The 44,110-nt window shown below is 62.7% G+C and carries 51 protein-coding genes (1 of these 51 only partly in view); 23 read left to right on the forward strand and 28 right to left on the reverse strand.

Features of this window, described 5'->3' with window-relative positions:
- The 6 genes from J2X56_RS21005 to J2X56_RS21030 form a co-directional block, all read right to left on the reverse strand.
- Positions 1–23, reverse strand: partial view of a hypothetical protein gene (locus J2X56_RS21005; protein ID WP_310162313.1) — the start only. 139 nt of this gene lie to the left of the window's left edge; 23 of the gene's 162 nt are visible here — the first part of the coding sequence; it begins with the start codon at positions 21–23; its stop codon lies beyond the left edge, outside the window.
- Positions 20–1,003: an aliphatic sulfonate ABC transporter substrate-binding protein gene (locus J2X56_RS21010; RefSeq protein ID WP_121043006.1), complete on the reverse strand. Its 984-nt coding sequence runs from the start codon at positions 1,001–1,003 to the stop codon at positions 20–22. The genes J2X56_RS21005 and J2X56_RS21010 overlap by 4 nt, the downstream gene beginning before the upstream one ends.
- 19 nt (positions 1,004–1,022) lie before the next feature.
- Positions 1,023–1,919 (reverse strand): ABC transporter permease, encoded by an 897-nt coding sequence (locus J2X56_RS21015; protein WP_134135469.1) that lies wholly within the window; start codon positions 1,917–1,919, stop codon positions 1,023–1,025.
- 4 nt (positions 1,920–1,923) lie between these two features.
- On the reverse strand, positions 1,924–2,910 hold the full coding sequence (locus J2X56_RS21020) for an aliphatic sulfonate ABC transporter substrate-binding protein (RefSeq protein WP_121043010.1): 987 nt from the start codon (positions 2,908–2,910) through the stop codon (positions 1,924–1,926).
- A 390-nt stretch (positions 2,911–3,300) separates the two neighbouring features.
- Positions 3,301–3,906 (reverse strand): sensor histidine kinase KdpD, encoded by a 606-nt coding sequence (locus J2X56_RS21025; protein ID WP_039789179.1) that lies wholly within the window; start codon positions 3,904–3,906, stop codon positions 3,301–3,303.
- Positions 3,907–3,908: 2 nt separating this feature from the next.
- Positions 3,909–5,537 carry a response regulator gene (locus J2X56_RS21030; RefSeq protein ID WP_121043012.1) on the reverse strand — a complete coding sequence of 543 codons (1,629 nt, stop codon included), beginning with the start codon at positions 5,535–5,537 and terminating at the stop codon, positions 3,909–3,911.
- 472 nt (positions 5,538–6,009) lie between these two features.
- Here J2X56_RS21030 and recA point away from each other — a divergent pair, with 472 nt between their 5' ends.
- The 6 genes from recA to J2X56_RS21060 all read left to right on the forward strand — a co-directional run bounded on the left by recA (position 6,010) and on the right by J2X56_RS21060 (position 11,963).
- Positions 6,010–7,059, forward strand: a complete 1,050-nt coding sequence (gene recA, locus J2X56_RS21035; protein ID WP_034341268.1) for a recombinase RecA — start codon at positions 6,010–6,012, stop codon at positions 7,057–7,059.
- A gap of 149 nt (positions 7,060–7,208) precedes the next feature.
- Entirely contained in the window at positions 7,209–7,673 is a 465-nt protein-coding gene (recX, locus tag J2X56_RS21040) for a recombination regulator RecX (protein ID WP_310162381.1), read from the forward strand.
- Between the two features lie 522 nt (positions 7,674–8,195).
- Positions 8,196–9,356 carry an ADP-forming succinate--CoA ligase subunit beta gene (sucC, locus tag J2X56_RS21045; RefSeq protein WP_121043016.1) on the forward strand — a complete coding sequence of 387 codons (1,161 nt, stop codon included), beginning with the start codon at positions 8,196–8,198 and terminating at the stop codon, positions 9,354–9,356.
- A gap of 100 nt (positions 9,357–9,456) precedes the next feature.
- Positions 9,457–10,338, forward strand: a complete 882-nt coding sequence (gene sucD, locus J2X56_RS21050; RefSeq protein ID WP_013232695.1) for a succinate--CoA ligase subunit alpha — start codon at positions 9,457–9,459, stop codon at positions 10,336–10,338.
- Between the two features lie 181 nt (positions 10,339–10,519).
- Positions 10,520–11,254: a TerC family protein gene (locus J2X56_RS21055; protein ID WP_121043018.1), complete on the forward strand. Its 735-nt coding sequence runs from the start codon at positions 10,520–10,522 to the stop codon at positions 11,252–11,254.
- Between the two features lie 202 nt (positions 11,255–11,456).
- Positions 11,457–11,963 (forward strand): pilin, encoded by a 507-nt coding sequence (locus tag J2X56_RS21060; RefSeq protein WP_121043020.1) that lies wholly within the window; start codon positions 11,457–11,459, stop codon positions 11,961–11,963.
- Between the two features lie 104 nt (positions 11,964–12,067).
- On the opposite strand, the gene moaC is transcribed toward J2X56_RS21060, so the two are convergent.
- The gene (gene moaC, locus J2X56_RS21065) at positions 12,068–12,574 is read right to left on the reverse strand and encodes a cyclic pyranopterin monophosphate synthase MoaC (protein WP_121043022.1); all 507 of its coding nucleotides are present in this window, start codon (positions 12,572–12,574) and stop codon (positions 12,068–12,070) included.
- Positions 12,575–12,721: 147 nt separating this feature from the next.
- On the opposite strand from moaC, the gene J2X56_RS21070 reads away from it, so the two are divergent.
- Complete coding sequence (locus J2X56_RS21070; RefSeq protein ID WP_134135467.1) at positions 12,722–14,266, forward strand: M48 family metalloprotease; 1,545 nt, start codon at positions 12,722–12,724, stop codon at positions 14,264–14,266.
- A gap of 18 nt (positions 14,267–14,284) precedes the next feature.
- On the opposite strand, the gene J2X56_RS21075 is transcribed toward J2X56_RS21070, so the two are convergent.
- The 5 genes from J2X56_RS21075 to J2X56_RS21095 form a co-directional block, all read right to left on the reverse strand.
- On the reverse strand, positions 14,285–14,890 hold the full coding sequence (locus J2X56_RS21075; RefSeq protein WP_209568044.1) for a DUF2946 family protein: 606 nt from the start codon (positions 14,888–14,890) through the stop codon (positions 14,285–14,287).
- A complete protein-coding gene (locus J2X56_RS21080) occupies positions 14,883–15,875 on the reverse strand; it encodes an alpha/beta fold hydrolase (protein WP_310162328.1) in 993 nt (330 codons plus the stop codon). The genes J2X56_RS21075 and J2X56_RS21080 overlap by 8 nt, the downstream gene beginning before the upstream one ends.
- A 58-nt stretch (positions 15,876–15,933) precedes the next feature.
- Complete coding sequence (locus J2X56_RS21085; RefSeq protein WP_121043029.1) at positions 15,934–16,368, reverse strand: nuclear transport factor 2 family protein; 435 nt, start codon at positions 16,366–16,368, stop codon at positions 15,934–15,936.
- A 68-nt stretch (positions 16,369–16,436) separates the two neighbouring features.
- Positions 16,437–16,637: a zinc-finger domain-containing protein gene (locus tag J2X56_RS21090; RefSeq protein ID WP_008325571.1), complete on the reverse strand. Its 201-nt coding sequence runs from the start codon at positions 16,635–16,637 to the stop codon at positions 16,437–16,439.
- A 67-nt stretch (positions 16,638–16,704) separates the two neighbouring features.
- A complete protein-coding gene (locus J2X56_RS21095) occupies positions 16,705–17,625 on the reverse strand; it encodes a branched-chain amino acid transaminase (protein WP_121043031.1) in 921 nt (306 codons plus the stop codon).
- 211 nt (positions 17,626–17,836) lie between these two features.
- Here J2X56_RS21095 and J2X56_RS21100 point away from each other — a divergent pair, with 211 nt between their 5' ends.
- From J2X56_RS21100 to J2X56_RS21145, 10 genes are all read left to right on the forward strand, one after another.
- Entirely contained in the window at positions 17,837–18,637 is an 801-nt protein-coding gene (locus J2X56_RS21100; RefSeq protein ID WP_310162333.1) for an AzlC family ABC transporter permease, read from the forward strand.
- The gene (locus J2X56_RS21105) at positions 18,634–18,957 is read left to right on the forward strand and encodes an AzlD domain-containing protein (protein ID WP_039789151.1); all 324 of its coding nucleotides are present in this window, start codon (positions 18,634–18,636) and stop codon (positions 18,955–18,957) included. The genes J2X56_RS21100 and J2X56_RS21105 overlap by 4 nt, the downstream gene beginning before the upstream one ends.
- 122 nt (positions 18,958–19,079) lie before the next feature.
- Positions 19,080–20,270 carry a phosphoglycerate kinase gene (locus J2X56_RS21110; protein ID WP_034331814.1) on the forward strand — a complete coding sequence of 397 codons (1,191 nt, stop codon included), beginning with the start codon at positions 19,080–19,082 and terminating at the stop codon, positions 20,268–20,270.
- 189 nt (positions 20,271–20,459) lie between these two features.
- Positions 20,460–21,893: a pyruvate kinase gene (pyk, locus tag J2X56_RS21115; protein ID WP_034331813.1), complete on the forward strand. Its 1,434-nt coding sequence runs from the start codon at positions 20,460–20,462 to the stop codon at positions 21,891–21,893.
- Positions 21,894–21,919: 26 nt separating this feature from the next.
- Complete coding sequence (gene fba, locus J2X56_RS21120) at positions 21,920–22,984, forward strand: class II fructose-bisphosphate aldolase (protein ID WP_006461735.1); 1,065 nt, start codon at positions 21,920–21,922, stop codon at positions 22,982–22,984.
- A 102-nt stretch (positions 22,985–23,086) separates the two neighbouring features.
- A complete protein-coding gene (locus J2X56_RS21125; RefSeq protein WP_310162340.1) occupies positions 23,087–23,983 on the forward strand; it encodes a phosphoribosylaminoimidazolesuccinocarboxamide synthase in 897 nt (298 codons plus the stop codon).
- Between the two features lie 12 nt (positions 23,984–23,995).
- Positions 23,996–24,493, forward strand: a complete 498-nt coding sequence (gene purE, locus J2X56_RS21130) for a 5-(carboxyamino)imidazole ribonucleotide mutase (protein WP_034331809.1) — start codon at positions 23,996–23,998, stop codon at positions 24,491–24,493.
- The gene (locus J2X56_RS21135; protein WP_310162343.1) at positions 24,490–25,695 is read left to right on the forward strand and encodes a 5-(carboxyamino)imidazole ribonucleotide synthase; all 1,206 of its coding nucleotides are present in this window, start codon (positions 24,490–24,492) and stop codon (positions 25,693–25,695) included. Before purE ends, J2X56_RS21135 begins: the two co-directional genes overlap by 4 nt.
- A 12-nt stretch (positions 25,696–25,707) precedes the next feature.
- A complete protein-coding gene (locus J2X56_RS21140) occupies positions 25,708–26,763 on the forward strand; it encodes an L-threonylcarbamoyladenylate synthase (protein ID WP_209568040.1) in 1,056 nt (351 codons plus the stop codon).
- A 398-nt stretch (positions 26,764–27,161) separates the two neighbouring features.
- Positions 27,162–27,911 carry an OmpW family protein gene (locus J2X56_RS21145; protein WP_121043043.1) on the forward strand — a complete coding sequence of 250 codons (750 nt, stop codon included), beginning with the start codon at positions 27,162–27,164 and terminating at the stop codon, positions 27,909–27,911.
- Between the two features lie 92 nt (positions 27,912–28,003).
- On the opposite strand, the gene J2X56_RS21150 is transcribed toward J2X56_RS21145, so the two are convergent.
- Entirely contained in the window at positions 28,004–28,513 is a 510-nt protein-coding gene (locus J2X56_RS21150) for a flavin reductase family protein (protein ID WP_034339252.1), read from the reverse strand.
- Between the two features lie 205 nt (positions 28,514–28,718).
- Here J2X56_RS21150 and msrA point away from each other — a divergent pair, with 205 nt between their 5' ends.
- On the forward strand, positions 28,719–29,252 hold the full coding sequence (gene msrA / locus J2X56_RS21155; RefSeq protein ID WP_310162349.1) for a peptide-methionine (S)-S-oxide reductase MsrA: 534 nt from the start codon (positions 28,719–28,721) through the stop codon (positions 29,250–29,252).
- 102 nt (positions 29,253–29,354) lie between these two features.
- Here the strand turns inward: msrA and J2X56_RS21160 are convergent, their stop codons facing one another.
- From J2X56_RS21160 to purB, 6 genes are all read right to left on the reverse strand, one after another.
- Positions 29,355–30,563 (reverse strand): cyclopropane-fatty-acyl-phospholipid synthase family protein, encoded by a 1,209-nt coding sequence (locus J2X56_RS21160; RefSeq protein ID WP_209568035.1) that lies wholly within the window; start codon positions 30,561–30,563, stop codon positions 29,355–29,357.
- 59 nt (positions 30,564–30,622) lie between these two features.
- Positions 30,623–31,258, reverse strand: coding sequence for a pyridoxamine 5'-phosphate oxidase (pdxH, locus tag J2X56_RS21165; protein WP_034332028.1), 636 nt, complete (start codon positions 31,256–31,258; stop codon positions 30,623–30,625).
- A 220-nt stretch (positions 31,259–31,478) separates the two neighbouring features.
- A complete protein-coding gene (locus tag J2X56_RS21170) occupies positions 31,479–32,051 on the reverse strand; it encodes a YceI family protein (RefSeq protein ID WP_034332026.1) in 573 nt (190 codons plus the stop codon).
- 120 nt (positions 32,052–32,171) lie between these two features.
- The gene (locus J2X56_RS21175) at positions 32,172–32,744 is read right to left on the reverse strand and encodes a YceI family protein (RefSeq protein WP_121043049.1); all 573 of its coding nucleotides are present in this window, start codon (positions 32,742–32,744) and stop codon (positions 32,172–32,174) included.
- 64 nt (positions 32,745–32,808) lie between these two features.
- The gene (locus J2X56_RS21180; protein WP_039786260.1) at positions 32,809–33,333 is read right to left on the reverse strand and encodes a cytochrome b; all 525 of its coding nucleotides are present in this window, start codon (positions 33,331–33,333) and stop codon (positions 32,809–32,811) included.
- A gap of 305 nt (positions 33,334–33,638) precedes the next feature.
- Positions 33,639–35,006, reverse strand: a complete 1,368-nt coding sequence (gene purB / locus J2X56_RS21185) for an adenylosuccinate lyase (protein ID WP_121043051.1) — start codon at positions 35,004–35,006, stop codon at positions 33,639–33,641.
- A 241-nt stretch (positions 35,007–35,247) separates the two neighbouring features.
- Here purB and J2X56_RS21190 point away from each other — a divergent pair, with 241 nt between their 5' ends.
- Entirely contained in the window at positions 35,248–35,862 is a 615-nt protein-coding gene (locus J2X56_RS21190; protein ID WP_034332019.1) for a glutathione S-transferase family protein, read from the forward strand.
- Positions 35,863–35,970: 108 nt separating this feature from the next.
- Here J2X56_RS21190 and bfr read toward each other — a convergent pair whose 3' ends face one another.
- The 9 genes from bfr to J2X56_RS21235 all read right to left on the reverse strand — a co-directional run bounded on the left by bfr (position 35,971) and on the right by J2X56_RS21235 (position 41,430).
- Positions 35,971–36,450, reverse strand: coding sequence for a bacterioferritin (bfr, locus tag J2X56_RS21195; RefSeq protein ID WP_008325625.1), 480 nt, complete (start codon positions 36,448–36,450; stop codon positions 35,971–35,973).
- Between the two features lie 276 nt (positions 36,451–36,726).
- Positions 36,727–37,143, reverse strand: a complete 417-nt coding sequence (locus J2X56_RS21200) for a biopolymer transporter ExbD (protein WP_034332017.1) — start codon at positions 37,141–37,143, stop codon at positions 36,727–36,729.
- Positions 37,143–37,874, reverse strand: a complete 732-nt coding sequence (locus J2X56_RS21205; protein WP_039786252.1) for a MotA/TolQ/ExbB proton channel family protein — start codon at positions 37,872–37,874, stop codon at positions 37,143–37,145. Before J2X56_RS21205 ends, J2X56_RS21200 begins: the two co-directional genes overlap by 1 nt.
- A 95-nt stretch (positions 37,875–37,969) precedes the next feature.
- A complete protein-coding gene (locus J2X56_RS21210; RefSeq protein ID WP_121043053.1) occupies positions 37,970–38,668 on the reverse strand; it encodes an energy transducer TonB in 699 nt (232 codons plus the stop codon).
- Positions 38,669–38,677: 9 nt separating this feature from the next.
- Positions 38,678–38,905 carry a bacterioferritin-associated ferredoxin gene (locus J2X56_RS21215; RefSeq protein WP_034332014.1) on the reverse strand — a complete coding sequence of 76 codons (228 nt, stop codon included), beginning with the start codon at positions 38,903–38,905 and terminating at the stop codon, positions 38,678–38,680.
- 46 nt (positions 38,906–38,951) lie between these two features.
- Positions 38,952–39,272: a hypothetical protein gene (locus tag J2X56_RS21220; RefSeq protein ID WP_088754613.1), complete on the reverse strand. Its 321-nt coding sequence runs from the start codon at positions 39,270–39,272 to the stop codon at positions 38,952–38,954.
- A 98-nt stretch (positions 39,273–39,370) separates the two neighbouring features.
- Positions 39,371–39,559 (reverse strand): hemin uptake protein HemP, encoded by a 189-nt coding sequence (hemP, locus tag J2X56_RS21225; RefSeq protein ID WP_008325641.1) that lies wholly within the window; start codon positions 39,557–39,559, stop codon positions 39,371–39,373.
- Positions 39,560–39,778: 219 nt separating this feature from the next.
- Positions 39,779–40,885 (reverse strand): tRNA 2-thiouridine(34) synthase MnmA, encoded by a 1,107-nt coding sequence (mnmA, locus tag J2X56_RS21230; RefSeq protein WP_039785924.1) that lies wholly within the window; start codon positions 40,883–40,885, stop codon positions 39,779–39,781.
- A 56-nt stretch (positions 40,886–40,941) separates the two neighbouring features.
- Positions 40,942–41,430, reverse strand: a complete 489-nt coding sequence (locus tag J2X56_RS21235; protein ID WP_209579863.1) for an NUDIX hydrolase — start codon at positions 41,428–41,430, stop codon at positions 40,942–40,944.
- Positions 41,431–41,597: 167 nt separating this feature from the next.
- Between J2X56_RS21235 and J2X56_RS21240 the strand changes: the two genes are divergently transcribed.
- The 4 genes from J2X56_RS21240 to J2X56_RS21255 form a co-directional block, all read left to right on the forward strand.
- Positions 41,598–42,713, forward strand: coding sequence for a Re/Si-specific NAD(P)(+) transhydrogenase subunit alpha (locus J2X56_RS21240; protein WP_209568030.1), 1,116 nt, complete (start codon positions 41,598–41,600; stop codon positions 42,711–42,713).
- Positions 42,714–42,798: 85 nt separating this feature from the next.
- Entirely contained in the window at positions 42,799–43,161 is a 363-nt protein-coding gene (gene panD / locus J2X56_RS21245) for an aspartate 1-decarboxylase (RefSeq protein WP_008325650.1), read from the forward strand.
- 60 nt (positions 43,162–43,221) lie between these two features.
- The gene (locus J2X56_RS21250) at positions 43,222–43,536 is read left to right on the forward strand and encodes an NAD(P) transhydrogenase subunit alpha (RefSeq protein WP_034335569.1); all 315 of its coding nucleotides are present in this window, start codon (positions 43,222–43,224) and stop codon (positions 43,534–43,536) included.
- On the forward strand, positions 43,533–44,110 hold a 578-nt coding region (locus tag J2X56_RS21255), incomplete at its 3' end, for an NAD(P)(+) transhydrogenase (Re/Si-specific) subunit beta (protein WP_310162374.1). The genes J2X56_RS21250 and J2X56_RS21255, both read left to right, overlap by 4 nt.

Consider the following 44,110-nt stretch of genomic DNA (forward strand, 5'->3'; position numbering starts at 1 on the left):
TGGTCCAGTCCATCCATGCTCATGCCACCTTGTCGGCGGCCCAGATGGCGACGTCGGCCGTGTCGACCTTCTTGGGCAACAGGCCGGCGGCGAAGAAGGTATCGGCGATGCGTTGCTGCTCGCCCAACGCCTCGCGCTTGACCGCACGTACCTCGTAGCTGCGGCGGCTGTTGGCCAGTTCGATGGTATCCGCATCCAGTCCCCAGAGCGGGGCCAGGAACGCGGCTGCCTCGCGCGGCTGTTGCTTGACCCAGAGGCCGGTCTTCTTCAGTTCATCGAACACCACCCGCAAGACCTCGGGACGTGCCTGCGCGAAGCTGGCCGAGGCCAGGTAGTAGCGTTGGTAATCGGCTACGCCGCGTCCGTCGGAGAGGATGCGCACCTGCGACTGCCGCTGCACGCCCGCCAGGAAGGGATCCCAGGTGACCCAGGCGTCGACGCTGCCGCGTTCGAAGGCGGCGCGGCCATCCGCCGGCGACAGGTAGGCGGGCTGCACATCGCTGAATTTCAATCCGGCTTTTTCCAGCGTGGCGATCAGCAGGTAATGCACGCCGGCCGCCTTGGTCACGGCGATCTTCTTGCCCTTGAGATCGCTGGCCGTGCGCAGTGGCGAATCGGCCCGCACCACGATGGCCTGTGCGGCGGGCGAGGGCGATTCCTGCGCGATGTAAGCCAGTTTGGCGCCGGCAGCCTGGGCGAACACGGGTACGGTATCGGCCACGTCGGCACTCAGGTCGACGCCGCCCACATTGAGCGCCTCCAGCAGCGGCAGGCCACTGGCGAATTCATGCCAGCTGATCTTGGCCCCGCTCGGTGCCAGCAGTTTTTCCAGGGTGCCATTGGCTTTCAGGATGGTCAGCAGGGTCGAGGATTTCTGGTAGCCGATGCGGATGGCCTGGTTGCTCTGGGCCAGCACGCTGGCCGGCGCCAGTGCGCCCAGACCCAGTGCCGCGCCGGTCTTGAGGAAGCGGCGGCGGTTGGATGCGTGGTCGTGAAGGGACATGGATAAGCTCAAAAGTAGGTCAGGATTTCTGCTGGCTGGATTGCCGGCGCGCGTCGCGCCAGCCCAGGCTTTTCTGTTCGACGGCGCGCAACAGGCTGTCGCTGACTTTGCCCAGCAGGGCCAGGATCAGGATCGCGGACAGCACCAGGTCCGGCCGGCTGCTTTCGCGCCCATCCGAGAGCAGGTAGCCCACGCCCTTGGTGGCAGCGATCAGTTCGGCCGCCACCAGGAACATCCACGCCAGGCTCAGTCCCCCGCGCAGGCCGGCAAACAGGTAGGGCAGGGAGGCTGGCAGCAGGATGTGGCGGATCAGTTCGCCGGTGCTGAGGCCGGAGCTGGTGCCGACTTCGATCAGCTTGTGGTCGATGTCGCGAATGCCGGCCACCAGATTCAGGTACACCGGGAAAAACGCACCGATGGCAATCAACACCACCTTCGGCGTTTCATCGATGCCCAGCCACAGCAGCAGGAGCGGAATCCAGGCCAGGCTCGGGATGGCGCGCAGCGCCTGGAAACTGGGTTCCAGCAGGGCTTCGGCGCGGCGGCTGATGCCGACCAGTAGCCCCAGGGCAACCGCCAGCACGCTGCCGATCACGAAGCCGGAAGCCACACGGGCGAGACTGGCAGCGATATGCGGTAGCAATTCACCGCGCTGCGCCAGTGACCACAGGGTGTGTGCCAGCTCGCTGGGCGGCGGCAGCAGGCGCGCAGGAATCCAATCCAGCCGCGCACCGGCTTCTACCGCCAGCAGGAACAGCAACGGCAGGATCCAGCCGGTGAAGCGGCCCGGGCGATAGCCATCGTCATGCGGCCAGCCCCGGCGGCGCGGGGTGGCCGCGCGCGCCACGGGCGGCTTGGCGCCGTCCAGCTGGGGCGTGGCCTGCAGCGTGGCCGGAAGCGGGATGGGATCAGCCATGGCCTCAGGCCTTCACCACGCCCTGCGCATAGCTGGGATCGATCAAGGCATTGATGGTGCGCGGCAGGTCGGTGCCGCTCTTGACCAGGTCTTCTTCCAGCAGGATGGGCGAGGCTGCGCGCAGCGCTTCGATGTGTTCGCGGCCGATCTGCGGCTGCGAAAAATCGTTGCGCTTCAGTTGCAGGCGCGCCACCGGGGCCGACAGCTTGGACTCTTCCGACAGCAGGGCCACGGTCTCGTCGGGATGGGCGATGATCCAGGTGCGCGCACGTTCATAGGCGGCGAGCACGCGCTTGACCTGGTCCGGATGACGGGCGGCGAAGGTGTCGCTGACGTTGAGGAAACCGTAGGTGTTGAAGTTGACGTTGCGGTAGATCAGGCGCGATCCGGCTTCCAGTTCGCTGGCCGCCAGATGGGGATCGAGCCCGGCCCACGCGGCCACACGCCCCTGTTCCAGTGCGGCGCGGCCATCGGCGTGCTGCAGGTGGACGATTTCGACGTCGCTCTTCTTGAGGCCATTCTCATGCAGTGCGCGCAGCAGGAAGAGATACGGATCGGTGCCCTTGGTGGCGGCGATCTTCTTGCCCTTGAGTTCGGTGATGGACTTCACCGTCGACTCCTTGCCCACCGCCAGCGCCGTCCATTCCGGACGCGAATAGATGTAGACCGCCTTGACCGGATTGCCATTGGCCCGTGCCAGCAGGGCGGCCAGGCCGGCGGTGCTGCCGAAGTCCACGCTGTCGCTGTTGAGATATTCGAGCGCGCGGTTGCTGCCGGCGCTGAGGACCCATTTGACTTCCGTGCCTTGCGCCTTGAGGTCTTCCTCCAGCCAGCCGAACTTGCGCAGCACCAGGCTGGGCGGCGAGTAGTAGGCATAGTCCAGGCGGATGGTCTTGGGCGGCTGTGCGGCACGCGCCAGCAGGGGCGCGCTGCCCAGTACGGTAGCGCCGAGCGCGGCGGGGGCCAGGCGCAGGAAGTCTCTGCGTTGCATGAATGGGTTCTCCCTTGGTTGGATCGCCCCGCACGAGGTGGCGCAGCACGGCCATGGCCGGCCGCACAGGCGGGACAAACCGACACTCTAAGGACGAAGCTCTGGCGGAAGAACGACTATTTTCGCGCTTGCATATGCGGGCGGCGCATGTGGCCGCAGGCCCGAACGGGGGGCATTCCATGGCGGCCGATGGCCGTCATGTCCTCATGCAGAGATGCAGAGATGCAGAGGTGCAGAGATGTACAGATGCAGTTGTGTAGAGGAGACGGGATGCGGCCCTTCAGTCATGTAGTCCTCTGCAGGAGTGGCAGACCGGCCAGGCAGAGAGAGGGGGACGAGGAGGACGATGAGGCCACGGAGAAGATGCGTCTCCGTACGCGCCTCATCGATTTACGGCAGGCACAGTTCGAACAGCGCACCACCATCCGGATGATTGGACAGGCGCGCTTCGCCATGCCGGGTCTCCTTGTTGTGGGCGGTGGCAATGGCATTGCACAGGTCCATGCCCAATCCGGTGGACGGCTTCTTTTCCTGGGTGCCGATGCCGGGGCCATCGTCGCGCACCGTGAAGATCACGCCGCCTTCCGGATGCTTGCGGCAGCCCAGCGCGATCTGCGAGCGAGCAAAGCGGCTGGCATTCTGCAGCGCCGCCTCCAGCGCCAGCGCCACCAGGTGTTCATCGAAGAAGCCGATCACCGGCATGTCGGTTTCGTCCACCTGCAGGGCGATGTCGTTGCTGCGGGAGACGCCGTGCTCGCGCACCAGGGCATCGAGGAAGTCCAGCGGCGAGACCGCCTCGACCTGCGCGCGCAGGCCCTGGGAATCGGCCTTGTAGAGGGTCAGGAAGGCGATCAGCTTTTCCTGCAGGGCCAGGCAGGTGACATGGGCCTGCTGCACGCGCGGCACGTCGTCGGACAGGCGGCGCAATTCCCCCTCCAGCACGCCCAGGGAGTTTTTGATGTCGTGAATGATGATCGCGGCAAGCTTGGGATCCATGGTCAGCTCTTCGGGGCTACTTTGGTCAGGGTGTCGCGCAGGAATTTGTGCATCTTCGCGACTCTATCGTTGCCGGGAATCAGGCGGTCCAGGGTGGCCAGGTAGCGGCGCACGCGCTTGACGTATTCTTCGTTCCAGCCGCGCTGGCTCATCCACAGCAGATGCAGCTGGGCGGCCGCCAGCAGCACGCCGGTGTTCTCCGGCATGCTGGCCAGCGCCTCTTCCAGCCGCGCCAGCGACTCGTCGGGCTTGGCGCTGCGCATGAGGGCATTGGCTTCGGCGATGATGCTCATGCAGTGCTTGACGGCACCGTCGATGAGCTCTTCGGCCAGGTTGGCGCGGCCGGTATCGGCCAGCACCTTGCGCGCCAGCATCTGCAGGGTCTTGTTCTCGTGGTCGGACTTGACCGCCTCGGCGATCAGCTTGGCACCTTCCTCATCCTTGCCCATCGAGAAGGCGGCCTTGGCCAGCGCCAGGGTGGCGGTGTCCGAGGCTTCCTTGCCGGCCGCCTGGCGGGCCGTCTCGAAGGCTTGCTGGGCCGAGATGGTGTCGCCCAGCTGGACGTAGGCCTGGGCCTGCACGGCGGCCTGCGCGGAGACGAAGAGGTTGGATTCCTCGTAGCGGCGCGGCGCGCTTTCCAGCAAACGCAGCGCGGCATCCGGGTCGCCGCTGTCGATGTGCACCTGGGCCAGCGAGAGCAGGTCGGTCGGTTGCGCGGTGAGCGAACCCTTGGTGTGCTTCAGCACCTTGTCATAAGCCTCGCGCGCCTGGTCGAGATGGCCGCTGCGGTAGGCCACGTCGCCCACCAGGCGGCTGCGGCGCGCCGAGGGGATGATCTCGGAAGACTTGGTCAGCGCCTCCAGCGCGCCTTCCTGGTTGCCCTGGGCTTCGTCGATCTGCGCCATCAGGTCGTAGGCGGCGATGAACTGCTTGTTCTGCGCCAGTACGTCTTGCACGATCACGCGCGCATCATCCATCTGGCCGGCCACGATGTTGCAGCGGGCCAGGCCGATCTTGGCCCATACCAGGTCGTCGCGCATGGCCAGGGCCTGCTTGTAGACCTCGCGCGCCTCGTCGATGCGGCGCTGTTCGATCAGCAGCGTGCCCTTGGTCTTCATGATCTCGACGATCCACTTGGGCGCCGACTTGAGCACGTTGTCGCATTCGATGATGGCGCCGGTGATGTCCTTGCGCTTCATCTTCTCGGTCACCGGCAGCATGGCGTGCTGCTTTTCCAGCAGGCGGTCCACGCGTTCGGCGATGCGGCTGGCCGTCAGCGGCTTCAACATGTAGGCGTCGGGCTGGAACTCGGCGGCGCTGGCCACCAGGTTGTAGCCGCTCTCGGCCGTCACCATGATGAACATGCAGGTCGGCGAGAGCATGTTCTGGGTGCGGAAGAACTCCAGCAGCTGCTGCCCGTTGCTTTCCTTGTTGAGGTTGTAGTCGCAGATGATCAGGTCATAGGTGCCGGACTGCACGAAGCGGATGGCTTCATCGGGCGTGGCAGCCTGGTCGACCTTGGTCACGCCGAGCTGCCCGAGGTGCATGCGAATGTTCTGGCGCATCGTCGGCATGTCGTCGATGACCAGGCAGCGCAGGGCGCTGATGTGGCTGAAGGGCACTAAACTCATGAGAACGGTCTGTAAAGCGATCTGTAAGGCGATCTGTAAGGCGATCTGTTCGGGATTGCGGAATGCCGTGGGCCGAATAATTGCCGCGGCGCAATATCGTGCGAGATGACGACTATTGATACCAATTTGGCCATTGCTGACGAATTATTCCCCCCAACTCGCGAGTGTGCCGTTTTTTTTCCTTCCATGCATCATTCCTCTGCGATTTATGAAGTTTTTGGAAGGTCTGCCTCTCGTATAATTGTGGTTTTCGCCCACGGATGGAATTTGGGCCGACAAAAACGCTTGCACTAAGCACTGTTTTTTTATACAGTATCGCTCTATCGGGGCGGTCATCCACTGCTCCCCGGGCAACACCCGCGGCCTGCCAGCGATGGCCAGCCACCGCGAGCAAGATCCAAGCAACATTCAAGCAACATCAGCAAGACTCCCCCTGACACCCGTCTTCACGACATTTTGCCGAGAGAGATTTATGGACGACAAAAAAGCTGCGAACAACTCTGAAAAGAGCAAGGCGCTGGCCGCCGCGTTGGCACAGATTGAAAAGCAGTTTGGCAAGGGCTCGGTGATGCGCATGGAAGATGGCGTCATCGCTGAGGAAATCCAGTCCGTGTCCACCGGCTCCCTGGGCCTGGACATCGCGCTGGGCATCGGCGGCCTGCCGCGCGGCCGCGTGATCGAAATCTACGGTCCGGAATCCTCGGGCAAGACCACCCTGACCCTGCAATCGATTGCCGAAATGCAGAAGCTGGGCGGCACCTGCGCCTTCATCGACGCCGAGCACGCGCTGGATGTCACCTACGCGCAAAAGCTGGGCGTGAACCTGAACGACCTGCTGATCTCGCAGCCCGACACCGGCGAACAAGCCCTGGAAATCTGCGACGCCCTGGTGCGCTCCGGTGCGGTGGACCTGATCGTGGTCGACTCCGTGGCCGCGCTGACCCCCAAGGCTGAAATCGAAGGCGACATGGGCGATTCCCTGCCCGGCCTGCAAGCCCGCCTGATGTCGCAGGCGCTGCGCAAGCTGACCGGCAGCATCAACCGCACCAACACCACCGTGATCTTCATCAACCAGATCCGCATGAAGATCGGTGTCATGTTCGGCAACCCGGAAACCACCACCGGCGGTAACGCGCTGAAGTTCTACGCTTCCGTGCGCCTGGACATCCGCCGTACCGGTTCGATCAAGTCGGGTGATGAAGTCATCGGCAGCGAAACCAAGGTCAAGGTCGTCAAGAACAAGGTTGCGCCCCCGTTCCGCGAAGCCCACTTCGACATCCTGTATGGCGAAGGCACTTCCCGCGAAGGCGAGATCCTGGACCTGGGGTCGGAACACAAGGTGGTCGAGAAGTCCGGTGCCTGGTACAGCTACAACGGCGAGCGCATCGGCCAGGGCAAGGACAATGCCCGTAACTACCTGAAGGAACATCCGGAGCTGGCTCGCGAGATCGAGAACAAGGTCCGTGTCGCCCTGGGCGTGCCGGAACTGGCCGGTGGCGAAGCGGAAGCCAAGGCTTCCTGAATCCGCGCTTAAAGGATTCAAGCGCCATCGCGGCGACAGGGTTTGCCTGAGCCCTGGGTGTCGTGATGGTGGCTTGTTTATCTCGCTGGTGCCGTGCTGTGTTGGCGGTCTCAGGGGGAGGCAATACCGCAGTACAGCAAGTTCGCAACATGCCAAGACCGCCGATCAGCCTGAAAGCAAGGGCGCTCAAATATCTCTCTTCACGTGAGCATAGTCGCCAGGAACTTGCGCGTAAGCTTGCCCCTTACGCGCAAGAGGGCGATGACATCGAAGAGCTCCTGCAATGGCTGGAGCAGTCCCGTTTTCTTTCCCAGGAACGTTTTTCCGAATCGCTCGTGCATCGCCGCTCGGCGCGCTACGGCAATCAGCGCATCATCTCCGAACTTCACGGCCATGGCATTGAAGGTGAAGCCATCGCCGAACTGAAGGCCGATCTGGCCGCCGGGGAGGGCGAGCGTGCCGCGCAGGTGCTGCGCCGCAAGTACGCCGCACCGCCCGAGGATGCCGAGACCCGCGCCAAACAGATGCGCTTCCTCCTGCAGCGCGGTTTTTCCCATCGCAGCATCCGCGAAGCCTTCCAGACCGCTTGGGCCGACGACGAAGAATCCGCCTGAACCCAAGCTGCATCCAGCAGGGCCGGCCCGGCCAAGCACATTTTTCCCGCGTTTTCCTCGAAAACTCCCACCGGCGTGCGGCCTTGTCCTGCCCGATGGTAATTCCTGCGCATTGCGCCCGGTGTTAGCGCTACCGGCCAACAGGCCGTTTGTCGTGTGCTAGAATTCGGAAGTTTTTGCTGCGGCGCGCAAGCCTGAGGAGATACCGCGTGTTGCCGGTTTGTTAAAACGGCGCAACGGTGCAAGGCCCACGTCAGGAGCAGGAATGGATAATGCGAACGCTTCGGCGCAAGCTGGTGCGTTTCGACTATCAGACCAACTAAAGCAGACGGCATGCATATGCCCAATTCGACGAATTCACTCGCAACCCGCGCAGCTCACGCCTGCGCCCGACTCCATCCGGCAACGGATGCGACCCCCGCCTGCGGGTTGCAGTCTGCTTTCTGGTCGGCCGGCTCAATGCCGGCTTCCGAATTTCAATCCGGCAAGTTTCATTCATTCAGTGTCTAAAGGGAAGCTCCCATGAAAATCCATGAGTATCAGGGTAAAGAAATCCTGCGCCAGTTCGGCGTAACCGTGCCGCGCGGCATTCCTTGCATGTCGGTCGACGAAGTCGAAGCGGCTGCCCAGAAGCTCGGCGGCCCGGTGTGGGTCGTCAAGGCCCAGATCCATGCAGGCGGCCGCGGCAAGGGCGGTGGCGTGAAGGTGGCCAAGTCCATTGAGCAGGTCAAGGAATACGCCAACCAGATCATGGGCATGCAGCTGATCACCCACCAGACCGGCGCTGAAGGCCAGAAGGTGCGTCGCCTGCTGATCGAAGAAGGCGCGGACATCAAGAAGGAACTGTACGTTTCCCTGGTCACCGACCGCGTCTCGCAGAAGGTCGTCCTGATGGCCTCCAGCGAAGGCGGCATGGACATCGAAGAAGTTGCCCACAGCAACCCGGAAAAGATCCACAACGTCATCATCGACCCGATCGATGGCCTGACCGACGCCCAAGCCGACGACGTGGCTGCCAAGATCGGCGTGCCTGCCGCATCGATCCCGGCTGCTCGCCAGAACCTGCAAGGCCTGTACAAGGCTTACTGGGAAACCGACGCTTCCCTGGCTGAAATCAACCCCCTGATCCTGACCGGCGACGGCAAGGTCATCGCCCTGGACGCCAAGTTCAACTTCGACTCCAACGCCCTGTTCCGTCACCCGGAAATCGTCGCCTACCGCGACCTGGACGAAGAAGATCCGGCTGAAGTCGAAGCCTCCAAGTTCGACCTGGCCTACATCTCCCTGGACGGCAACATCGGCTGTCTGGTCAACGGTGCCGGCCTGGCCATGGCCACCATGGACACCATCAAGCTGTTCGGCGGCGAGCCGGCCAACTTCCTGGACGTGGGCGGCGGCGCCACCACCGAGAAGGTCACCGAAGCCTTCAAGATCATGCTGAAGAACCCCGAACTGAAGGCCATCCTGGTCAACATCTTCGGCGGCATCATGCGCTGTGACGTGATCGCCGAAGGCGTGATCGCGGCTTCCAAGGCCGTCTCGCTGAAGGTGCCCCTGGTGGTCCGCATGAAGGGCACCAACGAAGACCTGGGCAAGAAGCTGTTGGCCGATTCCGGTCTGCCGATCATCTCGGCCGACTCCATGGAAGAAGCCGCCCAAAAGGTCGTGGCAGCTGCCAAGTAAGTAACCCAACACGCAAGCCTGCGCGGCGCGAGCCGCCGGCTGCAAGCGATTGCAGCCCAGGCGCCGCCCGCGGCGCAGGCATCACAGTCAAGGAAGAGAAATGTCGATCCTCATCAACAAAGACACCAAGGTCATCACCCAAGGTATCACCGGCAAGACCGGCCAGTTCCACACCCGCATGTGCCGCGACTACGCGAATGGCAAGAATGCCTTCGTCGCAGGCGTGAACCCGAAGAAGGCCGGTGAAGACTTCGAAGGCATCCCCATCTATGCCAACGTCACCGAAGCCAAGAACGCCACCGGCGCCACCGTCTCCGTGATCTACGTGCCGCCCGCCGGCGCTGCTGCTGCCATCTGGGAAGCCGTCGAAGCCGAGCTGGACCTGGCCATCTGCATCACCGAAGGCATCCCCGTGCGTGACATGCTGGCCCTGAAGGACCGCATGGCCAAGGCCGGTTCCAAGACCCTGCTGCTGGGCCCGAACTGCCCCGGCCTGATCACCCCGGACGAAATCAAGATCGGCATCATGCCCGGCCACATCCACAAGAAGGGCCGCATCGGCGTGGTTTCCCGCTCGGGCACCCTGACCTATGAAGCCGTGGGCCAGCTGACCGCCCTGGGCCTGGGCCAGTCCTCCGCCGTCGGTATCGGTGGCGACCCGATCAACGGTCTGAAGCACATCGACGTCATGAAGGCCTTCAACGACGATCCGGACACCGACGCCGTCATCATGATCGGTGAAATCGGTGGTCCTGACGAAGCCAACGCTGCACGCTGGATCAAGGACAACATGAAGAAGCCGGTGGTTGGCTTCATCGCCGGCGTGACCGCGCCCCCGGGCAAGCGCATGGGCCACGCAGGTGCCCTGATCTCCGGTGGTGCTGACACCGCTGAAGCCAAGCTGGCCATCATGGAAGAGTGCGGCATCAAGGTCACCCGCAACCCGTCCGAAATGGGCCGTCTGCTGAAGTCGGTGCTGTAATTGACCACGGGCTGACTCGCTCAGCCACGGCAGTAAAGCAGTACCGCAAGACCAGCATGGGGAGCTCCGGCTCCCCATGTCATTTCTGGCAAGCCGTCCCGATGGGAGGCACTAACCGCGCACAACGCGGTCTTCCAGCCATGCGCCCGATCCGAGGCGCTGTTTTTCCAAGAGGACATGCATGGAATTCCTGGCCAACCTGAACTGGGTCGCCGTGGTGCAGATCATCCTGATCGATATCCTGCTCGGTGGCGACAATGCCATCGTCATCGCCCTGGCCTGCCGCAATCTGCCCGACAAGCTGCGCATGAAGGGCATCGTCTGGGGCACGGTGGGTGCGATCGGTATCCGCATCGCCCTGATCGCCTTCGCCGTGACGATGCTGCAATTGCCATTCCTCAAGCTGATCGGTGGCATCCTGTTGCTGTGGATTGGCATCAAGCTGCTCAACGAAGACGATGAGCACACCGACATCAACGGCAGCGACCGCCTGTGGGGCGCCGTCAAGACCGTGATCGTGGCGGACCTGGTGATGAGCCTGGACAACGTGATCGCCATCGCCAGCGCCGCCGAGCAAGCGGCCGGTGAGCACCAGCTGCTGCTGGTGGTATTCGGCATCGTGGTCAGCATCCCCATCATCGTCTGGGGCAGTACCCTGGTGTTGAAGCTGATGGAGAAATTCCCGGTCATCGTCACCCTGGGTGCAGCCTTGCTGGGCTACATCGCCGGTGGCATGATCTTCAGCGATGTCGCGGTACAGGGCTGGATCGAGGGCTTCATTGGCGACACCGAATTCGTGTTGCCGGGCGCTGCGGTGCACCTGAGCTTGCCCGGCCTGGTCGGTGCGCTCGGTGTGGTGCTGACCGGCCTGACGCTCAAGCGCAGGAAGCAGGAGCGCCAGAAAACGGCCGCCTGAGCGGCAAAGGCGCGTGCAGGCCATGGGGATGGCCGGCACGCTGCACACCAGAACCGGTGCCGCGGCGCCCGATACCCGGCCGTGCTTGAGCCAGGTCAGCGCCGCAGCACGACAAACCTGATAGCTTTGCAATTTTTTCGCTGGTACGCATGACCGGCGCTGCCGATACTGGCAACGCCCTTTTCATTTTTACGAGGATCCCATGAAACCCGTCGTCACCCGTCGCCCCCAACAAGGCTTCACCCTGCTCGAACTGATGGTCACGCTGGCCATCGTCGGCATTCTTGCGATGCTGGGCGCCTCGCAATACCAGGACTACATCGCCCGTGCGCGCGTCTCGGAAGGCTTCAACCTGGCCGAACCCTACAAGCTGGCCGTGACCGAGCAGATCAGCTCCAACAACGGCGTCTTCACCGTGGCGCAACTGGGCCTGCCGGCCTTCACCCCGACCGACAACGTCAGCAAGATCGAAGTCTCGCCGATGGAAAAGCGCGGCGTGGGCGGTGTCATCACCATCACTTACAGCCCGCGCGTGGGCGACGGCGGCACGCTCACGCTGACCCCCACCATCGCCTCCGGCACCATCCAGTGGCAATGCGCCGCCAAGGATGTGAAGCAGGCCGCCACGCCCGAAGGCGCTACCGCCAATACCGGCTTCGTCGCCGGTACGCTGCCGGCCAAGTTTGCACCGGCCAACTGCCGCGGCTGATCTGGGCTTGCAGCAGCGGATGCAGCATGAAAAAACGCGCCCTCGGGCGCGTTTGTCATTTTTGATTTGTCTTGTCCACAGCGAATTTGCTGCAGCGTGCTGCTTCAAGGGCGCGCCATGCTGATGTCGCTCTTGCCCCCGCGCTTTTCGGTCACGCAGATATCGGTCATGACCATGGTCTTGTCGACCGCCTTGCTCATGTCGTAGACGGTCAGCAGCCCGACCTGCACGGCCGTCAGTGCTTCCATCTCCACCCCGGTCTTGCCGAAGGTTTCCACTCGCGCGGTACAGCGCACGGAAGAACTGGCCGCATCGGTCTCGAACTCCACCGACACATGCGTCAAGGCCAGCGGATGGCACAGCGGAATCAGGTCGCCCGTGCGCTTGGCCGCCATGATGGCGGCGATGCGGGCGATGCCCAGCACGTCGCCCTTCTTGGCCGTGCCCGATTCGATGATGGCCAAGGTGGCCGGCTGCATGCGGATCACGCCGGTGGCCAGCGCCACGCGATGGGTCTCGTTCTTGCCGCCGACATCGACCATGTGCGCTTGTCCGCCCTGGTCGAAATGGGTGAGGCCGCCGTTGGGCGCGGAGTCGCCGGATGTGCTCATGCTGGTTCGCTGATGATGAAATGAAGGGAAAGGAGCGGGTATCATAGCAGGCAGCCTGCGGCTTGCCGCCAGCGCCGAGCTGTGCACCGCCTGCACCGCTGCCGCTGTCTTGCTTTCACCATGTGTCTGCCATCGATGACTGGGTCCATGCAACGAACCGTTCCTGAACTTTCCCGCCGCCCCCTGCGCCGCCTGCTCATGCGTGCGCTCAGCGCCACCTTCCTGCTGCTGCCGGCCGCCCCCTTGACGCTGTTGCCGCATCCCGGCGTGGCGCAAGGCCTGCCGACCCTGGGCGATACCGAACGCGAAGGCCTGTCGCCGCTGATGGAGCGCAAGCTGGGCGAAGAAATCATGCGCGACATCCGCACCGACCGCGATTATGTCGACGATGGCCCGATCTCGGAATACCTCAACAATTTCGGCCAGAACTTGGTCTCCATTCATCCTGAGGTACGCGGCGAGGCTGGCTTCGATTTCCAGTTCTTCATGGTGCGCGATCCCATGCTGAACGCTTTCGCGCTGCCGGGCGGCTTCATCGGGGTCAACAGCGGCCTGGTGCTGGCGGCACAGTCGGAATCCGAACTGGCCGGCGTGATGTCGCACGAAATCGGCCACGTGGCGCAGCGTCACATTGCGCGCATGCTGGGCCAGCAGAAGCAGAATTCCATGATCCAGCTGGCGGCCATCGTACTGGGTGCGCTGGCCGGGGTGTCCAAGGCCGGGGGCGATGCTGCCATGGCCACCATGATGGGCGGCACTGGCCTGGCCGTGCAGCGCCAGCTCAACTTCAGCCGCGATGCCGAACGCGAGGCCGATCGCATCGGCCTGCAGATCATGCGTGATGGCGGCTTCGATCCGTCGGGCATGGTGACCTTCTTCGGCCGCTTGCAGACGGCCTCGCGCAATTACAGCGATGCCGTGCCGCCTTACCTGATGACGCACCCGCTGACCACCGAGCGTATCGCCGACATCCAGGCCCGCATCCGCGACCAGCGCTACAAGCAGCGCGTGGACAACCCGGAATTCCAGCTGGCGCGCGCCCGTACCCAGGTCTTGCAGAATGACGGCGTGCAGGGCCTGCGCGACAACGTCGCCAAATTCACCGACCAGGCCAAAGGCAATACCAAGCTGATGACGGCCGCCGCCAAGTATGGCCTGGCTTTCGCCTACTACCGCCAGAACCGCTTCGAGCAGGCCGAGGCCGCATTGAAGGAGGCCCAGGAAGCGGCCATCCCGATGAAGACCGGCATCTTCTTCGGCAGCCTCGACATCGACATCAAGATCGCCCGCAAGCAGACCCAGCAGGCGCTGCAGGTGGCGGAGAGCATGCGCCAGCAGTACCCGATCTCGCGCAGCGTCGCGCGCCAGTACGCCGATGCCCTGATCGCCGCCAACCGCTACGACCAGGCCGTGGGCTACCTGCGCGACCAGGCGCAGCTGTATCGTTCGGATGCCCAGGTGCAGCAGCTGCTGGCCAAGGTCTACGCCGCGCAGGGCAAGCAGGCCCTGCAGCATTTGGCGCTGGCCGAATCCTATGCACTCAACGGCAGCCTGCTGGCGGCCATCGATCAGTTGGGGATTGCGCGCAAGGCACCGGATGCGACTTTCTACGACCAGTCACAGATCGATGCGCGCGAGCGCGAATGGAAGGCGCGCTGGAAGGATGAGCAGAAGGAGCTCAAAGACCGCTGACCCCTGCCCGCCGGAAAGTCAGGCGGGACGGGGGCTGCAGACGAATCTGAAGGTTTGTTCCAGTTGATCGCTGGCGATGCGTTGCAGCGGCAGGTCCTGCCCGTTCCAGGTGAAGGAAAGTGTCAAATCCTCAGTGCCCTCCAGCCAGCGCAGCAGGGCCTCTTCATCTGCTTGCCCGGCGTGATGCAGGCAGGGCAGCAAGGTGGCCAGATCGCGGTCATCGACGCCGGCAATGATCTCGCCGCTGCGCAGGTAGAGTCGGCCGCTCTCATCCATCCAGGCGGCATCGAGATGCTCCACCGTGGCCTGGGTATGCAGGACGAGGGAGGGAACAAGCGCACCCGCGCCCGGCTGGGTCCGCAGGATATGCGGCACCCACTCCAGATCCACATATACCCGCTGCGGCCCGTTCTGGAAGTACCAGCAGCCGCTATCGTCGCAGGTGTAGTTGCGGTCGATGAAGGCCAGCAGGGCAGGGTGGCGGATGGGGTCTCCGGGCAGTTCCAGTTGCTGTGCCCGTTCGTCGCGCATGCGCCATTGTCCGCGCGCATCCAGCCGCAGCCAGCCGAAGCAGTACGGCACGTTGGGCCAACGGGCCATGGCCTGGCGGACGATCTCATCCATGGGCCAGCTCCGTGTGCGCCACGAAGGCGCTCTCCGCCTTGCCTTCCAGGAAATGCAGCAGCCGCTGCGGCAGCCACGCCAGGCTGCCCGGCGGCCCACCCGCGGCAAAGCCCACATGGCCGCCCTGTTCGGGATATTCCAGCACCACTTCCGGTGCCGCCGAGCGCGGCAGGTGGCGCGCCGGCAGGAAAGGATCGTTCTGCGCATTCAATACCAGCGTGGGCACGCTGATGTCGTGCAGGATGTGCTTGGCGCTGGCGCGGTCCCAATAATCGTCGGTATTGCGATAGCCGTGCAGGGGCGCGGTGACCACATTGTCGAAGGCATAGAGATCGCGCGCCGACAGCAGGGCCTCGCGGTCGAACAGGCCCGGGAACTGGTCCAGCTTGGCCAGGCACTTGGGCCGCATGGTGCGCAGGAAGACCCAGGTGTAGAGCCGGTTGAAGCCGCTGGCCAGCGCCGCACCGCCCCCGGCCAGGTCCAGCGGGGCCGACACCGCGCAGGCGGCGTCGACAATCTCGGCCTCGTGCTGGGATTCGCCCAGCCAGCGCAGCAGGGCATTGGCACCCAGCGAGACGCCGCAGGCATACAGGTGCGTGGCCGCCAGGTCTTGCTGGCGCAGCTTGAGGCGGGGGATGATCCAGTCCAGCTCGGCGGTGTCGCCCGAGTGATAGAAGCGCGGCGCCAGGTTGATCTCCCCCGAGCAGCCGCGAAAATGCGGAATCGCCCCATGCCAGCCACGCCGCTGCACCTCGGCCATGAGCGCGCGGCTGTAGTGGCTGTCGGAAGAGCCTTCCAGCCCGTGGAACAGCACCAGCAGCGGCCGTCCCGGCTGGCCGTCGACGAAATCGATGTCGATGAAGTCGCCATCGGGCGCTTCCCAGCGCTCGCGCCGGAACGCCACCTTCGGCTTGGGCAGGAAGGTGGACGGATAGATGGTCTGGAGATGGCCGCCGGGAAGCCAGCGGGGCGGTACGTAAAGCATGGTGCAGCCTTGCTCGGAATCGGATGGCGCAAGCGCCTGTGGATAAATCAGGCCGCCGTCAATGCAGCATGGCCCCGCTGATCACCGGTTCCACCGGTGCCGCGCCGGGTGCGACCGAGGCGTGGTGCATCACCATGCGCCAGCCCAGGGCGGTCTTGAGGTAGACGTTGGTGGCGATGACGTGCACATCCTGCTGCGGGTCGCCGCCGTGGTCGATGTCTTCCACCACGCTGTGCACGGCGGTCATCATGTTCTGGGTGGCGTGCAACTGGCGCGGGCGGATGTGCAGGCCGCCGTTGGAAAGGATGTCTTCCCATACGGCGCGGATATCTGCGTGGCCGACCAGGCGTTGTGCGCCGGGGTGGATGCAGACGATTTCCTCGTCATCGGCCCACAGGTCCATCAGCGCGTCCAGGTCGGCACGGGCCAGGGCGTCGTAGTAGGCAGCTTCGATTTCATCGGGCGAACCATGGATCAGTTTGTTGCGGGGCATGACAATCTCCGGATCAGATGAAAAGAGGGCCTTGTGGGCCCTCTCGTGTCTGGTGCGAAAGCTCGATGTTAGTGGCCTTTGACCACGGTACCGGGTTTGAGCTGGTACTGGGTACCGCAGTACGGACATTTGGCCGCGCCGTGCGCGTCCAGTTCCAGGAACACGCGCGGGTGCGAGTTCCAGGCCGACATGCTGGGGTTGGGGCAGTGGGCCGGCAGGTCCTTGCCTTCGAGCAGGATCACGCCCTGCGATGCTTGAGCTTGGCTCATCTTGTTCTCCGTTGCTTGCAATTGACTGAAGTTGATACGTGAAAATCTGCGCTGATCCGCCCGCGCCTCACACCAGCGTGAGCCAGTGCTTGTACTGTGGTGCCCGCCCCGAGACCACGTCGAAGAACAGGGTCTGCAGCTTCTCGGTGATGGGGCCACGGCCGCCGTTGCCGATGACGCGGCGATCCAGTTCGCGGATCGGCGTGACCTCGGCGGCGGTGCCGGTGAAGAAAGCTTCATCGGCGCAATACATCTCGTCGCGGGTGATGCGTTTTTCGATGACCTCGATGCCCAGGTCGCGCGCCATGGTCAGCACGGCGTCGCGGGTGATGCCATCGAGGCAGGAGGCCAGGTCGGGAGTATAGATCTTGCCGTTCTTGACGATGAAGACATTTTCACCCGAACCTTCGGAGACATAACCGTCCGTGTCCAGCAGCAGCGCTTCGTCGTAGCCATCGGCCAGCGCTTCCTGATTGGCCAGGATGGAATTGATGTAGTAGCCGCTGGCCTTGGCGCGCACCAGCGAGACGTTCACATGGTGGCGGGTGAAGGAAGAGGTCTTCACGCGGATGCCCTTGTTGATGCCGTCTTCGCCCAGGTAGGCCCCCCACGGCCAGGCCGCGATGGCCACGTGGATCTGGTTGCCCTTGGCGGACACGCCCAGCTTTTCCGAGCCGATCCAGATCAGCGGGCGGATGTAGCAGGATTCCAGCTTGTTCTCGCGCACCACCTGGCACTGCGCCTCGGCCAGGGTGGCCTGGTCGAACGGCACTTCCATCTGGAAGATCTTGGCCGAGTTGAACAGGCGCTGGGTATGTTCCTTCAGGCGGAAAATGGCCGTGCCTTCCGCGGTCTTGTAGGCGCGCACGCCTTCGAAGACACCCATGCCGTAGTGCAGGGTGTGGGTCAGTACGTGAATGGTGGCGTCTCGCCAATCGATCAGCGCGCCGTCCTTCCAGATCTTGCCGTCGCGGTCAGCCATGGACATGGTGGTCTCCCTGTGTGCAGTGATTGCAAACTTCCCGAAATGGATTGTTCCGTTCTGACAAATCGAACTGAACAAAGAGCACCATTCTAGCGGATTCACGCGAGTAAAAACTTTCATCTGTAGAATGAAAGGCCTGAGTGAAAATGCACACACCATCACGCGCGCCGACCCTCTGCGGCCGGCCGCTTCTTCAATCGCCCACGGAAGACCAATGCAGAAGGAGACAGGCGAGGACCGATCAGGGGCCGGGAGCAATCCCCCCGCGCACGACCCTGACGCTGCCCGCCGCATCGAGAAGGAAGCCTTCCAGGAAGGCTGGCGCGCCAGTGCCTCGACCATTCCCGCCGTGCTGGCCTGGGGCATGGTTTCGGGCATGGCCATGGTCAAGTCGGGGCTGACGATCTACCAGTCGCTGGGCATGAGCTTGCTGGTCTATGCCGGGTCGGCCCAGTTCGCGGCGCTGCCCCTGCTGGCGGCCGGAGTGCCGCTGCTGGTGGTGTTCTTCACCGCCATGATCGTCAACCTGCGCTTCGTGATCTTCTCGGCGGCCGTGGCACCGCATTTCGAACACCTGCCCTGGTATCGCCGGGTCTGGTACGGCTTCTTCAATGGCGATATCTCGATGGCCTTCTTTCCGCAGCGCTATCCTCCGTCTACTTTTCATCAACCTGCCGGCAAGATCGGTTATTTTGCGGCGATCTGCTGTCCGGGCTGGGTTGCTTGGCAGCTCGGCGCGACCATCGGCATCCTCCTCGGCAGCCAGATTCCGGAAAGCTGGAATATCGGCTTTGCCGGCACCCTGGCCCTGATCGCCGTGATGATCCCCATGACCAGCAGCCTGCCGGCCCTGGCCGGGGTGGTGGTGTCGGGCACGGTGGCGGTGCTGGCGCTGGACCTGCCGTACCGGCTGGGCCTGCTGCTGGCCATGGTGCTGGGCATGGCGGCGGCGATGCTGGCCGACAAGCTGCTGCCCGGCAGCGGCAGTGACGGCGATGCAGAGGCGACGGCATGAGCGACTGGTATGTCTGGGGCGCCATCGTGCTGCTGACCATCTCCACGGTGGTGACCCGCAGCGGATTCTTCCTGTTTGGCCATGCGGTCAAGCTGCCGCCGCGCGTCAAGCATGCCTTGAGCTACGCGCCGGCAGCGGCCATGGCGGCCATCATCTTCCCGGATCTGGTGACGTCAGGCGGGGCCATCGAGATGAGCCTGGCCAACCCGAAGTTGCTGGCCGGCATCGGTGCCGGCGTTTTCTTTGCGGCAACGCGTCATCTTTTGGGAACTATTGTGGCAGGAATGTCACTCTTTACACTGCTGCGCTGGTTGCTATGAAGTTTCGCGCAGAGCGCCAGGATGCGCTCCGGATGTTGTTGAGGCTGCCAAAAAGCCGTCAGGAGCGGGTCAGGCTGGAGTAAAATACGGCGTTTTTCGCCCCCTTCTTCGAATTCCTACCTATGAAATTCAACCGACTGAGCGATTTGATTTCTGCCAAGCAATTGCAAGGCAAACGCGTCTTCATCCGTGCCGATCTGAACGTCCCGCAGGATGATGCCGGCAACATCACCGAAGATACCCGCATCCGCGCTTCGGTCCCGGCCATTCGCGATGCCCAGCAGGCAGGCGCTGCAGTGATGGTGACCTCCCACCTGGGCCGTCCGACCGAAGGCGAGTTCAAGCCCGAAGATTCGCTGGCCCCGGTGGCCAAGCGCCTCTCCGAGCTGCTGGGAAGTGAAGTCAAGCTGGTCGCCGACTGGGTCGATGGCGTGGACGTGCAGCCCGGCCAGGTCGTGCTGCTGGAAAATTGCCGTCTGAACAAGGGCGAAAAGAAGAACAGCGACGAGCTGGCGCAAAAGATCGCCAAGCTCTGCGATATCTACGTCAATGACGCCTTCGGTACCGCGCACCGCGCCGAAGCCACCACCTACGGCGTGGCCAAGTTTGCCCCCGTCGCCTGTGCCGGCCCGCTGCTGGCCGCTGAGCTGGATGCGCTGGGCAAGGCCCTGAACCAGCCGGCCCGTCCGCTGGTGGCCATCGTGGCCGGTTCCAAAGTCTCCACCAAGCTGACCATCCTGAAGACCCTGGCCGAGAAGGTCGACAACCTCATCGTCGGTGGCGGCATCGCCAATACCTTCATGCTGGCGGCCGGCCTGAAGATCGGCAAGTCCCTGGCCGAGCCGGACCTGGTGGACGACGCCAAGGCCATCATCGAGTTGATGGCCAAGCGCGGCGCTTCGGTACCTATCCCCACGGACGTCGTGGTGGGCAAGGAATTCTCCCCGACCGCTGCAGCCACCGTGAAGGCGGCTGCCGATGTGGCTGACGACGACATGATCTTCGACATCGGCCCCCAGACCGCTGCCGTCCTGGCTGAACAGCTCGGCCGCGCCGGCACCATCGTCTGGAACGGCCCGGTGGGCGTGTTCGAGTTCGACCAGTTCGGCCGTGGCACCGAAACCCTGGCCAAGGCCATCGCGGCATCGTCCGGCTTCTCGATCGCCGGTGGCGGCGATACCCTGGCCGCCATTGCCAAGTACAACATTGCCGACAAGGTCGGCTACATCTCCACCGGTGGTGGCGCTTTCCTGGAATTCCTGGAAGGCAAGACCCTGCCGGCTGTCGAGATCCTGCTGCAACGCGCGCAGTAAGCGTCACCGGCGCTGCGCCCTGTTGCCGGGCGCAGCGCCCGGCTGTTCCATCCGAATTCTGAGTCTGTAGCACCACCAATGATGAACGCGTCCGAGACGCGCGTTCGGGGCGGAAGCTCTCCGCCTGATCGGCCCTGCATCGGGCCGGGCAGCGGGCTTCTATCACCAAGTCGCAACCAGAAGGTATTCATGTCCAGAGCAACAAAAATCGTCGCCACCATCGGTCCCGCTTCCAGCGACCGTGACACTTTGACCCGCATGATCCGCGCCGGCGTTGACGTCGTGCGTCTCAATTTCTCCCACGGCAAGCCGCAGGACCACATCGACCGCGCCACCCTGGTGCGCGAAGTGGCCGACGAATGCGGCAAGAAGGTCGCCATCATGGCCGACCTGCAAGGTCCCAAGATCCGCGTGGGCAAGTTCGAGAATGGCAAGATCATGCTGGCCAACGGCGACAAGTTCATCCTCGATTCCGATTGCCAGATGGGCAACCAGGAACGCGTGGGTCTGGACTACAAGGCATTGCCGCGTGACCTGAAGGGCAACGACGTGCTGCTGTTGAATGACGGCCTGATCGTGCTGAAGGTCGAACGCGTGATGGGCAACGAGATCCACACCGTGGTCAAGATCGGTGGCGAGCTGTCCAACAACAAGGGCATCAACCGCCAGGGCGGCGGCCTGTCCGCACCGGCGCTGACCGCCAAGGACATGGACGACATCAAGACCGCCATGAGCTTCCAGGCCGATTACGTGGCCGTGTCCTTCCCCAAGAACGCCACCGACATGGAAATGGCGCGCCAGTTGTCCAACGTGGCCGGTGAGCCCTTCGGCCACAAGCCGATGATGATCGCCAAGATCGAGCGCGCCGAAGCCATCCCGCTGCTGCAGGAAATCCTGGATGCCTCCGACGGCATCATGGTGGCCCGTGGCGACCTGGCCGTGGAAGTGGGCAATGCCGCCGTGCCGGGGTTGCAGAAGCGCATGATCAAGATGGCGCGCGCCTCCAACAAGCTGACCATCACCGCGACCCAGATGATGGAGTCCATGATCGTCAACGCCGTGCCGACCCGCGCCGAAGTCTCGGACGTGGCCAACGCCGTGCTGGATGGCACCGATGCCGTGATGACCTCGGCCGAGACCGCCTCCGGCAAGTATCCGGTGGAAACCGTGGAAGCCATGTCGGCCATCTGCCTGGAAGCCGAGCGCTCCGAGAATGTGCAGCTGGACGCCGATTTCCTGAACCTGCGCTTTACCCGCGTGGACCAGTCCATCGCCTATGGCGCGCTGTTTACCGCGCACCACCTGCGCGTGAAGGCCATCGCCGCGCTCACCGAATCCGGTTCGACGGCGCTGTGGATGAGCCGTCACAACATCGATATCCCGATCTTTGCGATCACCCCCAATGTCGCCACGCGCCGCAAGGCTTCGCTGTTCCGCAACGTGCATACGCTGGAACTGGCCCAGGCGCCCGACACCGAAGCCATGTTGAAGGGCGCCCAGGATCTGCTGCTGGCGCAAGGCGTGGTGCAGAAGGGTGACCTGATCGTCGTGACCTGGGGCGAGCCCATCGGCCAGGTCGGCGGCACCAATGCGCTGAAGATTCTGCGCGTTGGCGAGTACTGATTTTTCATCGTTCTGGAGTTTTCATCATGCCTCTCGTATCCATGCGTCAACTGCTGGACCATGCCGCCGAAAACGGTTACGGCCTGCCGGCGTTCAACGTCAACAACCTGGAGCAGGTCACTGCCATCATGGAAGCCGCCAATGAAGTCGGCGCGCCCGTGATCATGCAAGCCTCCGCCGGTGCCCGCAAGTACGCGGGTGAAGCCTTCCTGCGCCACCTGATCTCGGCGGCCGTGGAAGCCTATCCGCACATCCCCGTGGTGATGCACCAGGATCACGGCCAGTCGCCGGCGGTCTGCATGGCCGCCATCAAGTCCGGTTTCTCCTCCGTGATGATGGATGGCTCGCTGGAAGCCGACGGCAAGACCGTGGCCAGCTACGAGTACAACGTCGAAGTCTCGCGCAAGGTGGTCGAGTTCTCGCACGCCATCGGCGTGACGGTCGAAGCCGAACTGGGCGTGCTGGGTTCGCTGGAAACCATGAAGGGCGACAAGGAAGACGGCCACGGTGCTGACGGCACCATGACCCGTGAACAGCTGCTCACCGACGTGAACCAGGCGGCCGACTTCGTCAAGGCCACCCAGTGCGACGCGCTGGCTATCGCCATCGGTACTTCGCACGGCGCCTACAAGTTCTCGCGCAAGCCCACCGGCGACATCCTGGCGATCGATCGCATCAAGGAAATCCACGCCCGCATCCCCAACACCCACCTGGTGATGCACGGTTCTTCGTCGGTGCCGCAGGAACTGCTGGCCGAGATCCGCGAATTCGGCGGTGACATGAAGGAAACCTACGGCGTGCCGGTCGAAGAAATCCAGGAAGGCATCAAGCACGGCGTGCGCAAGATCAACATCGACACCGACATTCGTCTGGCCATGACCGGTGCGATCCGCCGCTACCTGTTCGAGAACCCGTCCAAGTTCGACCCGCGCGACTACCTGAAGCCAGCCCGCGAAGCTGCCAAGCTGGTCTGCAAGGCACGTTTCCTGTCCTTCGGCTGCGAAGGTCAGGCTGGCAAGATCAAGCCGGTCTCGCTGGAAAAGATTGCCGAGAAGTACAAGAGCGGCGAACTGGCACAGATCGTCCAGTAAGCACGCAAGCCGCTGAACGGCCTACGCCGGACGCAAGGCCCCACCGACCGGAATCGCCCTGAAAATGGCGGTTCCGGTTTTTGACTTTACGAGAAGACCACCATGAGCAGTCTCTACAAATCCTCGATCACTTCCCTGCCGCTGCTGGGCACAGGCAAGGTCCGCGAAAACTACGCCGTCGGCGACGACAAGCTGTTGATCGTGACCACCGATCGCCTCTCGGCCTTCGATGTCATCATGAACGAACCGATCCCCGGCAAGGGCAAGGTCCTGAACCAGATGAGCGATTTCTGGTTCGAGAAGCTGGGCCACATCGTGCCCAATCACCTGACCGGCGTCGATCCCGAGTCCGTGGTGAGCCCGGCCGAAGTGGAGCAGGTGCGCGGACGCGCCGTGGTGGCCAAGCGCTTGAAGCCCATCCTGGTGGAAGCCGTGGTGCGCGGCTACATCATCGGTTCCGGCTGGAAGGATTACCAGGCCACCGGTGCGATCTGCGGCATCCAGCTGCCGGCCGGTCTGCAGCAGGCTTCCAAGCTGGAACAGCCGATCTTCACCCCGGCCGCCAAGGCCGACCTGGGCGAACACGACGAAAACATCAGCTTCGAAGAAACCGAAAAGCGCATCGGCACCGAACTGGCCCACAAGATCCGCGACGTCGCCATCCAGCTCTACAAGGAAGCCGCTGACTATGCGGCCACGCGCGGCATCATCATCGCCGACACCAAGTTCGAATTCGGCCTGGATGACAACGGCGTGCTGCACCTGATGGATGAAGTGCTGACGGCAGACTCTTCGCGCTTCTGGCCGGCCGACAGCTACCAGGTCGGCATCTCGCCGCCGTCCTTCGACAAGCAGTTCGTGCGCGATTACCTGGAAACCGTCGAGGGCTGGCAGAAGACCCCGCCGGCACCGGCGCTTCCGGCCGATGTGATCGCAAAGACCGGCGCCAAGTACCGCGAGGCGCTGGAACGCCTGACTGGCGAGAAGCTCAAGGACTGACGAGGACCGGACATGAACGATACTGTCAAACCGTTGATCGGCGTGGTCATGGGGTCGTCCTCCGACTGGGAGGTGATGCAGAATGCGGTCGCCATCCTGAAGGACTTTGGCGTGCCCTTCGAAGCCCAGGTGATCTCCGCGCACCGCATGCCGGACCAGATGTTCGCCTACGCCGAGAGCGCCCGCACGCGCGGCCTGCGCGCCATCATCGCCGGTGCCGGCGGTGCCGCGCACCTGCCGGGCATGATCGCCGCCAAGACCATCGTGCCGGTGCTGGGTGTGCCGGTGCCTTCCAAGTATCTGCGTGGCGAGGATTCGCTGTTGTCCATCGTGCAGATGCCCAAGGGCATTCCGGTGGCCACCTATGCCATCGGCGAAGCCGGTGCCGCCAATGCGGCGCTGTCGGCCATCGCCATGCTGGCCACCACCGACGCGGCCCTGGCTGAAAAGCTGGAAGCCTTCCGCAAGACCCAGACGCAAGTCGCCCTCGACATGAAGTTGCCTGTATGACCCAGCAGTCCGCCTCCACCCTTCGTCCCGCCGTTCCCTCGACCACGCCGGCCACCTGGCTGGGCGTGATGGGCGGTGGCCAGCTCGGCCGCATGTTCGCCCATGCGGCGCAGAGCATGGGCTTCAAGGTCGCCGTGCTGGAAGCCGATGCCGACTGCCCGGCCGGGCAGGTGGCGGACCGCCTCATCAACGCCGCGTACGACGATGGTGCGGCGCTGGCCGAACTGGGGGCGCTGTGCGCGGCCATCACGACCGAGTTCGAGAACGTCTCGGCCAAGAGCCTGGCCACGCTGGCAGCACAGACCTTCGTGGCACCGGCGGCTTCCGGCGTCTCGATTGCGCAGGACCGTACTGCCGAGAAAGCCTTCTTTACCGAATGCGGATCGCAGTCCGGCGTGCTGCCGGCTCCGCACCTGGTGATCAACAGCGAGGCCGATATCGATGGTCTCGATGCCAAGCTGCTGCCGGGCATCCTCAAGACGGCCCGCATGGGTTATGACGGCAAGGGCCAGGTGCGCGTGCGCACTGTCGACGAGGTGCGCGCCGCTTTCGCCGCCATGAAGGGCGTGACCTGCGTGCTGGAGAAGATGCTGCCGCTGGCCTATGAAGTCTCGGTGCTGGTGGCGCGCGGCCATGATGGCCAGGCTGTGGTCTATCCGATTGCCGAGAACGTGCATCGTGACGGCATCCTCTTCACCACCACCGTGCCCGGTCCCAACATCAAGGCCGATGCTGCTGCGCGTGCGCAGCAGGCGGCCTTGCAGATCATCGGTGCGATGCAGTATGTCGGTGTGCTGTGCATCGAATTCTTCGTGCTGGACGATGGCGCGCTGGTGGTCAACGAGATGGCCCCGCGTCCGCACAACAGCGGCCATTACACCATCGATGCCTGCGTCACCAGCCAGTTCGAACAGCAAGCCCGCGCCATGGCGCGCCTGCCGCTGGGCGATACGCGCCAGCATTCGCCCTCGGTGATGCTGAACATCCTCGGCGATGTCTGGTATGAGGGTGACACGGACGCGCAGCGCGAGCCGGCCTGGGATCAGGTGCTGGCCCTGCCCGGTGCGCACCTGCACCTGTACGGCAAGGCGGAAGCACGCCGTGGCCGCAAGATGGGCCATGTCACCTTCACCGGTGCCACGCTGGCCGATGCACAGCGCCAGCTGGCAGCCGCCTGCGCCATCCTCGGCATCACGCTGTAAGCGAGGCCGGCGATGAACGACAAGCGCGCTTCTTCCACTGTGCCCATCGATGTCGCGGCCATCATGCACGCCGCGCGCAAGCTGGAGCAGGGAGGACTGGTGGCCTTCCCGACCGAGACCGTCTATGGCCTCGGCGGTGACGCCGAAAACCCGGCCGCCATTGCTGCCATCTATGCGGCCAAGGGACGTCCTGCCAATCATCCGGTGATCGTGCACGTTTCACCGGAAGCCGATATCGGCTATTGGGCCGCGTCGGTGCCGGTGGAAGCGCGGCGCCTGATTGCCTCGTTCTGGCCCGGTCCGCTCACGCTGATCCTCAAGCGCGCTGCGCACATTCCCGATGCCGTGGCCGGTGGCCAGGATTCAGTGGGCGTGCGCTGCCCTTCGCATCCGGTGGCGCAGGCGCTGCTGCGCGAATTCCGCGGCGGCAAGGGCGGCATCGCCGGTCCCTCGGCCAACAAGTTCGGACACGTCAGTCCGACCACCGCCGAGCACGTGCGCGAGGAATTCGGCAGCGATGCCGACAGCCCGGTGGCTTACGTGCTTGATGGCGGTCAGAGCGAAGTGGGCATCGAGTCCACCATCGTCGATCTGTCCCGCATCGAGACCCATGGCCCGGTGCTGCTGCGCCCCGGCCAGATCAGCGCGGATCGTATCGCTGCCGTGCTCGGTGTGCCCCTGGCCACGCCCGACGCCACTGCACCGCGCGCATCAGGTACGCTCGATGCGCACTACGCACCGCATACGCCGGTGGTGCAGGTTGCGTCGGCCGAGCTGCCAGCGCTCCTGGGCAAGTTGGCTGGCATCGGTCAGAAGGTCGCGTTGATCCAGCGTGAATTCCGGGGTGATGGTGTGCCCGGCGTCACAGTGATCCGGCCCATGCCGCTCACTGCCGATGCTTATGCCCACGATCTCTATGCCGCCCTGCGCGACATGGACCATGCCGGCGCAGACCTCATCGTGGTGGAATCTCTGCCCCTCAGTGCAGACTGGCAAGGCGTCAACGACCGCCTGCGCCGCGCGGCCTTCGATTCGCAGGGTTTGCTGGCGCGCCTGATCCAGGACTGAACGGCGGCTCAACCAAAGTCTGATCGTCCGCAACGCCGGTCATTTGGCACTCCGCCAATGATCGGTCGGTGCGACGTTGCTGACTTGTGCTTCCCGCCATCGCCCATCCTGCTATGCCAGTACTGACTCGCCAGTCAGTACGCGGTTGCCAAAAGCAGACATGCACTATCGTGCTCTTCACATGTTCTATACAAAATGTGACAAAGCTGGCATAGTATCTCCACCGAATAGCACGCGCGTTCTTTTTGTTTCGTCAGCGTAAAAACCACGTACGGACCAGTTACGCAGGATTACGTTGAATAATGAAAAACGGTAACCAGCCGTGACAGCAATCCCGTCTATCGCCAGACATAGGGAATAAAAAATCCGGGCACTGCCCGCAACTCTTGGAGACAGCAATGCAAAAACAATTTTCCTTCCTGCCCAAACTCGCCGCATTGTCCGTGATGGCAGCGTGCGCTGCACCGGCCATGGCGCAGACCGCGGGCAGCAATATCATCAATCTCGGCTGGTTCCATCTGGCACCCCAGGATTCCAGCGAAACCCTGCGCAAGAACGACGGTCCGGGCGCTGGTCCGATCGCCGGTTCCGGCGCAACCGTCAATAGCGCCGATACCCTGGGCATCGCTTTCACTCACTTCCTGACGGACAACTTCTCGCTGACCGCCGACCTGGGCATTCCGCCGACCTTCAAGCTCGACGGTACCGGCACGCTGGCCGGTGTGGGTCAGATCGGGCAGGCCAAGCAGTGGAGCCCGGCGATCGTGGCCAAGTATCACTTCGGTGATGCCAACAGCACCTTCCGCCCCTTCGTTGGTGCCGGCGTGACCTATGTCTGGTATGACAACATCGAACTGAGCAACAACTTCCAGCGCACCATCTCCAGCAAGTACACCAATGGCGCCGTCACCAGCGCCAAGTCCAGTGCCGCCCTGAGCTCGTCGTGGGCCCCGGTGCTGACCGTGGGTGCCAACTACAACTTCGACAAGAACTGGTCCGTGGGCTTGTCCGTGTCCTACATCCCACTCAAGACCAATGCCGACATCACCACCGAGCTGCCCGCTGCAGCAGGTGGCACGACGCACTCGAGCACCAGCCTGACGATCAACCCGATCGTCAGCTTCCTGTCGGTGGGCTACAAGTTCTAAGACCGGAACGCTGCTGAAAAAAATGGCACCCGGAGCAATCCGGGTGCCATTTTCTTTTGGGCAGCTGCCTCAAAGCACAGCAGACGCGCTGTTCAGAAAGCTTCAGTCTTCGTGAACCGGCCATTGTGGAAGACCAGCGCGGCTTGCGGGTCGACTTCGCAATGTTCCACCTCGCCCACGAAGATGACGTGGTCGCCTTCCGGATACTGGCTGCGGTTGTGGCATTCGAACCAGGCCGAGGCCCCATCCAGAATCGGCTGGCCGGTGCGCGAGAGCGTGTAGGCCACGCCTTCGAAGCGGTTTTCCATCTTGCTGGCGAATTGCTGCGCCAGATGCGCCTGCTCGGCGCTGAGGATGTTGATCACGTAATGCGAATTGCCGGAGAACACCGGCAGGCTGTTGGCGCGTGTGCCGAGGCTCCACAGCACGAGTGGAGGATCCAGCGAAACCGAATTGAAGGAGCTGGCGGTCAGTCCCAGGAGGCTGCCATCGGCCAGCCGCGTGGTGATGACGGTGACGCCCGTGGCGAACTGCGACAGGGCCTGGCGGAAATGCGCCGCGTCGAACTGACGCGCTTCGGCGCGGGGAAAGCGTGTGTGCATCGGGAGTCTGCTTGGAGGTCGAAGCGCTGCGGCCTGCACCTTGCGGCCAGCCGGTCAATGCGCGGAGATGCACATGATAACGGATCGCGCGCAGTCTTGCCGTGCGGGCTGGGCTTGGATGGCTTGAGAATGCTTCACATCGGCCTCACTTGAGGTGCTGAATTGGAGTAAAGTTTTATAACAAGCAACTTAACGGGAGAACATCATGGCCACGGAAATTGCAGTACTCGGCGGCGGCTGCTTCTGGTGCCTGGAAGCGGTGTACCAGCAGGTCAAGGGCGTGCAGTCGGTGGAGTCCGGCTATACCGGCGGCAGTGTGGTCAACCCCAGCTACGAGCAGGTGTGCGGCGGCCAGACCAGGCATGCGGAAGTGGTCAAGCTGGCCTTCGATCCGCAGCAGATCAGCTTCCGCGAGATTCTGGAAATTTTCTTCACCATCCATGACCCGACCACGCTGAACCGCCAGGGCAATGACGTCGGTACGCAGTATCGTTCAGTCATCTACTATCAGGACGAGACCCAGCACGAGACGGCCAGGCACATCATCGCCGAGATGGCCTTGGTGTGGGATGCGCCCATCGTGACCGAACTGTCGTCGCCGCAGGCCTACTATCGCGCCGAGGACTATCACCAGAACTACTTCGTGCAGCATCCCTTCCAGGGCTACTGCGCCTTCGTGGTGGCGCCCAAGGTGGCCAAGCTGCGTGAGGTGTTTGCGGAGAAGAGCAAGCCGGAATAAATTCCCGCTGCGTGTGACGAGGTTCCACGTACAAGGCGTACAACGTACAACGGGCCTGCCCAAGAAAGGGCAGGCCCGTTGCTTGATGGGGCTGGCGAACGCTTATTGTTGTGCGTAGATGTACTTGCGCGACCACGGCAGCTGCTGTGCGCTGCGGCCGGCCTTGGTGCAGATGACCTGATACAGCGAGATCCAGTCGCGTTCGAAACCGTAGGCGCTGCCGGCCAGGTAAACGCGCCAGATACGGTAGCGCTTCTCGTCGGTCACGCGGTGGATGGCGTCGGCGTTGGCTTCGAAATTGTCGGCCCACAGGCTGCAGGTGCGGGCATAGTGGCGTCGCAGGTTTTCGACGTCGAACGCTTCCAGGCCGCCTTCCTGCATGGTCCGCAGCACCGTGCTGATGTGCGGCAGTTCGCCGGCGGGGAACACGTACTTGTCGATGAATTCACCGGCCCCATAGGGCGACTCGCCATTCTCGATGTCGGTGCTGGTGATGCCGTGGTTCATGGCCATGCCGCCATCGGCCAGCAGCTTCCTGATCTGGGCAAAATACGTCGGCAAATTCTTGATGCCCACATGCTCGAACATGCCCACGGAGGTGATGCGGTCGAAGGTGCCGGTGACGTCTCGGTAGTCCTGCAGGCGGATCTCGATGCGGTCGCCGAGTCCGGCCGCTTCCACCCGCTCACGTGCCAGGGCGTACTGGTTCTTGGAAAGCGTCACGCCCACGCAGCGCGCACCGAATTTCTGCGCCGCCCGCAAGACCAGCGCACCCCAGCCGCAGCCGATGTCGAGCAATGTCTGGCCGGGCTTGAGCTGGATCTTCTCCAGGATGTGGTCGATCTTCTTGAGCTGGGCCGTGGCGAGATCCTCGTCGCCGTTCTCGAAGTAGGCGCAGGAATACACCATGTTCTCGTCCAGGAACAGCTTGTAGAAATCGTTGGAAACGTCGTAGTGATACTGGATGGCTTCGGCGTCCCGCTTTTTGGTGTGCGTCACGCTGCGCACCATGCGGCCCAGCCGGCCCTCGGCCTTGAGGGTGTTGGAAGCCAGACCGTTGGCGACCTGGATGATGCTCTTGACCTTGCCCTCGACCTCGATCTTGCCTTCGACGTAGGCCTCGCCCAGGTTGGCCAGCGACGGCTTGAGCAGTGAAGTGATGGCTGAAGCGTGCGGAACCTTGAGCGTGACTTCAGGCGTACCGCTGCTGAAGTCGTAATGCTGTCCGTTCCACAGCTCCAGCCGCAGTGGCAGGGCCGACACATTGCGAATGTTTTCTACCCAGGCGTCTAGCTTCTTTTCCCAAAACACGATGTCCTCCGCGTCAGTGATGAATGCTGATCGGCCCTGCCAGGCATCGTGCGATGTCCTCAGGGCTGCAGGCGCTGCCGTTGCCACTGGCCATCATCGGAGCGCGTGTAGAGCACGCGGTCGTGCATGCGGGAGGGGCGGCCTTGCCAAAATTCGATGCGATCGGGAATCACCCGGTAGCCGCCCCAATGTTCCGGGCGGGTCGGGTGGTCCCCGAATTGCTGCTTGGTTGCTTCATATTGCTGTTCCAGCGTCTCGCGGCTGGCCACGGTCCGGCTCTGCTGCGAGGCGATCGCGCCGAGCTGGCTGGCCAGGGGGCGACTGTAGAAGTACGCGTCGCTCTCTTCCTTGGTCACGCGCTCGATCTTTCCTTCGATGCGGACCTGGCGTTCAAGTTCGACCCAATGGAACAGCAGCGCCACGTACGGATTCTCCGCCACATCGACGCCCTTGCGGCTGTCGTAATTGGTAAACCAGGTAAAGCCCAGCTGATCGAACTGCTTGATCAGCACGATGCGCGACGACGGCCGTCCATCAGCCCCCACGGTGGCCACGCTCATGGCGTTGGGCTCGGGGATCTGCGCCTTGGTCGCTTCGTCGAACCAGACTGCAAACTGGTCAACGGGATCGGCGGCAGTGTCGAGTTCGGACAAACTGGCGCGGCTGTAATCTTTACGTAGGTCAGCTAACGACATGCTTCTTGCTCCTTGGGGAGTGGCGCTAGATTAGCGCGTTTCAAAATGTTTTGCAGAGCAGCAAAACGGCGAATGCGAGCCATTGTGCGGCCTGGCGGCCGCTTGCTCCATGATCGCAAGCAAGGCGCGCCAATAAAAAAGCCGATGCATTATCGCATCGGCTTTCGTGGTTTGCCGCGGCCGGACCAGGTCCGGCCGCTTCAGGCAAGCGCGGGCAGGATCAGTTGGTCTTGACGGCTTCGACCTGGATGGCCAGCTTGGTCTCCATCGAGAAACCATACTTGGCACCGTAGTCGATACCGAAGTCGGCGCGGTTGAAGGAGGCCGACGCATCGCCACCGCACACTTCACGCTTGAGCATCGGGTGCTGGATGCAGGTGAACTTGTTCAGGGTCAGGGTGACCGGCTTGGTCACGCCGTGCAGGGTCAGTTCGCCTTCGACGGTGGCCGGCTTGTCGCCGTTGAACTTGATGTTGCCCTTGTATTGGGCGGTCGGGTACTTGGCGACGTCGAACATGTCGGCGCTCTTGGCGTGATCGTTCATCTTGGCCATGCCGAAGTCGATGGAGGCGGTATCGATGGTGATGTCGACGGTGCCGGTCTTGGCAGCGCGATCCAGGGTCACGGTGCCGCTGGTCTTGTCGAACTTGCCGCGCCAGATGGACACGCCCATGTGGTCCGCTTCGAAGCTGGGGTAGGTGTGGCTGGGGTCGATGCTGTAGGTGTCGGCAGCGTTGGCGGAGACGGCGGCACCGGCGGCGACCAGGGCGAGCAGGAGGTGATTCAGTTTCATTTGTTTGGATTCCTTGAGTGAAAAAAACCGCAGGGGAGCCCGCCCCTTGCAGGGCGGTGCGTCATGGCGCGGAACGACTTTTATTGATGTTGTTGAGGCTGCTGATGCTGTTGCTACGAATTACTGGGCCACGATGTGGAACTTGATCGTCACTTCATCGGCCACCATGCCGGTATCCTTCCACTCGCCTTCACCGACGTTGTAGGTCAGGCGCTTGATGGGCAGGGCACCGTCGAAGACCTGGGTGGCTCCGTCCTTCTTGACGGTCAGCGGGAAGCTGACATCGGTGCTCTTGCCCTTGATGGTCAGCTTGCCGGCCACGTCATATTTGCCGGCGCCAGCGGCCTTGATGCTGCTGGCCACGAAGCTGGCCTTGGGGTATTGGGCGGCGTTGAACCATTCCTTCTTTTGCACTTCCTTGTTGTACTCGGCTTCACCCAGGTCGAAGCTGGCGACGTCGATCTCCACCGACGCCTTGCCTTGTTCCGGCTTGGCCGCGTCGAAGTCGATGGCGGCGTTGAATTTCTTGAACTTGGCATCGACCGGGACGTTCAGCTGCTTGAAGGTGGCAGTGACGCTGCTCTTGGCGGCATCCACCTTCAGCGGGGCTGCTTGGGCGGAGAGGGTGAAGGCAGCAGCGGCCAAGGCCAGCAGAGTGGGTTTGAGGAAGCGGGTGGAGCGAGTGGAGGTCATGTCGGGTTCCGTAAAAAAAACGAGCAATATGAATGATCTTGCGTAGCGTGCGGCGTGCAGGGGATCAGGGCAGCATGCGTTTGAAGATATTGTCACGATCGATGAACTGATGCTTGAGCGCGGCCAGCACGTGCAGGGCAAAGGCGGCCAGCAGGGTCATGTTGAGCCAGTAGTGGGTGGCCTTGAGCAGCGGCTTCCACTCCGGATTCGGGGCAATCAGCACCGGCAGCGGCACTACGCCCAGGTAGACCACCGGTACGCCGGCGGCCAGGCTGTAGAAATAGCCGGAGACGGGAATGGCGAACATCAGCACGTACAGGCCCAGGTGCAGCCCGTGTGCCGCCGACTGTTGCCAGCCCGGCATGTTGGCCGGATAGGCCGGGGCCTTGTGCGTGAGGCGCCACAGCAGGCGAACGCAGACCAGCGCCAGTACGGTCACCCCCAGCCACTTGTGCCAGGAAAAATACTTCAGCTTGGTTGGGGTCAGGCCGGGAATGTCGACCATGGTCAGCCCCAGGCCGAAGGCGGAGATGATCAACAGGGCAATCAGCCAGTGCAGCAGCACGGCGGGTTTGGTGTAGCGTTCCATAGGATGTGGCGAGCGTGGGTGGCGTTTGGAGCGGCTGGCTCTGCAATGGTTCTGCAGGGCGGGCAGGCCGGGCTGGCGTCGCGAAATCCGCGAAGATTCCGGGCGGCAAGCGATCATGCCACTGTTTTTGACCCTGCTGAGTATAAAGAGCTTTCGCTGCTCGCATTACTCGCCGAAATGGCACTTCAGCCATCCGTTTTTGCGAGTAATCCTAACAATGATTCAGGATTGTGGCCGCACAAATGAAAAATGGCGCACATTGCTGTGCGCCATTCGTGCATTTTGCTGATCGTTGATATGAACTATCAGATCTGCTTGGCCAGTTCCACGGCGGTACCGATGTAGTTGGCCGGGGTCATGGCCAGGAGGTGGTCCTTGGCTTCTTGCGGGATGGCCAGGCCATTGATGAAGTCGCGCAGCGCGTCTTTGGAAATGCCCTTGCCGCGGGTCAGTTCCTTCAGCTGCTCATACGGATTTTCGATGCCATAGCGGCGCATGACGGTCTGCACCGGCTCGGCCAGCACTTCCCAGGTGGCGTCGAGGTCGTCGGCCAGGCGTTGCGGATTCACTTCCAGCTTGTTCAGGCCGCGCAGGCAGCTGTCGTAGGCCAGCAGGGTGTAGCCGAAGCCCACGCCGATGTTGCGCAGCACGGTGGAGTCGGTCAGGTCACGCTGCCAGCGCGAGACCGGCAGCTTCTCGGCCAGGTGCTTGAGCACGGCGTTGGCCATGCCCAGGTTGCCTTCGGAGTTTTCAAAATCGATCGGGTTGACCTTGTGCGGCATGGTCGAGGAACCGATTTCGCCGGCCTTGGTGCGCTGCTTGAAGTAGCCCAGGGAGATGTAGCCCCAGATGTCGCGGTTCAGGTCCAGCAGGATGGTGTTGGTGCGGGCCACGGCATCGAACAGTTCGGCCATGTAGTCGTGCGGCTCGATCTGGATGGTGTAGGGGTTGAAGGTCAGGCCCAGGCGCTTTTCCACGACTTCCTTGGAGAAAGCGGCCCAGTCGGTCTGCGGGTAGGCCGACAGGTGGGCGTTGTAGTTGCCGACGGCACCGTTCATCTTGCCCAGGATCTCGACGCTGGCGATGCGCTTGGCGGCACGTTGCAGGCGCGCCACGACGTTGGCCACTTCCTTGCCCAGGGTGGTGGGGCTGGCCGGCTGGCCGTGGGTGCGCGAGAGCATCGGCACTGCCGCGTGTTCGTGGGCCAGCGCGGTCAGCTTGGTGATCACGGCTTGCAGCGAGGGCAGCAGCACGGTGTCGCGCGCGGCCTTCAACATCATGCCGTGCGAGGTGTTGTTGATGTCTTCGGAGGTGCAGGCGAAGTGAATGAATTCGGAGGCGGCCACCAGCTCGGGCACATCCTTCACTTGTTCCTTGAGCCAGTATTCCACGGCCTTGACGTCGTGGTTGGTGACGGCTTCGATTTCCTTGATGCGGGCGGCGTCGGCTTCGGTGAAGTCGGCAGCCAACTTCTCCAGCAGCGCGCGGGCCTCAGGCGAGAACGGCTTGATCTCGGCGAAACCAGCTTCGGACAGCGCTTGCAGCCAGGCAATCTCGACCTTCACGCGATGGTGCATGAAGCCCGCTTCAGACAGCAGCGGACGCAGTTGATCGGTCTTGGAGGCGTAGCGGCCGTCCAGCGGGGACAGGGCCGAGAGAGCAGAGAGGGACATGATGGAAACGATGGAAACGGAAGAGATGCGTTGACTGAAGATTGGCGAGTTTTGGCAGGCTTTTATGCCAAAACCCGAATCGCCTGAGCCCGGCATTTTACCATCGGCACGCCGGCCGGCCCAATTTTCCCGTCCGGCCCAGTCCTGATGGACCGTTGCATTCCGTTCCTGGCGCGATTCTTCATAAATTTGTCAGGAAATGCGAATGTTATAATCGAATGAGATTATTACTCCACACGCTATGCTAAAACTCATCGGCTCCAATGCCAGTCCGTTCGTGCGCAAGGTGCGCGTCGTGATGGCCGAAAAAAAGATCGATTACGAATTCATCCTGGAAGATGTCTGGAGTGCATCGACCACCATCCAGGAAAGCAATCCGCTGGGCAAGGTGCCCTGCCTGCTGATGGATGATGGCGGTGCCATGTTCGATTCGCGGGTGATCGTCGAATATCTCGACACCCTGACGCCGGTCGGCAAGCTGCTGCCGCCCAATGGCCGCGAGCGCGCCGAGATCAAGTGCTGGGAAGCGCTGGCCGATGGCGCCCTGGATGCGGCCGTGCTGGTGCGCCTGGAAAAGACCCTGCGTCCGACCAAGCAGCAGAGCCCGGAATGGATCAAGCGCCAGTGGAGCAAGGTGGAAGCTTCGTTGAAGGCGATGGCCGATGGCCTGGGAGAAAAGCCCTTCTGCGTGGGCAACCATTACACCCTGGCAGACGTGGCCGTGGGCTGTGCGCTGGGGTGGCTGGCGTTCCGCTTCCCGGACCTGGCCTGGCGCGAGGATTATCCGCAACTGGCACGGCTGTTCGACAAGGTGTCGGAACGGGCCAGCTTCAAGGAAACCGTACCGCATCTGTGAGGTGCAGGGCCATGGGCCCTTCGCCATCGGTCTTTCACCAAGTTTGGTGATGACGTAAAAAGCGCGCTCCGAGGAGCGCGCTTTTTGTTTGCCTTGGACTGCTTGCGATTACTCGCTGGCCGGGGACATCTGGCTTTGCAGGTAATTCTGGATACCGACCTTGTCGATCAGGTCCAGTTGGGTTTCCAGCCAGTCGATGTGTTCTTCGGTGTCGTCCAGGATCATCTGGAACAGTTCGCGCGAGACGTAATCGCCATGCTGTTCGCAGGTGGCGATGCCTTCCTTGACGGTCTTGTGGGCCGCCTGCTCCAGCTTCAGGTCACACTGCAGCATTTCCTGGGTGTTCTCGCCGATCATCAGCTTGTGCAGCGCCTGCAGGTTGGGCAAGCCGTCCAGCATCAGGATGCGGTCGATCAGCTTGTCAGCGTGCTTCATTTCGCCGATGGATTCGGCGTATTCCTTGGCACCGATCTTGTCCAGGCCCCAGTGCTTGTACATGCGGGCATGCAGGAAGTACTGGTTGATGGCCGTGAGCTCATTGGTCAGTTGAGCATTGAGCAACTTGATGACTGCGGGATCGCCTTTCATGGGGATTACCTTTAAAAATTGATGTAAGAGGAAAACCGCGTTAATTATGGGTGACTGTATAGCTGCCTGACCGCGGACCGACGGATCATAGTCCAGATGCCTGCATTGTTCAGCAAGAATTATCGGTAATCATTCTTACTTTGGTTGGCGTATGAAGGAAAAAGCAAAAAACCTCCGTCGCCAGGCGAGGGAGGTTTTCGGTTGCAGGCCCGTGGGGCAGGGCTTGCCGGGAAGTGCCGGGGTGGCACCTCCCTTGGGTTTAGCGACTGCTGAAGTTTATTTCTTGTCAGGATCCGTCACGAAACCGATCTTGGTCAGCCCACCAGACTGCGCCGCCGACATCACCTGCGCCACCTTTTCATACTGGGTGGTGCGCTCGGCGCGCAGGTGCATTTCCGGTTGCGGCTGCTTCTGGGCGGCCACGGCGATGCGGGCGCTCAGTTCGCTGCTGTCGATCTTTTCTTCATTCCAGAACACGTTGCCAGCCGCATCGATGGACAGGTTGATGCTTTCCGGCTTGACCTGGTCCGGCTGGCTGCTGGCCTTGGGCAGGTCGATCTTGACCGCATGGTTCATCACCGGGATGGTGATGATGAAGATGATCAGCAAGACCAGCATCACGTCCACCAGCGGCGTGGTGTTGATCTCGGGATTGAAATCGTCGTCCGAATCGGACAGGGAACCCATACCCATCATGCCCTCCCGACTGCGGTCAGCTTGGCCTTGCCGCCATTGGGCTGGCCGTCTTCACCGGCGGCGCGGGCACCGGTGACGAACAGGGCGTGCAGGTCGAAGCCGAACTTGTTGAGCTTGGCGATGGTGGTCTTGTTGCCGCGCACCAGGGCGTTGTAGCCGAAGGTGGCGGGAATGGCCACGGCCAGGCCCAGTGCGGTCATGATCAGGGCTTCGCCGACCGGGCCGGCGACCTTGTCGATGCTGGCCTGGCCGGTGGTGCCGATGGAGACCAGCGCGTGGTAGATGCCCCAGACGGTGCCGAACAGGCCCACGAACGGTGCGGTCGAGCCGACCGAGGCCAGCACGGCCATGCCGGTCTGCAGCTTGCCGGAGGCTTCATCGATGGCTTGGCGCAGCGACAGGGTGACCCAGTCGCTCACCGACAGTTGATCGTGCAGGTGGCCCTTGTGGGCGGTGTGGTGGCTCATGGCAGTGACACCGGCCTTGGCGACTTCGGCGAAGGGATTGTCATGGCCCAGGGTGGCCACGCCTTCGGGCAGGCTGGTGGTATCCCAGAACTGGTGACCGGCGGCGGCCGAGGCCTTGCGGAAACGCAGCAGCTGGAAGGCCTTGGTGAAGATCACATACCAGGACGCGATCGACATGGCCAGCAACAGGACGGCGACGCCCTTGGTAACGAAATCGCCTTGGGCCCAGAGGCTTTCCAATCCGTACGGACTAACTTCCATGATGTTTCCTTCTATTTTTGGCTATCAGATGAGGGGAATGATGAAACGAAATGACTGCCTGGCCGGGCAAGCCCCGGCCAGGCGAGATGCTTTGCTCAGTTCAGGCGGAAGGCCAGGCTGCCGACCGTGCTGACGGTGATGGCCTTGCCGTTCTCGATGTAAGGCTTGAAGACGGCGCGCATCACGGCGCTGCGGGCGGCATCGTCCAGGCGCGAATAGCCGGAAGACTTGGTGATCTCGACCTTTTCGGCACGGCCGCTGGTGTTGACGGTCACGCGGAATTCCACCACGCCTTCTTCACCCATGCGGCGCGAGACGCTGGGATACGTCGGGTTCGGCTTCTCGATATATTCGATGCCGGAAGTGATCTGCTTGGGCAGGACCGGGCCAGGCGGTGCGGCCGGGGCCGGCGTCGGTTCGGCAGCCACCTGCGGAGCCGGTGCGGCCGGTTGCGGCGGCTGGGGCGGCGCAGTGATGGCAGTTGGTGCCGGCGTTTCGGTGACGGGAACCGGCTTGGGCGGTGCCACCACCTTCTTGACGATCTTCACCTGCTTGGGCGGGGCCGGCTCGGCCTTGGGCGGCGCGGGCTCAGGGGCCTTCTCGGGGACGATGAAGGTGGCGATGACTTCCTTGGGAACGGCGCTGGCGACCTGGTGGACCAGGCCGCTTTGCAGCGCCCAGAAGAAGGCAATGTGCAACAGGATGATCAGGCCCAGCGGGCCGATCTTGCGTGCCTGGCGCATCAGGGCGCTGGGTGGGCTGACACTCATGAGAGACGGTGAAATGGCGTTCATTGATCTGGTTCAGGCAGCGGCCAGTGACGGATGGAATACTACCGGACGCACACCTTGCTGTGTTTGACGGGAACTGCTGAGGCATTCGCGCAGGACGTTCTTGGCGCAGGAATGGCACTTGCCGCAGCAGGTGCCCACGCCAAGCTGCTTGCGCAGCTCGGCCATGGACGACACGCCTGCATCGACCGCCTGATGGATCTTGCCTTCAGAGATGTTGTTACAAACACATACGATCATTTTACGCCTTGCTGCCTGCTTCATCAGGCTCTTGACTTGACGATGGCTAAGTTCTCGCTCCTGCAACCATGCGCGAGAAGAAGTTGAATTTTTCCTGCGGCGGCATCGTGCGTTCCACTACATGCGCCCATTGTTCCGACAGCTGCTGGCAGGTGGCCCGCAGCACCGGTGCCAGGTTGGGCAGGTCCGCCAGGGCCTTGAGGTGTCTTTCGATCACCGAGGCCAGCTTCACGCAGCTCTGCGTTTCCTGGCTGTTGTTGGCGGTGTAGTGCGACATCAGATGCAGCACGGCGGACACCAGAAGTTCAGGCTGGGCCGGTGCGTTGCTCGGTTCCACGAACGTGGACGTCATGTTCTCGTTGACCATCAAACTCTCCTCGCTGGGCTAGCTTGGCTGGCGGTGCGTCATGACGAACGACGCTGGCTGGCCTGTTTATGGATCCACCTTGTCTTGATACTGCCGGCTTACGCCGTCAGGATCAGCTTGTTCAGCTGGGTCAGACGCAATTTGTAGATGCGACCGCCGTGATCAATCTCAAGCTCGCGCATCTGACGGAACAGGTCCGTACTCTTGATGCGGGTGATCGGCGTTCCGTTGGCGGTCGTGCCCGGCTTGTTGCGACGGTCCATGCTGTTGTCGTTCAGTTGGCTCATTACAATCACCTCCTATTAAATGCGAACAATTCTTATTTAGATTATTTGCGATTTGCGGCGGGATTGCAAGCCCTTTTATCGGTGTGATTGATAATTTTTATCATTTAGGGTCGTGCAGGAAACACTTCCAGCCTATCAAGGCTGTCAAGCTTGCCCAAAAGAAAATGCCCCGGCGCGAAGATCGCGCGCGGGGCATCCGATAGTTGCCTCTATGAAAGCTTAATCCGGCAGGGCTCCGCTTTCGATGATGCCGCCCCCCAGGCAGACGTCGCCGTCATAGAGCACTGCCGACTGGCCCGGCGTGACCGCCCATTGCGGGGTGTCGAAGGCCAGCGAGAAGCTGCTGCCGGCATCGGCAAAACCACAGGGAACATCCGCCTGGCGATAGCGCGTCTTGGCCGACAAGGCCGGCAGTTGCGGCGCATGGCCTGCCACCCAACTGATCTGGCCGGCCGAGAGGGTCGGCGAGAGCAGCCAGGGGTGGTCATGCCCCTGAACGATGTAGAGGGTGTTGTTTTCCACGTCCTTGCGGGCCACGTACCAGGCATCGCCATGGCCATCGGCATTCTGGTGCGCCTTCAGGCCACCGATGCCAATTCCCTTGCGCTGGCCCAGCGTATAGAAGGACAGGCCCACGTGCTCGCCCACGGTCTGGCCGTCGGCGGTCTTGATGGGGCCGGGCTTGTAGGAAAGGTAGCGGTTCAGGAATTCACGGAAAGGACGCTCGCCGATGAAGCAGATGCCGGTCGAGTCCTTCTTCTTCGCGTTTGGCAGTTGCAGCTGCTCGGCGATCTTGCGCACTTCGGTCTTGTGGATCTCGCCCAGGGGGAACACCGTGCGCGAGAGCTGCTCCTGGTTGAGGCGATGCAGGAAATAGCTCTGGTCCTTGCTGGCGTCGAGCGCCTTGAGCAACTGGAAGTCGCCCTGCGGCCCCTGGCGCACGCGCGCGTAGTGACCGGTCGCGATCAGATCGGCACCCAGCTTCATGGCGTGGTCGAGGAAGGCCTTGAACTTGATCTCGGCATTGCACAGCACGTCAGGATTGGGCGTGCGCCCGGCCTGGTATTCGCGCAGGAATTCGGCAAAGACGCGATCCTTGTACTCGGAAGCAAAATTCACTGCCTCGATATCCACCCCGACCACATCGGCCACGCTGACCGCGTCGATCCAGTCTTCGCGGGTGGAGCAATATTCCGAATCGTCGTCGTCTTCCCAATTCTTCATGAACAGGCCGATGACCTCATAGCCTTGCTCCTTCAGCAGCCATGCCGAAACCGACGAATCCACGCCGCCCGACATGCCGATGACTACTCTTTTCTTGCTCATGTTGTTTCCGTTCAATGCGGCCCTCGTAAAGGGGGCCGCCAAGTGATGCGCCCGCCTCAGCCGGGCAGGGCGCCGATGGCGCTGGGATCCGTATGCACCAGTTCCAGCGGTGCGCGCTGGCCGGCCAGGTAATCGTCCACGCAACGCAACACCAACGGGCTGCGATGCCGTTCGGCGCAGACGGCCAGTTCGTCGCGTGTCATCCAGACGGCCCGCACGATGCCCTCGTCCAGCGGCCGGTCCAGGGCCTCTCCAACCGTCCCCGCAAAGGCAAAGCGCAGGTAGGTGACCGACAGGCCGCCGCGCGAGGACGACACGTTGCGTGAAAGATAAGTCCCCACCAGCGCCGTCGGTGTGAAGACATGCGCCGATTCTTCCAGCGCCTCGCGTACGGCGGCCTCGATCAGGGACTCGCCCGGTTCCAGGTGGCCGGCCGGCTGGTTGATGCGCAGTCCGCCGGCGCTGTGCTCTTCCACCATCAGGAAGCGGCCGTCGCGCTCGATGATGGCGGCTACGGTGACAGAGGGTTTCCAGACTTCAGACATAGATGACCTCGTGAATCCGCCATTTTACCCTGTCAGGGCCGACTCTTCAGCGCGCGAGCCGCCACGGCGAGGGATCGCCGGGCTTTCTTGCCTGTCCGCCAATTTCTCGCCGGACAAGGCGAGTCGTGTAAGATTGGGCCAAGAATCCACAAAAAAAGGAGTCAGGAATGAGGATAGCGATCCCCGCCGAAAGCCGGGACGGAGAAACCCGTGTCGCCGCCACCCCCGAAACCGTCAAGAAACTGGTGGCGGCCCGGCACGAAGTGATGGTGGAGTCCGGCGCCGGGGTCAAATCCAGCATTCCTGACGAGGCCTATGTGGCCGTCGGCGCCAGCATCGGCAGTGCCGAAGCGGTCTATACCGCCGAGATCCTGCTCAAGGTGCGCCCCCCCAATGAGGCCGAACGCGCTCGCCTGCAACCGGGTACCGTGGTCATCGGCATGTTGAATCCCTTCGATGCCGACAACATCGCCGCCATGGCCGCCGCCGGCCTGACCGCCTTCGGCCTCGAAGCCGCGCCCCGCACCACCCGCGCGCAGTCGCTGGACGTGCTGTCCTCGCAGGCCAACATCGCCGGTTACAAGGCCGTGCTGATGGCCGCCAATACCTATCAACGCTTCATGCCCATGCTGATGACCGCCGCCGGTACCGTCAAGGCCGCGCGCATGCTCATCATGGGGGCCGGCGTGGCCGGCCTGCAGGCCATTGCTACCGCCAAGCGGCTGGGGGCGGTGATTGAGGCCTCCGACGTGCGTCCGGCGGTCAAGGAGCAGATCGAATCGCTGGGGGCCAAATTCCTGGACGTGCCCTTCCTGACCGAGGAAGAAAAGGAAATCGCCCAGGGCGTGGGCGGCTATGCCCGCCCCATGCCGCCGGACTGGATGAAGCGCCAGGCCGAACTGGTCCACGAACGCGCCAAACAGGCCGACATCATCATCACCACCGCCCTGATCCCCGGCCGCAAGGCCCCGGTGCTGATTAGCGAGGAGACCGTCAAGGCCATGAAGCCCGGTTCGGTGATCCTGGACATGGCGGTCGACCAGGGCGGCAACTGTCCCTTGTCGGAACCCGGCAAGACCGTCATCAAGCACGGCGTGCACATCATCGGCGAAGGCAACCTGGCGGCCTTGGTGGCGGCCGATGCCTCGGCCCTGTACGCGCGCAACGTGCTGGACTTCCTGAAACTGATCATCGATGCCGAAGGCAAGCTGGTCATCAACAAGGAAGACGATATCGTCGCGGCCACGCTGCTCTGCCAAGGTGGCGAGATCCTGCGCAAATGAATCTGCCGGCCCTGGTCGGCAGAAAACCCGGGCGTTTTCAGTCCCCCTCACGCCCATCACTTTTGAAACAAGAAGGAAGAAGTACATGCAACGCATCATGCTGCGCGCGAAGATCCATCGCGCCTCGGTCACCCAGTGCGACCTGAACTATGAAGGTTCCTGCGGGATCGACGAAGACCTGCTGGAAGCCGCCGACATCCGCGAGTTCGAGAAGATCGAACTCTACAACGTCAACAACGGTGAACGTTTCTCCACCTATGCCATTCGCGGCAAGCGTGGCAGCGGCGAGATCTCGTTGAACGGCGCGGCGGCCCGCCTGGCGCACCTGGGCGACCTGCTCATCATCTGTACCTATGCCCCGATGAGCGATGAAGAAGTCGCCAGCTACAAGCCCAAGGTGGTCTTCGTGGACGACAAGAACCGCATCACCAGCCTCAAGGCGATCTGACCCTCGACAAGAACCATGCGGCCCGTTTCACCAGCGGGCTGCCTCACAAGGAGGAACACCATGGAAGTCAGCCACACCATCATCAACCTGATCATCTTCGTGCTGGCCATCTACGTTGGCTACCACGTGGTCTGGACGGTGACCCCGGCCTTGCATACGCCCCTGATGGCGGTGACCAATGCCATCTCGGCCATCATCATCATCGGTGCCATGCTGGCCGCGGGCCTCACCGAAGGCACGGTCGGCCGCATTGCCGGCACGCTGGCCGTGGCGCTGGCGGCGGTGAACGTGTTCGGCGGCTTCATGGTGACCCAGCGCATGCTGGAAATGTTCAAGAAGAAAGAGCCCAAGGCCAAGTCGGGAGAACGAGCATGAGCATGAACCTGGTGACCCTGCTGTACCTGATCGCATCGATCTGTTTCATCCAGGCCCTGAAGGGTCTCTCGCACCCGGCCACGGCGCGTCGCGGCAACAGCTTCGGCATCGCCGGCATGGTCATCGCCGTGCTGACCACGCTGGCGCTGATCGTCAAGATCAAGGGGGAGGGTACCAATCCTTCCGGTGACATCGGCTACCTGCTGGTGGCTGGCGGCGTGATCGTCGGTGGCGGCATCGGCGCTTATCTGGCGCGCAGCGTCGAGATGACCAAGATGCCCGAACTGGTGGCGGCGATGCACTCGCTCATTGGTCTGGCGGCGGTCTGTATCGCGGTGGCGGCGGTGGCCGAGCCGTGGGCGCTGGGCATTTCGGCGCACGGGCAACTGATTCCGGTGGGCAACCGGGTGGAACTGTTCATCGGTACCTTCGTGGGGGCCATCACCTTCTCGGGTTCGGTGATCGCCTTCGGCAAGCTCTCGGGCAAGTACAAGTTCCGCCTGTTCCAGGGTGCGCCGGTCAACTTCGCCGGCCAGCATTTCCTGAACCTGCTGCTGGCGGTGGCCATGATCGG

Source organism: Herbaspirillum sp. 1173 (genome assembly GCF_031455335.1).
Classification (GTDB): domain Bacteria; phylum Pseudomonadota; class Gammaproteobacteria; order Burkholderiales; family Burkholderiaceae_D; genus Herbaspirillum; species Herbaspirillum huttiense.

Excerpts from the sequence above, each read along its gene's own strand:
- J2X56_RS21010 (WP_121043006.1), bottom strand. The coding sequence starts at position 1,003 with ATGTCCCTTCACGACCACGCATCCAACCGCCGCCGCTTCCTCAAGACC.
- J2X56_RS21015 (WP_134135469.1), bottom strand. The coding sequence starts at position 1,919 with ATGGCTGATCCCATCCCGCTTCCGGCCACGCTGCAGGCCACGCCCCAG.
- J2X56_RS21020 (WP_121043010.1), bottom strand. The coding sequence starts at position 2,910 with ATGCAACGCAGAGACTTCCTGCGCCTGGCCCCCGCCGCGCTCGGCGCT.
- J2X56_RS21025 (WP_039789179.1), bottom strand. The coding sequence starts at position 3,906 with ATGGATCCCAAGCTTGCCGCGATCATCATTCACGACATCAAAAACTCC.
- J2X56_RS21030 (WP_121043012.1), bottom strand. The coding sequence starts at position 5,537 with ATGAGTTTAGTGCCCTTCAGCCACATCAGCGCCCTGCGCTGCCTGGTC.
- recA (WP_034341268.1), top strand. The coding sequence starts at position 6,010 with ATGGACGACAAAAAAGCTGCGAACAACTCTGAAAAGAGCAAGGCGCTG.
- recX (WP_310162381.1), top strand. The coding sequence starts at position 7,209 with ATGCCAAGACCGCCGATCAGCCTGAAAGCAAGGGCGCTCAAATATCTC.
- sucC (WP_121043016.1), top strand. The coding sequence starts at position 8,196 with ATGAAAATCCATGAGTATCAGGGTAAAGAAATCCTGCGCCAGTTCGGC.
- sucD (WP_013232695.1), top strand. The coding sequence starts at position 9,457 with ATGTCGATCCTCATCAACAAAGACACCAAGGTCATCACCCAAGGTATC.
- J2X56_RS21055 (WP_121043018.1), top strand. The coding sequence starts at position 10,520 with ATGGAATTCCTGGCCAACCTGAACTGGGTCGCCGTGGTGCAGATCATC.
- J2X56_RS21060 (WP_121043020.1), top strand. The coding sequence starts at position 11,457 with ATGAAACCCGTCGTCACCCGTCGCCCCCAACAAGGCTTCACCCTGCTC.
- moaC (WP_121043022.1), bottom strand. The coding sequence starts at position 12,574 with ATGAGCACATCCGGCGACTCCGCGCCCAACGGCGGCCTCACCCATTTC.
- J2X56_RS21070 (WP_134135467.1), top strand. The coding sequence starts at position 12,722 with ATGCAACGAACCGTTCCTGAACTTTCCCGCCGCCCCCTGCGCCGCCTG.
- J2X56_RS21075 (WP_209568044.1), bottom strand. The coding sequence starts at position 14,890 with ATGGATGAGATCGTCCGCCAGGCCATGGCCCGTTGGCCCAACGTGCCG.
- J2X56_RS21080 (WP_310162328.1), bottom strand. The coding sequence starts at position 15,875 with ATGCTTTACGTACCGCCCCGCTGGCTTCCCGGCGGCCATCTCCAGACC.
- J2X56_RS21085 (WP_121043029.1), bottom strand. The coding sequence starts at position 16,368 with ATGCCCCGCAACAAACTGATCCATGGTTCGCCCGATGAAATCGAAGCT.
- J2X56_RS21090 (WP_008325571.1), bottom strand. The coding sequence starts at position 16,637 with ATGAGCCAAGCTCAAGCATCGCAGGGCGTGATCCTGCTCGAAGGCAAG.
- J2X56_RS21095 (WP_121043031.1), bottom strand. The coding sequence starts at position 17,625 with ATGTCCATGGCTGACCGCGACGGCAAGATCTGGAAGGACGGCGCGCTG.
- J2X56_RS21100 (WP_310162333.1), top strand. The coding sequence starts at position 17,837 with ATGCAGAAGGAGACAGGCGAGGACCGATCAGGGGCCGGGAGCAATCCC.
- J2X56_RS21105 (WP_039789151.1), top strand. The coding sequence starts at position 18,634 with ATGAGCGACTGGTATGTCTGGGGCGCCATCGTGCTGCTGACCATCTCC.
- J2X56_RS21110 (WP_034331814.1), top strand. The coding sequence starts at position 19,080 with ATGAAATTCAACCGACTGAGCGATTTGATTTCTGCCAAGCAATTGCAA.
- pyk (WP_034331813.1), top strand. The coding sequence starts at position 20,460 with ATGTCCAGAGCAACAAAAATCGTCGCCACCATCGGTCCCGCTTCCAGC.
- fba (WP_006461735.1), top strand. The coding sequence starts at position 21,920 with ATGCCTCTCGTATCCATGCGTCAACTGCTGGACCATGCCGCCGAAAAC.
- J2X56_RS21125 (WP_310162340.1), top strand. The coding sequence starts at position 23,087 with ATGAGCAGTCTCTACAAATCCTCGATCACTTCCCTGCCGCTGCTGGGC.
- purE (WP_034331809.1), top strand. The coding sequence starts at position 23,996 with ATGAACGATACTGTCAAACCGTTGATCGGCGTGGTCATGGGGTCGTCC.
- J2X56_RS21135 (WP_310162343.1), top strand. The coding sequence starts at position 24,490 with ATGACCCAGCAGTCCGCCTCCACCCTTCGTCCCGCCGTTCCCTCGACC.
- J2X56_RS21140 (WP_209568040.1), top strand. The coding sequence starts at position 25,708 with ATGAACGACAAGCGCGCTTCTTCCACTGTGCCCATCGATGTCGCGGCC.
- J2X56_RS21145 (WP_121043043.1), top strand. The coding sequence starts at position 27,162 with ATGCAAAAACAATTTTCCTTCCTGCCCAAACTCGCCGCATTGTCCGTG.
- J2X56_RS21150 (WP_034339252.1), bottom strand. The coding sequence starts at position 28,513 with ATGCACACACGCTTTCCCCGCGCCGAAGCGCGTCAGTTCGACGCGGCG.
- msrA (WP_310162349.1), top strand. The coding sequence starts at position 28,719 with ATGGCCACGGAAATTGCAGTACTCGGCGGCGGCTGCTTCTGGTGCCTG.
- pdxH (WP_034332028.1), bottom strand. The coding sequence starts at position 31,258 with ATGTCGTTAGCTGACCTACGTAAAGATTACAGCCGCGCCAGTTTGTCC.
- J2X56_RS21170 (WP_034332026.1), bottom strand. The coding sequence starts at position 32,051 with ATGAAACTGAATCACCTCCTGCTCGCCCTGGTCGCCGCCGGTGCCGCC.
- J2X56_RS21175 (WP_121043049.1), bottom strand. The coding sequence starts at position 32,744 with ATGACCTCCACTCGCTCCACCCGCTTCCTCAAACCCACTCTGCTGGCC.
- J2X56_RS21180 (WP_039786260.1), bottom strand. The coding sequence starts at position 33,333 with ATGGAACGCTACACCAAACCCGCCGTGCTGCTGCACTGGCTGATTGCC.
- purB (WP_121043051.1), bottom strand. The coding sequence starts at position 35,006 with ATGTCCCTCTCTGCTCTCTCGGCCCTGTCCCCGCTGGACGGCCGCTAC.
- J2X56_RS21190 (WP_034332019.1), top strand. The coding sequence starts at position 35,248 with ATGCTAAAACTCATCGGCTCCAATGCCAGTCCGTTCGTGCGCAAGGTG.
- bfr (WP_008325625.1), bottom strand. The coding sequence starts at position 36,450 with ATGAAAGGCGATCCCGCAGTCATCAAGTTGCTCAATGCTCAACTGACC.
- J2X56_RS21200 (WP_034332017.1), bottom strand. The coding sequence starts at position 37,143 with ATGGGTATGGGTTCCCTGTCCGATTCGGACGACGATTTCAATCCCGAG.
- J2X56_RS21205 (WP_039786252.1), bottom strand. The coding sequence starts at position 37,874 with ATGGAAGTTAGTCCGTACGGATTGGAAAGCCTCTGGGCCCAAGGCGAT.
- J2X56_RS21210 (WP_121043053.1), bottom strand. The coding sequence starts at position 38,668 with ATGAACGCCATTTCACCGTCTCTCATGAGTGTCAGCCCACCCAGCGCC.
- J2X56_RS21215 (WP_034332014.1), bottom strand. The coding sequence starts at position 38,905 with ATGATCGTATGTGTTTGTAACAACATCTCTGAAGGCAAGATCCATCAG.
- J2X56_RS21220 (WP_088754613.1), bottom strand. The coding sequence starts at position 39,272 with ATGGTCAACGAGAACATGACGTCCACGTTCGTGGAACCGAGCAACGCA.
- hemP (WP_008325641.1), bottom strand. The coding sequence starts at position 39,559 with ATGAGCCAACTGAACGACAACAGCATGGACCGTCGCAACAAGCCGGGC.
- mnmA (WP_039785924.1), bottom strand. The coding sequence starts at position 40,885 with ATGAGCAAGAAAAGAGTAGTCATCGGCATGTCGGGCGGCGTGGATTCG.
- J2X56_RS21235 (WP_209579863.1), bottom strand. The coding sequence starts at position 41,430 with ATGTCTGAAGTCTGGAAACCCTCTGTCACCGTAGCCGCCATCATCGAG.
- J2X56_RS21240 (WP_209568030.1), top strand. The coding sequence starts at position 41,598 with ATGAGGATAGCGATCCCCGCCGAAAGCCGGGACGGAGAAACCCGTGTC.
- panD (WP_008325650.1), top strand. The coding sequence starts at position 42,799 with ATGCAACGCATCATGCTGCGCGCGAAGATCCATCGCGCCTCGGTCACC.
- J2X56_RS21250 (WP_034335569.1), top strand. The coding sequence starts at position 43,222 with ATGGAAGTCAGCCACACCATCATCAACCTGATCATCTTCGTGCTGGCC.